General features: G+C 29.2%; 51 protein-coding genes, 2 tRNA genes, 2 riboswitches and 1 other annotated feature (2 of these 56 cut by a window edge). Of the genes, 44 read left to right on the top strand and 9 right to left on the bottom strand.

Annotated elements, in window-relative coordinates; genetic code table 11:
- The 24 genes from fliF to glmM form a co-directional block, all read left to right on the top strand.
- Positions 1 to 1,538, top strand: the 3' portion of a protein-coding gene (gene fliF / locus K5V21_RS04250; RefSeq protein ID WP_221859480.1) for a flagellar basal-body MS-ring/collar protein FliF. Its footprint begins 1 nt before the window's first position; the window shows 1,538 of its 1,539 coding nt (coding positions 2-1,539); only part of the start codon is in view: it crosses the left edge, with 2 bases visible at positions 1 to 2; its stop codon occupies positions 1,536 to 1,538.
- 12 nt (positions 1,539 to 1,550) lie between these two features.
- A complete protein-coding gene (gene fliG / locus K5V21_RS04245) occupies positions 1,551 to 2,606 on the top strand; it encodes a flagellar motor switch protein FliG (protein WP_221859478.1) in 1,056 nt (351 codons plus the stop codon).
- A complete protein-coding gene (locus K5V21_RS04240) occupies positions 2,599 to 3,351 on the top strand; it encodes a FliH/SctL family protein (protein ID WP_221859476.1) in 753 nt (250 codons plus the stop codon). Before fliG ends, K5V21_RS04240 begins: the two co-directional genes overlap by 8 nt.
- Before the next feature lie 8 nt (positions 3,352 to 3,359).
- On the top strand, positions 3,360 to 4,667 hold the full coding sequence (fliI, locus tag K5V21_RS04235) for a flagellar protein export ATPase FliI (RefSeq protein WP_221859474.1): 1,308 nt from the start codon (positions 3,360 to 3,362) through the stop codon (positions 4,665 to 4,667).
- 13 nt (positions 4,668 to 4,680) lie between these two features.
- Positions 4,681 to 5,121, top strand: a complete 441-nt coding sequence (gene fliJ / locus K5V21_RS04230; protein WP_221859472.1) for a flagellar export protein FliJ — start codon at positions 4,681 to 4,683, stop codon at positions 5,119 to 5,121.
- Between the two features lie 10 nt (positions 5,122 to 5,131).
- Positions 5,132 to 6,544, top strand: a complete 1,413-nt coding sequence (locus K5V21_RS04225) for a flagellar hook-length control protein FliK (RefSeq protein WP_221859471.1) — start codon at positions 5,132 to 5,134, stop codon at positions 6,542 to 6,544.
- Positions 6,545 to 6,557: 13 nt separating this feature from the next.
- Complete coding sequence (locus K5V21_RS04220; protein ID WP_204595532.1) at positions 6,558 to 7,019, top strand: flagellar hook assembly protein FlgD; 462 nt, start codon at positions 6,558 to 6,560, stop codon at positions 7,017 to 7,019.
- Positions 7,020 to 7,056: 37 nt separating this feature from the next.
- Entirely contained in the window at positions 7,057 to 7,902 is an 846-nt protein-coding gene (locus K5V21_RS04215) for a flagellar hook-basal body complex protein (RefSeq protein WP_221859469.1), read from the top strand.
- 16 nt (positions 7,903 to 7,918) lie between these two features.
- Entirely contained in the window at positions 7,919 to 8,734 is an 816-nt protein-coding gene (locus tag K5V21_RS04210; protein ID WP_204595530.1) for a motility protein A, read from the top strand.
- The gene (locus K5V21_RS04205; protein ID WP_221859467.1) at positions 8,724 to 9,437 is read left to right on the top strand and encodes an OmpA/MotB family protein; all 714 of its coding nucleotides are present in this window, start codon (positions 8,724 to 8,726) and stop codon (positions 9,435 to 9,437) included. The genes K5V21_RS04210 and K5V21_RS04205 overlap by 11 nt, the downstream gene beginning before the upstream one ends.
- Positions 9,438 to 9,470: 33 nt before the next feature.
- Entirely contained in the window at positions 9,471 to 9,860 is a 390-nt protein-coding gene (locus K5V21_RS04200; protein ID WP_204595528.1) for a flagellar biosynthetic protein FliO, read from the top strand.
- Positions 9,841 to 10,512 (top strand): flagellar type III secretion system pore protein FliP, encoded by a 672-nt coding sequence (gene fliP, locus K5V21_RS04195; protein ID WP_407927684.1) that lies wholly within the window; start codon positions 9,841 to 9,843, stop codon positions 10,510 to 10,512. The genes K5V21_RS04200 and fliP overlap by 20 nt, the downstream gene beginning before the upstream one ends.
- Before the next feature lie 10 nt (positions 10,513 to 10,522).
- Positions 10,523 to 10,792, top strand: a complete 270-nt coding sequence (gene fliQ / locus K5V21_RS04190; protein WP_221859465.1) for a flagellar biosynthesis protein FliQ — start codon at positions 10,523 to 10,525, stop codon at positions 10,790 to 10,792.
- A gap of 1 nt (position 10,793) precedes the next feature.
- Entirely contained in the window at positions 10,794 to 11,546 is a 753-nt protein-coding gene (locus tag K5V21_RS04185) for a flagellar biosynthetic protein FliR (protein WP_221859462.1), read from the top strand.
- Between the two features lie 27 nt (positions 11,547 to 11,573).
- Entirely contained in the window at positions 11,574 to 12,644 is a 1,071-nt protein-coding gene (flhB, locus tag K5V21_RS04180; RefSeq protein WP_221859460.1) for a flagellar biosynthesis protein FlhB, read from the top strand.
- Between the two features lie 13 nt (positions 12,645 to 12,657).
- Positions 12,658 to 14,715, top strand: a complete 2,058-nt coding sequence (flhA, locus tag K5V21_RS04175; protein ID WP_221859458.1) for a flagellar biosynthesis protein FlhA — start codon at positions 12,658 to 12,660, stop codon at positions 14,713 to 14,715.
- Positions 14,716 to 14,735: 20 nt separating this feature from the next.
- Positions 14,736 to 15,443, top strand: a complete 708-nt coding sequence (locus K5V21_RS04170; protein WP_221859456.1) for a sigma-70 family RNA polymerase sigma factor — start codon at positions 14,736 to 14,738, stop codon at positions 15,441 to 15,443.
- Between the two features lie 10 nt (positions 15,444 to 15,453).
- A complete protein-coding gene (locus K5V21_RS04165; RefSeq protein WP_221859454.1) occupies positions 15,454 to 16,227 on the top strand; it encodes a flagellar hook-basal body complex protein in 774 nt (257 codons plus the stop codon).
- Positions 16,228 to 16,235: 8 nt separating this feature from the next.
- Positions 16,236 to 16,997, top strand: a complete 762-nt coding sequence (locus K5V21_RS04160; RefSeq protein ID WP_245000639.1) for a flagellar hook-basal body complex protein — start codon at positions 16,236 to 16,238, stop codon at positions 16,995 to 16,997.
- A 15-nt stretch (positions 16,998 to 17,012) separates the two neighbouring features.
- Positions 17,013 to 17,897, top strand: a complete 885-nt coding sequence (locus K5V21_RS04155) for a FliM/FliN family flagellar motor switch protein (RefSeq protein ID WP_221859452.1) — start codon at positions 17,013 to 17,015, stop codon at positions 17,895 to 17,897.
- A gap of 3 nt (positions 17,898 to 17,900) precedes the next feature.
- Positions 17,901 to 18,164, top strand: coding sequence for a flagellar motor switch protein FliN (fliN, locus tag K5V21_RS04150; RefSeq protein WP_204596614.1), 264 nt, complete (start codon positions 17,901 to 17,903; stop codon positions 18,162 to 18,164).
- Between the two features lie 166 nt (positions 18,165 to 18,330).
- Complete coding sequence (locus tag K5V21_RS04145) at positions 18,331 to 19,158, top strand: AIM24 family protein (protein ID WP_221859450.1); 828 nt, start codon at positions 18,331 to 18,333, stop codon at positions 19,156 to 19,158.
- Between the two features lie 86 nt (positions 19,159 to 19,244).
- Positions 19,245 to 19,559: a YerC/YecD family TrpR-related protein gene (locus tag K5V21_RS04140; RefSeq protein ID WP_204596612.1), complete on the top strand. Its 315-nt coding sequence runs from the start codon at positions 19,245 to 19,247 to the stop codon at positions 19,557 to 19,559.
- 81 nt (positions 19,560 to 19,640) lie between these two features.
- Entirely contained in the window at positions 19,641 to 20,984 is a 1,344-nt protein-coding gene (gene glmM, locus K5V21_RS04135) for a phosphoglucosamine mutase (protein ID WP_221859447.1), read from the top strand.
- A gap of 298 nt (positions 20,985 to 21,282) precedes the next feature.
- Here glmM and thiT read toward each other — a convergent pair whose 3' ends face one another.
- Entirely contained in the window at positions 21,283 to 21,972 is a 690-nt protein-coding gene (gene thiT, locus K5V21_RS04130; protein WP_221859445.1) for an energy-coupled thiamine transporter ThiT, read from the bottom strand.
- A gap of 35 nt (positions 21,973 to 22,007) precedes the next feature.
- Positions 22,008 to 22,111, bottom strand: a riboswitch (TPP riboswitch).
- 191 nt (positions 22,112 to 22,302) lie between these two features.
- Here thiT and K5V21_RS04125 point away from each other — a divergent pair.
- From K5V21_RS04125 to K5V21_RS04110, 4 genes are all read left to right on the top strand, one after another.
- Entirely contained in the window at positions 22,303 to 23,112 is an 810-nt protein-coding gene (locus K5V21_RS04125) for a metallophosphoesterase (RefSeq protein WP_221859443.1), read from the top strand.
- Positions 23,113 to 23,286: 174 nt separating this feature from the next.
- Positions 23,287 to 23,841: a hypothetical protein gene (locus tag K5V21_RS04120; protein WP_221859441.1), complete on the top strand. Its 555-nt coding sequence runs from the start codon at positions 23,287 to 23,289 to the stop codon at positions 23,839 to 23,841.
- On the top strand, positions 23,828 to 24,703 hold the full coding sequence (locus K5V21_RS04115) for a hypothetical protein (protein WP_221859439.1): 876 nt from the start codon (positions 23,828 to 23,830) through the stop codon (positions 24,701 to 24,703). Before K5V21_RS04120 ends, K5V21_RS04115 begins: the two co-directional genes overlap by 14 nt.
- 125 nt (positions 24,704 to 24,828) lie before the next feature.
- The gene (locus K5V21_RS04110) at positions 24,829 to 25,458 is read left to right on the top strand and encodes a cyclase family protein (protein ID WP_221859437.1); all 630 of its coding nucleotides are present in this window, start codon (positions 24,829 to 24,831) and stop codon (positions 25,456 to 25,458) included.
- A gap of 33 nt (positions 25,459 to 25,491) precedes the next feature.
- Here K5V21_RS04110 and K5V21_RS04105 read toward each other — a convergent pair.
- Both K5V21_RS04105 and K5V21_RS04100 read right to left on the bottom strand, forming a co-directional pair.
- Positions 25,492 to 25,567 (bottom strand) — tRNA-Met (locus K5V21_RS04105).
- A 275-nt stretch (positions 25,568 to 25,842) separates the two neighbouring features.
- Positions 25,843 to 25,918 (bottom strand) — tRNA-Met (locus tag K5V21_RS04100).
- Between the two features lie 247 nt (positions 25,919 to 26,165).
- Here K5V21_RS04100 and K5V21_RS04095 point away from each other — a divergent pair.
- The 4 genes from K5V21_RS04095 to K5V21_RS04080 all read left to right on the top strand — a co-directional run bounded on the left by K5V21_RS04095 (position 26,166) and on the right by K5V21_RS04080 (position 32,991).
- The gene (locus K5V21_RS04095) at positions 26,166 to 27,311 is read left to right on the top strand and encodes a cysteine desulfurase family protein (protein ID WP_221859435.1); all 1,146 of its coding nucleotides are present in this window, start codon (positions 26,166 to 26,168) and stop codon (positions 27,309 to 27,311) included.
- Positions 27,308 to 28,462 (top strand): tRNA uracil 4-sulfurtransferase ThiI, encoded by a 1,155-nt coding sequence (gene thiI / locus K5V21_RS04090; RefSeq protein ID WP_221859433.1) that lies wholly within the window; start codon positions 27,308 to 27,310, stop codon positions 28,460 to 28,462. The genes K5V21_RS04095 and thiI overlap by 4 nt, the downstream gene beginning before the upstream one ends.
- Before the next feature lie 120 nt (positions 28,463 to 28,582).
- Positions 28,583 to 29,695 (top strand): collagen-like protein, encoded by a 1,113-nt coding sequence (locus K5V21_RS04085; RefSeq protein WP_221859431.1) that lies wholly within the window; start codon positions 28,583 to 28,585, stop codon positions 29,693 to 29,695.
- Positions 29,696 to 30,036: 341 nt separating this feature from the next.
- Positions 30,037 to 32,991, top strand: a complete 2,955-nt coding sequence (locus K5V21_RS04080; protein WP_280637766.1) for an exosporium glycoprotein BclB-related protein — start codon at positions 30,037 to 30,039, stop codon at positions 32,989 to 32,991.
- A 59-nt stretch (positions 32,992 to 33,050) separates the two neighbouring features.
- On the opposite strand, the gene K5V21_RS04075 is transcribed toward K5V21_RS04080, so the two are convergent.
- The 3 genes from K5V21_RS04075 to K5V21_RS04065 are packed head-to-tail and all read right to left on the bottom strand — an operon-like array spanning position 33,051 to position 37,130.
- The gene (locus K5V21_RS04075) at positions 33,051 to 34,925 is read right to left on the bottom strand and encodes an ABC transporter ATP-binding protein (RefSeq protein WP_221859429.1); all 1,875 of its coding nucleotides are present in this window, start codon (positions 34,923 to 34,925) and stop codon (positions 33,051 to 33,053) included.
- Positions 34,912 to 36,651: an ABC transporter ATP-binding protein gene (locus tag K5V21_RS04070; protein WP_221859427.1), complete on the bottom strand. Its 1,740-nt coding sequence runs from the start codon at positions 36,649 to 36,651 to the stop codon at positions 34,912 to 34,914. The genes K5V21_RS04075 and K5V21_RS04070 overlap by 14 nt, the downstream gene beginning before the upstream one ends.
- A gap of 14 nt (positions 36,652 to 36,665) precedes the next feature.
- Positions 36,666 to 37,130, bottom strand: coding sequence for a MarR family winged helix-turn-helix transcriptional regulator (locus K5V21_RS04065; RefSeq protein ID WP_221859425.1), 465 nt, complete (start codon positions 37,128 to 37,130; stop codon positions 36,666 to 36,668).
- A gap of 226 nt (positions 37,131 to 37,356) precedes the next feature.
- On the opposite strand from K5V21_RS04065, the gene K5V21_RS04060 reads away from it, so the two are divergent.
- The 9 genes from K5V21_RS04060 to K5V21_RS04020 all read left to right on the top strand — a co-directional run bounded on the left by K5V21_RS04060 (position 37,357) and on the right by K5V21_RS04020 (position 51,287).
- Complete coding sequence (locus K5V21_RS04060; RefSeq protein WP_204596595.1) at positions 37,357 to 37,608, top strand: GIY-YIG nuclease family protein; 252 nt, start codon at positions 37,357 to 37,359, stop codon at positions 37,606 to 37,608.
- Between the two features lie 446 nt (positions 37,609 to 38,054).
- Complete coding sequence (glmS, locus tag K5V21_RS04055; protein ID WP_221859423.1) at positions 38,055 to 39,881, top strand: glutamine--fructose-6-phosphate transaminase (isomerizing); 1,827 nt, start codon at positions 38,055 to 38,057, stop codon at positions 39,879 to 39,881.
- Between the two features lie 69 nt (positions 39,882 to 39,950).
- A complete protein-coding gene (locus K5V21_RS04050; RefSeq protein WP_204596593.1) occupies positions 39,951 to 40,106 on the top strand; it encodes a hypothetical protein in 156 nt (51 codons plus the stop codon).
- 785 nt (positions 40,107 to 40,891) lie between these two features.
- On the top strand, positions 40,892 to 46,021 hold the full coding sequence (locus K5V21_RS04045; RefSeq protein ID WP_221859421.1) for a ZmpA/ZmpB/ZmpC family metallo-endopeptidase: 5,130 nt from the start codon (positions 40,892 to 40,894) through the stop codon (positions 46,019 to 46,021).
- A gap of 254 nt (positions 46,022 to 46,275) precedes the next feature.
- Entirely contained in the window at positions 46,276 to 47,247 is a 972-nt protein-coding gene (locus K5V21_RS04040; RefSeq protein WP_307495386.1) for an ABC transporter substrate-binding protein, read from the top strand.
- A gap of 1 nt (position 47,248) precedes the next feature.
- Entirely contained in the window at positions 47,249 to 48,295 is a 1,047-nt protein-coding gene (locus K5V21_RS04035) for a FecCD family ABC transporter permease (protein WP_221859417.1), read from the top strand.
- A complete protein-coding gene (locus K5V21_RS04030) occupies positions 48,296 to 49,060 on the top strand; it encodes an ABC transporter ATP-binding protein (protein WP_221859415.1) in 765 nt (254 codons plus the stop codon). It abuts the gene before it with no gap.
- A 323-nt stretch (positions 49,061 to 49,383) separates the two neighbouring features.
- Positions 49,384 to 49,983: a 5-formyltetrahydrofolate cyclo-ligase gene (locus K5V21_RS04025; protein ID WP_221859413.1), complete on the top strand. Its 600-nt coding sequence runs from the start codon at positions 49,384 to 49,386 to the stop codon at positions 49,981 to 49,983.
- 263 nt (positions 49,984 to 50,246) lie between these two features.
- Positions 50,247 to 51,287, top strand: coding sequence for an aldose epimerase family protein (locus K5V21_RS04020; RefSeq protein ID WP_221859411.1), 1,041 nt, complete (start codon positions 50,247 to 50,249; stop codon positions 51,285 to 51,287).
- A 132-nt stretch (positions 51,288 to 51,419) separates the two neighbouring features.
- Here K5V21_RS04020 and thrS read toward each other — a convergent pair whose 3' ends face one another.
- Both thrS and K5V21_RS04010 read right to left on the bottom strand, forming a co-directional pair.
- Complete coding sequence (gene thrS, locus K5V21_RS04015; protein ID WP_221859408.1) at positions 51,420 to 53,351, bottom strand: threonine--tRNA ligase; 1,932 nt, start codon at positions 53,349 to 53,351, stop codon at positions 51,420 to 51,422.
- A gap of 75 nt (positions 53,352 to 53,426) precedes the next feature.
- Positions 53,427 to 53,642: a binding site (T-box leader), on the bottom strand.
- A 43-nt stretch (positions 53,643 to 53,685) separates the two neighbouring features.
- Entirely contained in the window at positions 53,686 to 54,090 is a 405-nt protein-coding gene (locus K5V21_RS04010) for an HNH endonuclease signature motif containing protein (RefSeq protein WP_221859406.1), read from the bottom strand.
- 181 nt (positions 54,091 to 54,271) lie between these two features.
- On the opposite strand from K5V21_RS04010, the gene K5V21_RS04005 reads away from it, so the two are divergent.
- Positions 54,272 to 54,829, top strand: a complete 558-nt coding sequence (locus K5V21_RS04005; protein ID WP_221859404.1) for a hypothetical protein — start codon at positions 54,272 to 54,274, stop codon at positions 54,827 to 54,829.
- A gap of 286 nt (positions 54,830 to 55,115) precedes the next feature.
- A riboswitch (SAM riboswitch) is annotated at positions 55,116 to 55,284 on the top strand.
- 84 nt (positions 55,285 to 55,368) lie between these two features.
- Positions 55,369 to 56,673 (top strand): Na+/H+ antiporter NhaC family protein, encoded by a 1,305-nt coding sequence (locus tag K5V21_RS04000; protein WP_204595793.1) that lies wholly within the window; start codon positions 55,369 to 55,371, stop codon positions 56,671 to 56,673.
- Between the two features lie 36 nt (positions 56,674 to 56,709).
- On the opposite strand, the gene ispF is transcribed toward K5V21_RS04000, so the two are convergent.
- Positions 56,710 to 57,177 carry a 2-C-methyl-D-erythritol 2,4-cyclodiphosphate synthase gene (gene ispF / locus K5V21_RS03995; protein ID WP_221859402.1) on the bottom strand — a complete coding sequence of 156 codons (468 nt, stop codon included), beginning with the start codon at positions 57,175 to 57,177 and terminating at the stop codon, positions 56,710 to 56,712.
- Between the two features lie 294 nt (positions 57,178 to 57,471).
- Here ispF and K5V21_RS03990 point away from each other — a divergent pair, with 294 nt between their 5' ends.
- A protein-coding gene (locus K5V21_RS03990; protein WP_221859400.1) for an anti-sigma factor domain-containing protein crosses the window boundary here: on the top strand, positions 57,472 to 57,671 show its start. The gene runs 901 nt beyond the window's last position; the window shows 200 of its 1,101 coding nt (coding positions 1-200); its start codon is at positions 57,472 to 57,474; its stop codon lies off the right edge, out of view.

Raw genomic sequence — 57,671 nt, 5'->3', positions numbered from 1 at the left:
TGCAAAAGAATTTAATAGATAAAATAAAGAGTTTCTTAAAAGGTTTAGGAGAAAAAATTAAAAAATTAAAAATTGGTACTAAAGTTGCCATAGGTATTGGAATAGTCACAGTAATATTAGCATTGGTGTTTACTATAAATTATAGTAGACAGAATAAATACAAGGTATTATTTTCAGGACTAGATTCTACAGATTCTGCAAATATAACAAAAGCATTAGAAGATAAAAAAGTTGATACAAAAATAGATGGAGATTCTATTCTTGTACCTAAAGATCAAGTAGATAAATTAAGAATAGAATTATCTCCAAACATAACTAATGGATCAAAAGGTTTTGAATTAATGGATGAAAGCTCAAATTTGTCTATGACAGATGAGGAGTTCCAAATAGAGAAGACTAGAATGGTACAGGGAGAGTTAGAAAAAACAATAAAGACATTTCCTGGTATAGATAATGCAAGAGTACATATAACGCAAGGAGAACAGTCTGTATTTAATGGGGAAAGTAAGGATGGAAAAGCAGCTGTTTATATTTCTTTAAAAGATGGTAGAACATTAGATAAAAATCAAATTAAATCTATAATATCATTAATTTCAGCTAGTGGTATTAATATTCCGAAGAAAAATGTAGAAGTAATAGATCAAAATATGGTTCTATTATCAGAGGGAATCTATGATGGTAATGGAAATCTTGCTAATGAAGCAGGATTAACAGGAACTAAAAATGCTGAAAAACAATTAAGTGAAGAATTAAAGAAGAGAGTAAAATCAATGCTTGAACCTATATTCGGAGTAGGTAAGGTCGAAATTGGTATAAATGCTACTTTAAATTCTAAAACTGTAGAAAAAAATGAATTAAAATTAGATCCCAAAAAAGTTATTTCATCTTCAACAAAAAGTGAAAATTCAGTAACTGATGAAGATGTTAAAGGCTCACCAGTGGACAACAATATGAATAATACCGCAAATGCAAAGTCTAATAATGATAATTCAAAAGAAGAATCAATTAAATATAAAATAGGAGAAAGTGAAACAAAAACATTAACTCCTCCAGGCGATGTAAAGCGTATTACTGCATCTATTGCAATTGACGGAAATATTTCTGATGATGTAATGACAAATGTGGAAGATATAGTTCAGACAGCTATAGGAATGGATACAAAAAGAGGCGATAGTATATCAGTTATAGGTATGAATTTTAATAAGGGTAAAGCAAATGAACTTAATCCAGAAAATTCTAAAAAGACAGGTATGACGCCTATGAAGATAGGTATAGCAACATTAGTAGTACTTGCAATATTGTTAGTAATAGGATTTATTATATTTAAGAAAAAAGGCAAGCAAAATGATTTGGAAGATACAGAAGAAATGTCAAAGGAAACAGAGTATTTTGCTAATTTATTAAAAGCAAAACAAAAAGAAACTGAATTAGATAATGATGAAGATACTGAATCAAATATTGAAGAAGAAGTTAAGAGTTTAGCAGAAAATAATCCAGATGAAATAAGTGAATTAATAAAGAGATGGCTAAATGAGTAGAGGAGGTATTAGGTGTACAAAAACGAAGAAAAAAACGAAAAAGCTTATAATTTTAAAAAAAGAAGTTCAAAAAGTATTAGTGGCCCAAAGAAAGCGGCTGTTTTACTTATGGCCTTAGGTACTGATATATCCTCTAATATATTAAAAAAGTTGTCAGATAAACAAGTACAAAAAATAGGTGTAGAAATTGCTAATATAAATAATGTTACATCTGAAGAACGTAAGTTGATATTGAAAGAATTCTTACAGGAGAGAAAAAGCAAAAACTTTTCTATAGAAGGTGGAATAGAGTATGCTAACTCCTTATTAAGGGGTGCCTTTGATGAAGGCAAGGTAACTAGACTTATGGAAGGAATAAAATATGACGCTTATACTAAAGTGTTTATTACAGCAAGAAAAGCTGATGCTAAGACAATAAAATCTTGTATTTTAGGAGAAAGTCCACAAACTATTGCCATAATACTTGCTTATATTCAACCAGAGAAATCTGCTGATATATTATCTAGTTTAGATGAAAAATTACAGCGAGAGGTTGCACATAAACTTGGAACAATTTCTAAGATATCACCTATTGTAATAAGAGCTGTAGATAATGTTTTATCTAAAAAACTTAAATCAAAGAAAACAGGTAATGTTGATGAATCAAATGGTATTGATAATCTTTTAAATATACTTTCTAAAGTTGATGGAAAAACAGAGAAGAATATTATTAATTATTTAGAAACGGAAGATAATACTCTAGCTAATGAAATTAAAGCAAGTATGTTTACTTTTGAAGATATAGTAAATCTTGATACAGTAGCAGTACAAAAAGTATTAAAGAATGTAAGTGTGAAAGATTTAGCAATAGCATTAAAGGATGCAAATGAGAATATATTAAATGTTATACTGGAAAACCAATCTAATAGAGCTTCAGATGAACTCAGAGAAGAAATTGAGTTACTTGGAAAAGTAAAGGTATCACAGGTAGATGAAGCTAAGAGAAGTATTGTAAATATAATTAGAAAGCTTGAAGATGATGGAGTTATAAATAGGATTAAGAAATCGGAGGAAGAAATTCTTGTCTAGGTTCGTTAGTATATTAAGCAGTAGAAATGTACAAGTAAAAGGTAAGGTAACTTTAAAAGAGTCTCAAGAAGGTGGATTTTTAAGTGTTGAAGAAAAGCAGATTTTAGAGAAAGAGGATATAGAGAATAAAATTCTAGAAGCAAAAAGACAATATGAAAAGGTAATTATTGAAACTGAATATAAGAAGGAGAGTCTTATTAAAGAAGCTAATGAAAGAGCTAAGGATATTGAAAAAAAAGCTTATAAATCAGGTTATGATCAAGGATTGAAAAATGGATATGAAGATGGTTATAAAGAATCTTATGAGAAAAATATAGAAAAGGCTATTTCTGAAAGCGAAAAGATAAAAGAAGAAGGATATAAGACATTATTTGAAATAAGAGAAAAAATAGCGAAATATATTAAAGAAAATAGAAGTGAAATATTAAATATTTCAATTAAAATTGCAGAGCAAGTTCTTAAAGAAAAATTTGAGGAAAGCGATTCCATGAACAATATGCTCATAAAAATAATTGGAGAATATAATCTTAAAAAAGATTTGATAATAAAAGTTAATCCTAATTATTCTGAGCAATTGGAAACAAGTATAGACAAAATGATTAATGAAGTAAAATCAAATCAAAAAATATTTGTTATTCCAGATAGTAGTATAGAAAAAGGAAATGCAGAGATAGATATTGGAAATGGAAAGCTTACTGTAGGGTTAGATGTAGTATTAGACAGAGTAAAAAGTGAATTGCTATAGGAGGGTATATGATATCTTTAGATTTTAGTAAAGCGCTAGGAAAAATTTCAAATATAACTCCATTTATATCAGAAGGAAAAGTAGAGAAAGTAATAGGACTTACTATTGAGGTAGTAGGATTAAAGGCATCAGTTGGTGAACTCTGTACAGTTTACAATGTAAGCAATATTCCAATAAGTTGTGAAGTCGTTGGATTTAAAGAATCTCAAATAATATTAATGCCATTAGGTGTCCTAGTAGGAATTGGACCAGGTTGTAAAGTAATAGCAAGTGGTAGTCCATGTAGTGTTAAATGTAGCGATGAATTACTAGGAAAAGTAATTGATCCTTTAGGGAACCCAATAGATGGAATTAAGATATTGGGGGGAGAAAAGTGTAGCTTATTTAAAACTCCACCTGATCCTATGAAAAGAAAAAGAATTAAAAATGTTATGCCTACAGGTATAAAAGCTATTGATGGATTTATTACTTGTGGGGAGGGGCAAAGAATTGGAATATTTGCAGGAAGTGGTGTTGGAAAAAGTACAACTCTTGGAATGATAGCAAGGTCTGCAGAAGCAGAAGTCAATGTTATTGCATTAATAGGTGAAAGAGGGAGAGAGGTTTTGGACTTTATAGAAAGAGACTTAGGTCCAGAAGGGATGAAAAAATCAGTTGTAGTTTGTGCAACATCAGATAAACCTCCCTTAGTTAGATTAAAAGGAGCATTAACAGCAACATCTATTGCAGAATATTTTAGAGATCAAGGTAAAAAAGTAATACTTATGATGGATTCTGTTACAAGATTTGCAATGGCACAAAGAGAAATTGGATTAGCTATAGGAGAGCCACCAGCACAAAAAGGATATACACCATCTGTTTTTGCTGAATTACCAAAATTAATGGAAAGAAGTGGATTATCAGATAAAGGTTCGATAACTGCTTTTTATACTGTATTAGTTGATGGAGATGACTTTAATGAGCCTATTGCAGATGCTGTAAGAGGAATATTAGATGGACATATAGTTTTATCAAGGGACTTAGCACATAAAAATCATTATCCAGCAATAGATATATCAAATAGTGTAAGTCGTCTTATGAATGATATATGTGATGAAGAACATAAAGTAACAGCTTCTTATGCTAGGGATTTAATATCTACATATAAAGAAGCAGAAGACTTAATTAATATAGGGGCATATGAACATGGATCAAATCCTAAAATTGATAAATCTATAGAACTTATAGATGATATTAATACATATTTAAAACAGGGAGTAAATGAGAGTAATACTTTTAATGAAAATATAAGTAATTTAAAAAGTATATTTAGATAAGAGGTAAATAACATTGAATAATTTTAAATTTAAACTTCAAAAAGTATTAGATATAAAAATTAAAAATGAAGATGAAAGTAAAGTTAAATATTCAAAAGTACAAAATGAAAAAAAAGTTATAGAAAGAAAATTAGAAAATCTTAATACTAATTATGAAAAATATTCTGAAAATATAAAATTTGAGGATACGATTTCAAGGAAAATAGTTTCTAATTATTTATATTCTCTATTAAAGACAATTGAAAAAACTAATGAAGATTTAAAAGATAAGAATGATTTATTAAATGAAGTTAGATCAGAGCTTTTAAATAAACAAATAGAAAGAAAATCTTTAGAGAAACTTAAAGAGAGTAAACATAAGGTTTTTACAAAAGAAGAGGAACATAAGGAACAAATGGCAAATGATGAGTTTGGAATGTATGCATTTTTAAGAAAAAGAGCTCAAATTGTTTAGGGGTTAGATTATGCGAATAGATATGTTGGAGACAAAAGTTAATTATAAAAGTAATGAAACTGTAAAAGATGATAAAAGTAAAAATGAATTTGTATCTATTTTAGATGAAAAAGCTTTAGATAAGCTAGGTAATAAGAATATAGATAATATTGATAAGAGTAAGCATGATGATAAGAGTGATCATGATGACAAGAAAATGGATGATAATTTAAATGAAATATTAGCTATAGCATTAAGTGAACTTAACATAATAAATGGAAATAAATTACAAGAGAATAAGTCTGATAATATCAAAGAAAATTTAGAAGAGTTTATAGATGCTATAGATACAATAGAAAGTAATTTAAATACTGATAGTAATAATATTAATGAAATGAAACAAAATACATCTAATATGCTTAATGTTAAAAATATTAATACTCATGAAATTGATGCAATAAAAAAAGTATTAGATCTAATAGAAGGTAATGATACTAAAAATTTTAGTGAAGTTGCAAGTAAGAATGAGATTACTAATACAAAAAGATTTCAAGGTGATTCTAAAAATACAATAAACGATAATAGTTTAAGTGACTTAAAGAATTATATTTTAAATATACTTAATGAAACTAAAAATAGCACTAAATTATCAAATAGTAATGAGAATTTAGTAGCTAATAGAAACATAGTTAAAGTTTCTAAAGATGATATAGATATATTAAATTATATAGCTTTAGATGAGGATAAGTTCAATAAACATAGCAATTTAAATACAAATATTAAATTAAATAATACAGTTTTATTAAATGAAAATATTGATTTAAGTGAAGATGGACAAATTAGTGATAATAAAGATTCTAATGGACTAACTATAGAAAGCAATAATTTAGATAATGAGAAAAATAAAAAGACATATTTAGAAAATAACCTTAGTAGTACTTTAGATAGAAGTATAGGCATAGCTAATATAGGTAATAGTAATTCAAATAATGTAATGAACGATAATACACCTATTGTTGTTAGAAGAGAATTTATTAAAAATGATATTGTGCAAGCAATAAACTATCTAAAAAATAATGAATTAGAAGAAATAAATGTAACTATGAATCCTAAAGAGTTAGGAGTTATGAAAATAAGTATTATAAGAACAGATGATAAAAGTAGTTATCTTATTAGTATAGCTAATAAAGATACTTTGCTTATGATTAAAGATAATTTAAATGATATAAAATCACATCTTATTAATATGAATTTGGATAATAGAGAAGTAACTGTTGAAATTAAGTTAAGTCACTTTGAAAATAGTTTTAATGAAAATAGTGATAGACAATTTAATGGAAATAACAATAGAGAAGAAAAAAAAGATAGAGCTTTAATCAAAGAGAATGATAGTGAATTAGAAAACACTGTAGCGGAAGATACAAATATTAATTTATTGATATAAAAGGAGAATAGATATGGAAGTAAATAGTGTAAAAGATGTAGGTAATAATAAGACTGAAAATGGAACAGCTATAGTTAAAAAAGGTGGAGAAATAAATAAAGAAATATTTCTTAAAATGTTAGTTGCTCAGATGACTAATCAAGATCCATTAAATACTCAAGATCCATCACAATATATTACCCAGTTATCACAATTTTCTTCACTAGAACAGATGATAAGCTTAAATGATTCTATGAAAGACTTAATAAGCATGAATAATGGAATATTAGTTAATAGTGCATTACAAACAGCATCATCATTAATTGGAAAAAATGTAGAAATAAATTCTTCAGATGAAAATGGAATTACTAAAAAATTTGTAGGAGATATAAAAAGTGTATCTGTAGAAAATAACTCAGTATTTTTAGAAGTTTCTTTAGATGGTACTAAAGAAACAAAAAAATTTCAGTATTCTGAATTAGTAAAGGTAAATTAAAGCAAACAATATATAGGATTATAAGGAGGATATACAAATGTTAAAATCAATGTATTCTGGAATAAGTGGTATGAAAGCTAATCAAACTAAGATGGATGTGGTAGGAAATAATGTTGCAAACTCAGGAACTACTGCGTTTAAAAAGTCAGGTGTTAGATTTAGTGATGCGTTAAATCAAACAATAATATATTCAAGTTCTCCAGGAAAAACTGTTGGTGGAGTTAACCCTGGACAAGTTGGTGTTGGAGCTAAAGTATCAAGTATAGAAAAGTATATGACTCAAGGTGCTATTCAACCAACAGGAAGACCTACAGATTTAGCAATAGATGGAGACGGTTTTTTTGTAATTGAAATGGATAAGAAAAAGGATATTATTGTTGAAGGATATACTAGAGATGGTTCATTTTCTTTAGATGCTAATGGTAATTTAGTAACATCTAAGGGGTTTAAAGTATTAAATACAAATGATGAACCTATTACAATACCAAAAGAATATGGAGCAACACCTACTGCAGTTAAAAAAAAGGTTGTTTCTTTTAATATTTCAACAGAAGGTAATTTAACATATCTTTTAGAAGATGGCACTAAGGTAGAAAATCTTCAAAAGCTTAAGGTTGCAGTATTTCAAAATGATTCTGGATTAGAAGCAATAAATGGAAATATTTATTCGGACACTGCAAACTCAGGAAAACCTTTATATAATACTGGGGCTGCATCAGCAAGAATTGGACTTGTAAATCAGGGATATATAGAAATGTCTAATATTGACTTATCAGAAGAATTTACAGACATGATAGTTGCGACAAGAGCTTTCCAAGCAGCAGGTAAAGTAATAACAACTAGTGATGAATTATTACAGGAAATACTAAATCTTAAAAGATAAATAAGAGGTTGAAAATATGAAAAAACAAGATATATTAACACCTATAGGGATATTGTTAGGAATAGGATTTATAATTTATGCTATATCCCAAGGATCAGTTGGAATAAATGCATTTTATGATTTGATATCAATAATAATAACAATAGGAGGATCTTTTGCAGCATTATTAATAACATTTCCATTAGATGATATTAGATTACTTATTGCTATGACATCAAAGTTATTTACAAATCCTTCTATGTCAAAGATTAAAACAATTGAAATGTTTAAAAATTTATCTATAAAGTCTAGAAAAGATGGATTACTTAGTCTGGAAAATCAAGTTGATGAAATTAAAGATGAGTTTTTAAAATGTGGTTTAGAATTAGTTATTGATGGAGTAGATGATAAGTTAATAGAAGAAGTAATGAATAATAAAATATTAGAAATTGAAGGTAGATATAATAAAGGATCTAAAATATTTAAAACATGGGGATCATATGCTCCTGCATTTGGGATGCTTGGTACTCTTATTGGGCTTATTCAAATGCTTGCAAAGATTGATAATCCAGATGTTATAGCTAGTGGAATGGCAAAAGCTCTTATTACAACTTTCTATGGAGCATTATTAGCTAATTTAATTTTAAATCCTTTAGGATTTAATCTTCAAAATAAAGGAGATAAAGAAGCAGAAAATAGAGAAATGATGTTAGTAGGTATTTTATGTATTAAAAATTCTGAAACAACAAGAGTTCTAGAAGAAAAATTAATGAGTTTTTTAACAGAAAAAGAAAAGAAAAAATATATGAATGAAAAAAATAGAAATAAGAAGGTAGAGATAAATGCTGCGTAGAAAAAGAAAACCAGATGATATCAATACAAATGGATGGATGGATACCTATGCCGATACAATAACATTATTGTTAACATTTTTTATACTACTATATTCTTTTTCTACAACTGATAATAAGAAACTTAAGCTTGTTGCAGCTGCATTTGAAAGCGAGATATTAGGTAAGACACCTAATAAGATATCTGGAGATATAAATCCCGAAGTTCCAGTTAAAACGGATTATGACAATCTTGTAGATAAGGTAACTGAAATAATAGATAAGAATCATCTAGAGGATGTTATTAAAGTTAGAAAAGAGGATGCAGGAGTAGTTCTTCAGCTTAGTGATAGTATTTTATTTGATTCTGGAAAGTCAGAACTTAAAAAAAATAGCACCAAAATATTGGATGTAATAAGTACAATTATTCCTGAGGTAAATAATGAGATTAGTGTTCAGGGCCATACAGATAATGTTCCTATATATAATAGTAAATATAAATCAAATTGGGAACTATCTACAGCTAGAGCTGTAACTGTACTTCAATATTTTATTGAAGAAAAAAAGATTAGTCCTAAGAGATTTTCTGCAAATGGATATGGTCAATATAGACCTTTAGTACCAAATGATAATGAAAAGAATAGAGCAATTAATAGAAGAGTTGATATATTAATTATGCAACATAGAGATGTTGAAAAGGTAAATGCTAAAGAATTAGAAAAATAGGAAAATTTAAAAGGGAAGGAATTTAAATAAAATATGGACAAAACAATCATGCAGTATTTAATAAATATTATTGTACTTGTACCAGTTGGAGTGCTACTAATAGTTATTTCTATAAGACTTAGTAAGAAAAGTATAAATAAGGTGAATTCAGGTCTATATGTTCAAATTATTGAAAGATTTAATTTAAATAAAGATTTAAGTCTTTATTTTATAAAGACTGGATCTACTGGATGTGTGTTAATAGCCTCAGCACATAATATAGAGAAAATAAAAGAGTTAGATGAAGAGAAAATGAATGAAATAATGATTATGAAAAAACAAAAACAAAATTCTATAGATCTGTCTAGAATATCTGGTATAGATTTTAAGGATATTTTAAATAAAAAGTTTATAGGGAAAAAAGATGATGGATGCAATAAATAGAATTTTTATAAATAACTCACAGATGGCACCTATTATGAAGGTGTTCTTCTTAATGACAGCTCTTATGTTTATAACAGCAATAATTTTTATGATGACAAGTTTCGTAAGAGTAATAATTACATTTTCATTTATTAAATCAGCATTAGGGGCTCAGCAGATAATTCCAAATCAAATACTTATTGGACTTGCCTTATGTATAACTATGTTTATAATGACTCCAGTAGTTAATGATGTTATGGATAATTCAATACAACCCTATATAAATAAAGAAATTAAATTACAAAAGGCAGTGGATGAGGCAAAAAAACCAATTGTAGGATTTTTATTAAAACAAACAAGAGATAACGATTTAGAGTTATTTATTAATAATTCACCAAAAAAGATAGATGTAAAAAATAAAAAAGATTTACCTTTAACAATAATAGTACCAGCATTTGCTATAAGTGAATTAAAGACAGCATTTCAAATAGGATTTATTATTTATATTCCTTTTTTAGTTATAGATTTAATAGTTTCTAGTATTCTTATGTCTATGGGAATGTTTATGCTTCCACCGGCAATGGTAGCACTTCCGTTTAAATTATTATTATTTGTAATGGTTGATGGATGGGGCTTATTGGTCAAATCTTTAATACAAAGTTTTACAGGATAGGAGAAAAGCTATGAGTGAAATGGCAATAATGACAATAGTTAAAAAAGCTTTGGTAACAGGAGCTATAGTAGCAGGTCCTATTTTAGGAATATCATTAATTGTAGGATTGATAATAAGCATATTTCAGGCAACAACACAAATACAAGAGCAAACTTTAACATTTGTGCCTAAACTTGTTGCTATTATATTAGTTTTAATTGTAGGTGGACCATGGATGTTTAATAAGTTAATAATAATGACTAATGAGCTATTTAATATTATAGCCACTATAACTAAGTAAGATGTTTATTTATATATTTTTTAGAATAGCTGCTTTTCTTATAGCCATTAATATTATATTTCCAAATGGAACACCAAATATTTTTAAGATAATTTTCTCAATATTTTTATCAATTATAATAGGAATGAATGTGGATAGTAGCATTAAAGTAGACAATTTGTTCCAATTAGTAAGACTTGGAATTCTAGAAACAATTAATGGCTTAGTATTAGGATACATAGTTAATATATGTTTTTATAGTTTAAGGTTAGTGGGGAAATTAATTGATAACCAATTAGGATTATCTATGGCAAGCATATATGATCCTAATATCCACAGTCAATCAACGATTATGGAAAACATGATGTATTTTATTGGAATAGTAGTATTTTTTGGACTAAATATACATTATATTTTGATAAGTTCTATACAGAATAGTTTCAAAATAATACCGGTTGGTCAATTTATATTAAAAAATAATTTAGGATATATTTTAAAGATATTTTTAAGCTATTTCATCTTAGGAATAAAAATGGCAATACCAATAATACTTGTTCTTATAATTACAGATTTGATAACAGGAATAATATCAAGAAGTATTTCTGGATTAAATGTAATGATAATAGGAATGCCTTTAAAGATGTTAGTTGGGATAGTATTCTTATTAAGTATGTTACCATTCTTAATAAATGGAATGCATGAAATGTTTAAAGGTTTAATAAATGTTTTAAATGGAACATTTGCACTAAATATAATTAATATGATTTTCTATTAAGAAAATCATAAAACTAAAGATTTGGAGGTGAATAATATATCTGAAAAAACTGAAAAGGCTACGCCTAAGAAGAAAAAGGATGAGCGGAAAAAGGGAAATGTTGCAAAAAGCAAGGAAGCTATAAATGCATTTACATTAATAGGTTCTGTATTAGCTATATTTTGTATGTCTAATTATGCAATAAAACAATTAAAAATATTAATAGCATCATTTTTAAGATTCAATTTCAATATAGATTTTAATAAAAATGTAGTTAATTTAGTACTTACTAATGGAATAATTGTTTTTTTTAAAATATTTTTGCCTATCGGAGTTATTGTATTATGTATTGGAGTTATAGCAAATGTAATGCAAACAGGATTATTATTCGCAAAAGAATCAATAAAACCTAAATTTTCAAAAATTAACCCAATTAACGGATTTAAAAATATGTTTTCTCAAAATGCTTTTATTAATTTATTAAAGAATAATATTTTATTAATTATATTAAGTTACATAGGCTATTCTTTTGTTAAAGACAATTATGGTGAGATTTTAAAAACAGGAGATATTTATTTTCCAAATCTTATTTATGTAATATTTGCACTAGTAAAAAAGTTATTTAATATAGCCATATTAATAGCAGTTGTAATTGGTATTTTGGATTTTGCATATCAATTTTATTCTCATAATAAAAAGATGAAAATGAGTAAACAAGAAATAAAAGATGAGTTTAAGCAGTCGGAAGGAGACCCACAAGTAAAGGGACAAATAAAACAAAAGCAAAGAGAGATGGCAAATGCAAGAATGATACAAAGTACAAAAGATGCAACAGTTGTAGTAACCAATCCAACTCACTTATCTATTGCAATTAGATATGATAGAGAGGTTAATTCTGCACCTGTAGTTCTTGCAAAGGGTGCTGATGTTCTTGCTATGAATATAAGAAAAATAGCAAAGGAAAATGATATACCAATAATAGAAAATAAACCTCTTGCTAGATTTATATATAAAGAAGTAGAGGTTAATGAAGAAGTACCAGAAGAAATGTACTCAGCAGTTGCTGAAGTTTTAGTAGCTGTATACAAGATAAAGAATAGATATAAGAAAAATAAGTAGAGGAACTAAAAATATGGCAAGTATGAGTAAAAAAAATAGATTTGAAATAGCCGTTGGGTTTGGAGTTATTGGAATAATTTTAATGATTATAATACCATTACCTCCATTTATACTGGACATGCTATTAGTAGTAAACATTAGTTTATCAGTGTTGATTTTACTAATGACACTTTTTTCAACTAATGTTCTTCAATTATCAATATTTCCAACTATATTATTAATTACAACTCTTTTTAGACTAGGGTTGAATATTTCCTCAACAAGACTTATTTTAGGAGAAGGTTATGCAGGAAATGTAATTGAATCTTTTGGTAGTTTTGTTGTTAGAGGAAATTATGTTGTTGGAATAATTATTTTCTTAATTATTATAATAATTCAATTTGTAGTAATAACTAATGGATCAAGTAGAGTTTCAGAAGTGTCAGCAAGATTTACATTAGATGCTATGCCAGGAAAACAAATGAGTATTGATGCAGATTTAAATGCAGGTATGATTAATGAAGTTACTGCAAAAAAGAGAAGACGGGAATTGCAACAAGAGGCAGATTTTTATGGATCTATGGATGGTGCATCTAAGTTTGTTAAAGGTGATGCTATAGCAGGAATAATTGTAACCATAATTAATATTATTGGTGGAATAATTATTGGTGTTGTAATGCTTAATATGAATTTCATTCAAGCAAGTCAAACTTACATAAGGTTAACAATAGGAGATGGACTTGTTAGTCAAATACCAGCATTATTAATATCTACAGCAGCAGGTATACTTGTTACTAGGGCAGATAATGATGAAAGTTTTGCAAGTTTAGCAGGACAACAACTTACATCTATCCCAAAAGCAATGATGATGACTGGAGTAGTAGTATTTATTTTAGGGCTTATTCCAGGATTACCTAAATTAACACTATTTACTTTAGGAACTGGACTTACTTTAATTGGATTTACTTTGAGAAATAATGAAAATAAGGCTAAAGAAGAAGAAAAAAATGAATTGGTTGCAGTAGATGAAGAACCAGTTACAGTTAATGAAGTTGAGAATGTGACTGAACTTCTTAACGTGGAAGTTCTAGAGGTGGAAATAGGATATGGGCTTATACCCCTTGCTGATGAAAGTAATGGGGGAGATTTATTACAAAGAATATCTTCCATAAGAAGGCAATGTGCAATTGATATGGGAATAATATTACAGCCTATTAGAATTAGAGATAATCTTCAATTAGAGCCAAATGAATACTGCATAAAGATTAAAGGAAATATAGTAGCTACATATGCATTAATGCCAACAATGCTTTTATGTATGGATCCTATGGAATTAGGATTAGATATAGAAGGAATAAAAGCTGTAGAGCCAAGTTTTGGATTAGAAGCTAAATGGATAAATAAAGATAAAGTCGAGGAAGCAGAACTAAGAGGATATACAATAGTAGATCCATCTACTATATTAGTTACACATTTACTAGAACTTATAAAAGATAAGGCTTATGAACTTATAGGAAGAGAAGAAGTAAAAACTATACTGGATGCAACTAAAGAAAAGTATGGCGTAGTTGTAGATGAATTAGTGCCAGATTTAATGACACTAGGAGAGGTACAAAAGGTATTCCAAAACTTACTTAGAGAAAAAGTTTCAATTAAAGATAGAGTAACTATTTTAGAAACTTTAGCAGATAATGCAGTAAATACTAATGATATTGAACTTTTAACAGAGTATGTAAGAATGGCATTAAATAAGAGTATTTGCAATGGACTTGTAGATGAAAATAATTACATAACAGTAGCCACATTATCTAGTGATGTTGAAAATTTAATAGCAAATAATCTTCAAAAATCTATGAATGGAACTTATCCAGCAGTAGATCCTGATAGTACAAATAAGATCTTTTCTAGTATTAAAGAAATTACAGAAAATGTTGATTTTTATAACAACATACCAGTAATTTTAGTATCTCCTAAAATAAGGGCTCCTTTTAGAAAGTTAGTAGAGATGGTGTTTCCTAATATATCAATATTGTCACTTAATGAAATTCCAAATGATGTTCAAATAAGGGCTAGTGCAGTAGTAAATATTTAACTAGGAGGTAGGTTAATAAAATGGATAGGGAAAAGTACATATTAGACAATATTAACCTTGTTAGATATATAGCAGCTAAATATAAAAATAATAGTATTGGCATAGAGTACGAAGATTTAGTAAGTTATGGAACTATGGGACTTTTAGAAGCATTTGATACTTTTGATGATACTAAAGGTTGTAAATTTTCAAGTTATGCTAGTTTAAAAATAAGAGCTGCAATAATAGATGAAATAAGAAGACAATCACCTATATCAAGAAATGATGTTATGAAGATAAATGATTACAATAATGCAGTTTTTACTTTACAAAATTACTTATATAGAGAGCCAACAGATATTGAGATTTCTAAATATTTAAATATACCTTTAAGTGAAATTAATAAAATTGAAAATAATATTTATAAAATGAGTATAACCTCTTTAGATAATATTATTTTTGAAGGAAATACTGATGTTAGCCTAATTGATACAATAAAAGATGATGAAAAGAAAACACCATTAAATATTATTGAAGAAGAAGAGAAAATAGATATTTTAACTAAGGCAATAGACAGTTTAAAGGAAAGAGATAAATTGATTTTATCATTATATTATTATGAAGATCTTACTTTAAAGGAAATAGGAAAGATATTAGAAGTATCAGAGTCTAGAGTGTCTCAATTACATAGTAAGGCCATTATCAATTTAAGAAATGTAATAAAGAAAATGAATTATAATATAGCTTAGGAGGATTAATATGTTAAGAGGAATGTATTCATCAGTATCTGCTATGATTAACTTACAAGCTAGTCAAGAAGTAATAAGTAATAATATGGCAAATATAAATACTACAGGATATAAAAGTGAACATGTTATATCAAAGACTTTTGAAGACATGATGTTAAGTAATAAGGACAGATATTTAAATGGAAAAGGTAGAAAGCAAAATTTGGGGGTATTAAATCCTGGAGTTAGGATTGATAAAGTAAGTACTGATTATTCTCAAGGGTTACTTGTTGAAACTAATAATAATACAGATTTTTCAATAGAAGGAAAAGGCTTTTTTACTATAAAAGATAATAATGGTAATACAAGATATTCTAGAGATGGTGGATTTAAAATAGATAATAGTGGTTATTTAGTTAATAGTTCAGGATATCAAGTTATGGGAATAAATAAAAACATTAATAAGTTAGAGGCAATAAGGGTTGGAAATTCTAAAATTACTATGGATAAAAATAATAATATTTTATTAGATTCAAAGGTAAGATATAAGTTTAAGATAGTAGATTTTGCAGATTATAATGCTTTAAAAAAAGCTGGACAAAACTTAATTGATGGCGAAAATCCCACTACAGTTAATGACTATAAAATAAGAAATGGTTGTAAAGAAAAGTCAAACGTTGATATTATTGATGTTACATCATCATTAATGGTTAATTTAAGAGCTTTTGAAGCAAATCAAAAGGTAGTTCAGATAATGGATTCTACTTTAAGTAAAATGGCTAATGAAATAGGAAATGTTAGGTAGGTGAATATATGTTTGACATAGTTAATATTGCTACAAGTGGTATGAGTTCTAATCAGGAAAAAATAGATATTATATCAAATAACATTGTAAATGTTAGTACTGTAGGATATAAAAAATTAGATACTCAATTTGAGGATTTAGTTAGAAAAAGTATGAAAAGAGATTCTTTTCCTATAAATGATAAGAATACAACTGTAGGAACGGGTTCTAAAGCAACTGAAGCAGTTAGAATCTTTACACAAGGTAGCTTAATTAGAACTGATATAAATAGTAACATGGCTATAGATGGAGAAGGATTATTTAGGGTAATTAAAAGTGATAATACATATGCTTATACTAGAAATGGTGAATTTAATGTAGATTCCAGTGGTAAGTTAGTAGATAATAATGGAAATATATTAGATATGCAGTTTATAGGAAATAATGATTATTCCAATATAGGGCTTAAAAATAACAATTTTACTATTAATAAATTAGGAGAAGTATTTGTTAATAATAGTAAAGTTGCTTATATTAATACATATAAATCTGATGGGAATATGGATTTTTTATCAATTGGTGATAATTTATTTTCTCCTAAAAGGGGAGCTAATATTAAAGTAGAAAAGAATCGTAATATTATGCAAGGATATAAAGAGATGTCAAATGTTAATATGCCACAAGAAATGACTGATTTAATAGCAACTCAAAGAGCATTTCAATTAACTAGCAAAAGCTTTAAGGTAGCAGATGATATGTGGTCTATGATAAATAATTTACAATCAAGATAAGAAAGAGGATAAGATATGAATGATGTACGATTATATGACTTTAAGAAAAGTGAAAAATTTTCTATAGAAAATATAAGACATCTAATAATGATGAGTGAGGAGTTTTGCAAAACTTCTAATTTACAAATAAGTTACGAAACAAAAAAAGAAGGATTTAAATTAGAGTTAGAAACAAGCAATCAAGTTAGCTATGATGATTTTTTAGAAAGAACAAATAAAGATGATATTATAATCGAATATAATATTGATTCTAATGTTCAGAATTTAACTTTATTTATAGATAAAAGTGTTGTACTTAGCTTAGTAGATTTACTTTTGGGTGGTAGTGGTAAGGTTAAAGATATTAATAGAGAACCTACAAAAATAGATTTAGAGCTTACAAGATATTTAATACAAGGTTTATTACAAAGAATATATTTACCATATAAATATAATAGTGTTGAAATAACAGGTATATATACTAATACAGCTCAATATCAAAGACTTACAGGTAAAGATATTGTATTTGAATCAATAATAGGAGTTAAAATTAATAATTGTAATATTGGAAGAATGAGATTTTGCATGCCTTATAAAAGTATGGAACCTGTTATAAATAATTTAGTAAATATAAAAGTTAATTCAGAAGAAGAAGAAAAGTTAAATGATATTTTTTCTAATGAGATTTTTGAATATGTAAAAAATGTTGATATGGATATACAGGCTAATCTTGGAACAATAGAAATAAGCATTAATGACTTATTAAATATTAAAGAAGGAGATGTAATTCTCTTAAATCAACAAATTCATGATGATATTATAGTTAAGGTTGGTGGAGCAGATATATATAAAGCAAAACCAGGAACATTAGGTATTAAAAAAGGAGTTCAAATAACTGATATTATTAGTAGGGAGAGATAAGATATGATAGATAATATAGCTAGAATATTAGATATACCAATAGAAGTAACAGCAGTATTAGGAAGAGCCAGAATGTCATTAAATGAAGTTTTAGCTCTTGGAAAAGGGTCTATAATTGAATTAGATACTTTAGAAGATGCAGAAGTGGAGATACTTGTAAATGGTAAGAAAATAGCATATGGCAAAGTTATAGTTTCACAGCAAAACTTTGGAATAAAGATAACTAAAGTTTTAGATGCAGAAGATTTAGTTAAAACATTAAAATAATTTTAACTAATGGAATTAATAATAGAGAATAAATACTATGAATTAGTTTATTAGATCATTGAATAAGTAAAAGAGATATGTCTATAATTTAGATGTATCTCTTTTTAGATATATAATAACAATTGTAGATTGAATAGAAAATATTCAATTACATACGGAGGTTTTTATGAGGACGAGCTTAGCGTTTGAAAATAAATTAACAATGATTAGTCAAATGACAAATGATTCAAGGTTTCAAATATTAGAATATGATGAATTAAAGGGTGCTACAGAAGTGGACACAGCATTTGATTTAAATATTATGAATAGATCAGGTATTAAATTAAAGCAAATTAGAATAATGCTAGATGAGAGCAGAGTTAAGATAGAATCTGGTGCTTTAAGTTATATGAAAGGTAATATTGATATCATAAATAAAACCGGAGGTGTTATAGGACTTTCTAAGAAGTTTATATCAAGTAAACTAACTGGTGAAGAAATGTTTAAGCCAGTTTATTCCGGAACAGGAGAAATATTTCTAGAGCCATCTTTTAAACATTATGCTTTAATAGAACTTGAGGATGATCACATAATAGTAGATGATGGACTTTTTTTAGCTTGTGAAGAGGGGGTAGATGTATCACCAACTAGTCAGAAGACTATTTCATCAATGATTTTTGGTAATGAAGGAATTTTTCAAACAAGAATACATGGAGACGGAATTGTTGTTTTAGAACTTCCAGTTCCAGAAGAAGAAATTTTTAGATGCAAGCTAAATAATGATACTTTAAAGATAGATGGTAGCTTTGCAATATTAAGAAGTGGTGATATAGAATTTTCAGTAGAAAAGTCAGCAACATCTCTAATTGGTAGTGCAACAAGTGGTGAAGGATTACTTAATGTTTATAGAGGAACTGGTGATGTCTGGCTTGTACCGACTAAAATTGTATATGATAAGATGAGAGAGCTAAATGTTAAAAGTAACTTTAAAGAAGAGGAATTTGATGATAATTAAAAAAATATTACTTCCATATGATAAAGTTATGAATTAATAAAGCAAAATGATATAATAATTAATAGAAAACTATGGAGGAATATATTATGAGCTTAATGAACTCAAAGATACAAGGGAAAGATATGGACCTTTTTTTTGAAGCTATTTTAAAACTAGAGAGTATAGAAGAATGCTATAATTTTTTTGATGATGTTGCTACGATAACTGAAGTTAAAGCACTAGCTCAAAGAATACATGTAGCTAAGCTTTTAAAGTCCAAAAGAACATATACTGAAATTGCAGAAATTACTGGTGCAAGTACTGCAACGATAAGTAGGGTTAATAGATGTCTAAACTATGGAAGTGGCGGATATAACATGGTTTTAGATAGAATAGATGATGAAAAAGTTGTCAATAAGTAAATAAAATAATATACTATATATTAGGTAAAAAAAGTTAATAAGTTAATGTAAATTTAAATCAAAAGAAAGAGGTAAAATTTTATGGGTAGAATGTTTGGAACTGATGGAGTAAGAGGAGTTGCAAATACTGAACTTACAGCAGAACTTGCATATAATCTTGGAAGAGCAGGAGCGTACGTATTAACAGAAGCGGCACACAAACCAAAGATATTAGTTGCTAAAGATACAAGAATTTCAGGGGATATGCTAGAAGCAGCATTAGTTGCAGGGATATTATCAGTTGGGGCAGAGGCTATAGTGCTTGGAGTGATACCAACACCAGCTGTAGCACATTTAACTAGAGAATATGGAGCAGATGCAGGAGTAATGATTTCAGCATCACACAATCCGGTAGAATATAATGGAATAAAATTCTTTAATAATAATGGATATAAACTTTCAGATGAGTTAGAAGATGAAATACAAAGAGTAATTGAATCAAACTTTGAAGGAGTGCCAAGTCCTACAGGAGTTTCACTTGGAAGAGAAAAAGTTGAAGTTGCAGCTTTAGATGATTATATTGAATTTGCAAAAAATACAATATCATCAAATCTTGAAGGAATGAAAATTGCTTTAGATTGTGCAAATGGAGCATCTTATAAAGCAGCAGTTGAAGCATTCAGAGATTTAGGTGCTGAAGTTTATGTTATAAATGATAATCCAGATGGAACTAATATTAATGAAAATTGTGGTTCAACGCATCCAGAAGAATTAATGGAATATGTAGTTAAAAAAGGTTGTGATGCTGGATTTGCCTTTGATGGAGATGCAGATAGATGCTTAGCTGTAGATGAAAAAGGAAATTTAATAAATGGTGACTTTATATTAGCATTATGTGCAAAACACCTTAAAGATCTTGGAAGATTAAAAGATGATACTTTAGTAGTTACTGTAATGAGTAATTTAGGACTAGATATTGCATGTAAAAACTTGGGGATAAAAACTTTAAAAACTAAAGTCGGAGACAGATATGTATTAGAAGAAATGGTAAATGACGGCTATGTTTTAGGTGGAGAGCAATCAGGTCACATAATCTTCTTAGAATGTAATACAACAGGAGATGGATTAGTTACAGCTCTTCAAGTTTCATCAATAATTAAGAGAAGTAAAGAATCTTTAAGTTCATTATGCTCAATAATGAGAGAGCTTCCACAAGTTCTTGTAAATGCAAAAGTTCCTAATGATAAAAAAGATATTTACTTAAAAGATGCTGAAATAATAGCAGAGATAGAAAGAATGGAAAAATTAATGGATGGTAAAGGAAGAGTATTAATAAGACCTTCAGGTACAGAACCATTAGTTAGAGTTATGTTAGAGGGTGAAAATCAAGAAGAGATTGATAAATTAGCTCATAACTTAGCAGATATGATATTAGCTAAGTGCTAATATTTATAATAATTAAAAGACTAAGAATAAGTAATTAAATTATTTATTCTTGGTCTTTTTTATTTTATAAAGCATAGAATTAAAATTGGTAGTATTAAAAATTAGAATGTACCAAAGTAATAATTTTAATATAAGACAAAACTAATTAGATATTACATTGCTTAATAAAGTATTAAAATTTATATATAAATAGCTATTCAGATAATGTCTTTTTAGACATCCCTAATATATATATATATAAAAGAGAGTGCTAAAATAGTTTAGTACTCTCTTTTTATACTTAATAATATATTATGATCTAGGCATTCACTGGCCTAAGACTATAATCTGGATTTATTATTTTAATGATTCTTTCCACTGGTATAAGTTTTAATATAACCATACAAATAACCATTTCACCACCAACTAAAGGTAGATTTACTGCAGCTGAGTAAAGAATAGCTCCCATTCCTGCTGGTGCATATTGCCCAAAGAATACAACACCTGAGATAAAGTGACATAAGAATTTTATAAAGAATGCAACAAATACTCCGAGCATTCTTCTATCTCTAAAATATCCTGCAAACCCCATAGCCATTGCTGGTAACGGATAATCAAATAACATTTGTATAGGATGTATTATATAAGGATCAGTGATTAAGTTGATTAATCCATATAAGAATCCAGTTAAAAATCCTATTTCCTTACCATAAGCGAAAGCTATAATAAGTATTGGAACCATACAGCCTAAAGTGATGCTACCACCCTGAGGGAATCTATATATTCTAAAAACATTAAGCAGTGTTGAAAGCGCTAGTGCTATTGCAACGTGAGTAATTATTCTTGCGTTAAACTTAATTTTTCTAAACTTAAATAAAGCTAAGAATAAAGCTAAGCAAGCTATAATAGTAAGTATTGTCATAGGACTTTCTATGATTGTCCTAAATTTTTCTGGAAGATCAGTATATAGTGAACTGAATCTCTCTCCCCAGTCTTTAAAAAATTCCATAAAAAAAACCTCCTACACTTGTGCTAGAAGGACGTATGAAAACTTAATTGCTTTCCTACGCTGGTATTAGCCAGATCAGGTTTAAGGGTTAATGCATATGCATCTCTCAGCCAAATATTTGGCACCCCTAGCACAGTTATAAATATATATTTTATTAACAAGTTTATTTTAATATTAATTTGATACAATGTCAATAAAATACAAATTGTATTAAAAAGTATTATATTGCATTAAAAAATGCTATATTGAAATATTGATATTATACTAGTATGATATATAAAACACTAAATATAAAATACTACATATAATAATAGATTGAAGGTGAGTAACATGTATATAGCTATAATGCTTATAGTCATAGTAGGAATAGGTATGTTCTTATATGTGCAAAATAATTGGCTACATATAAATGAGATAAATATTGATGATGCAAATTTAGATTTAGATGAAGATTTAAAAGTTATCCACTTAAGTGATTTACATAATAAGATGTTTGGGGATAACCAAGAAATATTAGTGGATAAAATTAAAAAATTAAATCCAGATATAATAGTAATAACAGGTGATATTATTGATAGTCGTAGATATAATGAAAAACCTGCAATTATTCTTATGGAGAAACTTATAAGAATTACTAAGGTATATTATGTTGCTGGTAATCATGAAATTAGAGCTGGAGTTTATGAGGATTTAAAAGAAAGATTTACTAAAATAGGTATTGATGTTGTAGAAGATAGGATGACCACTTTAAAATTAAAGAATGAGTATATAGATTTGATTGGACTTAAAGATTTACAAATATATGAGCTCAATGATAAGCTTAAGAACATATTAAAAAAGGAGAAATCTAATAATTATAAAATGCTTATAGTTCATAGACCTGAGGCGATCAAATTCTATTCTGAAAATAAAATAGATATGGTATTTGCAGGTCATGCACATGGAGGACAGATTAGAATACCATTAGTTGGAGGTGTCATAGCTCCAGGGCAAGGATTCTTTCCAAAGTATACAGAAGGTGCTTATAAAGTAGATGATACAACAATGATAGTTAGTAGAGGGCTTGGTAACAGTAGGTTCCCATTTAGAGTACTTAATAGACCAGAAATTGTAGTAGTCAAATTAAAAGGAAGAAAATAAATTATTAAATAACAGTTTAATATTAAGTTATAAATTAAATACGGGAAATTAAGATAAAAGATTTATTAGTTTTAAATAAGAACTAATAGATCTTTTTTATTTAAAATATTAAATAAGTAATAAATGGAATAAATAGTATATAATGATAAGTAATAATACTATTTAGGGGGAACTATGGAGAAATATTATAAAAGAATATTTTGGGGCTATTTATTAGTAATACTTGATTTTAATCTGTCTATGAATGGGATAAACATAGATATTTTACCAGATTTTATAGGTTATATTATGATTGGTAAAGGATTATACAATCTCTCTAGAATTGAAGGGATTTTCAAAAAGGGGGTTAATGCAAGTTATATTTTATCAGCAGTGGAGATATTAAAGATTTTTGTAGTTAGAAATGTAGGAACTGCGTCTGCATTCATATTTATGATTATAGAATCTACTTTATGGTTATTTGTTATATATTCAATATGCAAAGTAGTTGAGAATGAAGGAATTAAATATAATAAAGAACATATAAGTAATAGGGCAAAAATAATATGGGAATTAGAATTTATAAGGACTATGATTTTAATGTCAGTCTCATCCGTTACATTTAATTTTAATCAAGGAATTATTTTAAGTGCAGTTTCAATACTTTTAATTGCATTTACAATATGTATAACAGTTATGTTACTAAGATTATTGTATATAGTGGGGGATGAGTTTTATGAAATTAAGTAAAGGTCAAATAATACTGTTAATTATTACGGGTGTAATAGTTATTGGTAATTTTATTTATTTTCAAATAAGCAAGATAGATGAGCCTATATTTATAAAAAGGTATTCGGAGCTATTTTATGATACTAACATAAATTTAGAATTTATAAGAAATAATACTAGCACAAAAGAAACAGAAGAAGATTTTTTTGAAATCAATAGTACAAGGAATATTATGAATATAGAATTTCCGGAAATAAATAAATCCTATGATATGGTTTCATATTCATATAATGAAGTTAAAAATAAATATGAGTATTTGACATATAGATTAGGAGTAAATAGAGATGGTGAAGAGGCTGAATTATACGATTATATAAATAAAAATGGACCAGTTAAATTAACAAGAGCTATCTTAAATACTTATGATGGAAAGACCTATGATATAGATCTTGGTGAAATAATTTTAAATCCATTTAAAACCAATGCAAATATACTTGTTCAAGAGAGAGGAGGATATTCAGAGAGTTATAATGAAAACTCTATGATATGGGCTGCAAATAAAGATATCCATATAAATAAAATAGAAAGTAGATATTTAGAAGATTTAAAGAAGTATTATGATTTTTCTTTACTGATAGGTGATGAAAAAATAGCAATTGATAAAATAGAATATCCTTTTAGTATAAAAGAGAATATTACATTTAGATTCAGCTTTGCTAAGAAAAAAGGTATTGATATTAATGTTAAGAATATCTATGATACAGAAATTAAAATAGAAATAGAAGATAATGATAAAAATAAACAAAATTTATATGTTAGGATAAGAAGCATTAATCCTTATGATATGTTAAATGAGAGAAATATATTGAAATTAAAGTATTAGAATAAATATAAAAGGCTGTAATAGGTGTAGTATCTGTTATAGCTTTTTATGTTTATTTCAATGTATGGATATGATTTTATAGTATTATATTATTAAATATAGATTTTAATAGGAGGAAAGAGCATATGAGAATAATTGATTTAACTCATTTTATAGAAGAAGATATGACTGCATATTGCAAAGAGGAAAGTGCAAAGATAGAGCCTTTATCCACAATAAAAAGAGATGGTTATAATGTATTAAAGATTCAGTTATCAACTCATACTGGAACTCATATAGATTCACCAAGGCATATATTTGAGGATGGAATTACAATATCTGAAATTAACTTAAATAAATTTATAGGTACTGCTTATATGATTGATTGTAGTGATACGGAAGAAATAGATTTAGATACAATATTAAAGCATGAATATGAAATAAGAAATGTAGAGTATTTAATATTAAAAAGTGGATGGGAAAGTAAATGGAATACAGAGATATACTTTAAGGATTATCCTACATTATCTTATGAAGCATCTAAATTTTTAAGTGAATTAGACAATTTAAATGGAATTGGAGTAGATTGTATATCAATAGATAGAGATGATGGAGAATTATATAATCATAAAAATTTATTATTAAAAGGTAAGATAATAATAGAAAATCTATGTAATCTTAATGATATAGAGGAAAGATTTAAAATTATAGTATCACCTTTAAAATTAAAGGATGCAGATGGTGCACCGGCTAGGGTATATGCACTTATAGGATAACAAAAGCTAGTCAATAAATTGACTAGCTTCTTATGGTTGCGGGAGCAGGACTTGAACCTACGACCTTCGGGTTATGAGCCCGACGAGCTACCAACTGCTCCATCCCGCGATATTGTTTTGTGTGTTTCTTGCTTGTAGGTTAACTATACTCCTAATAAGTAACTTTGTCAACTAAATAGCGAATATGGAGAATTATATAATCATAAAAATTTATTATCAAAGGGTAAGATAATAATAGAGAACCTATGTAATCTTAATAATATAGAGGAAAGATTTAAAATTGTAGTATCCCCTTTAAAATTAAAGGATGCAGATGCTGCACCAGCTAGAATATATGCACTTATAGAATAACAAAAGCTAGTCAATAAATTGACTAGCTTTTTATGGTTGCGGGAGCAGGACTTGAACCTACGACCTTCGGGTTATGAGCCCGACGAGCTACCAACTGCTCCATCCCGCGATATTATTTTGTGTGTTTCTTGCTTGTGGATTAACTATACTCCTAATAAGTAACTTTGTCAACTAAATAGTTAAAAAAATTAAATTGTTTATAAATAAAACTTTTAAAATAATAAAAAAATTGATATTATATATAAATATACGGTCAATCCTTAGTAATACTATAAGAATACTAGGGTTTTGATGAATTTCTTTTTAGAATTAACTCCTTTAATGAAGTTAATACTAAAAAAGAGGAGGGATACAGTTTGGAAATTTATTTTGATAATGCTGCAACTACAAAACCTTATGATGAGGTAATAGAAGTTATGGCAGATGGAATGAGAGAATATTATGCAAATCCATCTTCTCTACATAAGTTAGGAATGAAAGCAGAAAAAAAGATAAATGAAAGTAGAGAATTTATAGCTGGTACTATAAATGCATTAAAGGATGAAATTTATTTTACATCAGGTGCAAGTGAAGGAAATAATTTAATTATAAAAGGAATTCCAAAGAGTGGCCATCATGTAATTACTACAAAGTTTGAACACCATTCAGTTTTAAAAGCTTTTGAAGAGATAGAAAAGAATGGCGTTAGAGTAACATACTTAGATGTGGACGAAAATGGAATGATTTCATTAGATGAATTAAGTAATGCTATATGTAAAGATACAGTTTTAGTTTCTATAATGTTTGTTAATAATGAGATGGGTGCAATACAAGATATAGCTAGTATTGGAAGACTTATAAAAGGAAAAAGTAGTAGAGCTAAGTTTCATGTTGATGCAGTTCAAGCTTATGGAAAGTTTCCTATAGATGTTAAGAATATGAATATAGATATACTTACAACTACAGGTCATAAATTCCACGGACCTAAAGGAACTGGATTTTTATATTTAAAGAAAGGGATATCACCCAAATCACTTATACATGGAGGAAGCCAAGAAGGTGGATTAAGAGCTGGTACTCAAAATGTCCCAGGAATAATGGCACTTACAAAGGCTGCTGAAATTTCAAATAAACATAGAAGTGAAAACTATACAAAGGTGATGGAACTTAAAAAATATATGATTGATGGATTAAAAGAAATTGATGATATAAGGATTAATAGTATTGATGATATCAATCATTCGCCTTACATTTTAAATGTTTCATTTATAGGAGTTAGGGCTGAGGTATTGCTTCATATGCTTGAGGATGCAGATATATATGTGTCAACTGGATCAGCATGTACATCAAAAACTAGCATAGCAAGTGGAAGTTATGTATTAAAGGCTTTAGGATTATGTGATAAAGATGCTGAAAGTGCAATTAGATTTTCTTTTAGCGAAGATAATTTAAAAGAAGAAATAGATAAAACAATAGATAAGTTAAAGAAATCATTAACTTTCTTAAGGAGGATAAAAAGGTGAGAAAACTAATATTAGTTAAATATGCAGCAGAGATATTTTTAAAGGGGTTAAATAAAAATAAATTCGAAAAAAGATTAAGAGATAATATAAAGAAGAAACTTAAAGGGTTAGATTTTGAAATAATAAATGATCAAAATAGATATTTCATAAAAATTGATGACTTAGATCAAGGTGTAGAAAGAGTAAAAAGAGTATTTGGAGTAGCAGAAGTATGTATTGTAACAGAAGTTGATAGAGATATGGATGATATAAAAGCAGAAGTTCTTAAAAAGGTAGAAGAAGTAAAACCAGATACTTTTAAGATTGTAACTAATAGAGCAAATAAACAATTCCCTAAAACTTCAATAGAAACATCAATGGAAATAGGTTCTTATGTATTAAAGAATTATCAAGGAGATCTTTCTGTTGATGTTAAAAATCCAGAATGTTTAGTCAATGTTGAGATAAGAGAAAGAGCTTATGTTTACACTAGTGCAGATAAAATAAAAGGTGCAGGAGGCCTTCCATATGGAATGAATGGAAGCACAATGCTTATGCTTTCAGGTGGAATTGATTCGCCAGTTGCTGGATATCTTATGGCAAGAAGAGGTGTAGAGCTAAACTGTATATATTATCATAGTCACCCTTATACATCTGAAAGAGCAAAAGATAAAGTAAAAGATTTAGCAAAAATATTAAGTAATTATACTGAGAAGGTTAGATTATTTATAGTACCTTTTACAGAAATACAAATGGATATTATAGATAAATGTCCTCAAGATGAACTTACAATAATAATGAGAAGATTTATGATGAGAGTTGCATGTGCAGTTTCTGAAAGAGAAGGAATACAATCAGTTTCAAGCGGAGAAAGTATTGGGCAGGTTGCAAGTCAGACAATGGAAGGACTTGTTGTAAGTACAGACTGTGCTGATAGACCAGTATTTAGACCTCTTATAGCTATGGATAAGGGAGATATAATGGATATTGCAAGAGAAATAGGAACATATGAAACATCAATACTTCCTTATGAAGATTGTTGTACAATATTTGTTCCAAAACATCCAAAAACAAAGCCAAGGTTAGAGAATATAAGAAAGTCAGAGGCGCCTCTAGATGTAGATTCATTAGTAGAAAAAGCAATTAATGATATGGAAATCGTAGTATTTTAATTTATAAAGTCAAGTTTAGCAGTATTTTAAGCTAACCTTGACTTTCTTTTTGTCAACCTTATAGCTGATTTATAATATATTGTTTATAGGAGATAATTTAGTATGAAAAGGGGGTTTACAATGAAAGTTAAAATAACTCCTACAGAAGAAATTCAGTATTTAAATGGAGAAGTTAAAGAGGTTCATAACAGATTATTAATTTGTAATGAGCCTAAAAGCTATAATAATGATTCAAATGTTTGTTGGATTTCTTTGAAATTTAATATAAATAAAGATTTGAATTCTATAAAAGACGCTATGCTAAGACTCTATTTAAGTGAATTAAGATTTACTAGAAGTATTCTAATTAAATTTAATATAGTTATTAATAATGAAACTACAGGTACAGTTTTAGATAAGACCTTAACAGATGTAATGGATATGATGGATGAAAGAAGATACGTTCATTTAGATTTATTTAATATTATTAAAGATGAAAATATATCGCGAATAGATGAGATAATAATAAATATATCGGCTGAAAGTAGTGGTATTGCTATATTTAATTCAAATAGCAATAAGAAAAGAACTTCTGTATATTTGGAAGAAGATAATGTTCCAACAAAGTCAATAGTATCAACAGAACAAATTGAGGTAATAAGCCAAACAGAATCAACAGAATCAACTATGTCAAGAGAAGATATAGGAGTAACAGGGACAACTAGGACTAAGGGAGTGACTGGTCCAACAGGAGCAATTGGACCAGCTGGGCCACAAGGACCAATAGGGCCACAAGGACCAATTGGAATACAAGGATTAATGGGACCAACAGGACCAACAGGACCAACAGGAATAACTCCATCAGCAGCTTATGGGTCATATATTAAACGCACTGATCTTTCAGCAACAGAATTAAATAATAATCGTTTAAATTTATTTGATGATATAGTAAGTGAAGAGATCGGAATTACACACACTGCAGATCAATTGATAGTAGCAGAGGAGGGAGTTTATAGAATAACTTTCTTTATATTTGTACCAGTAGGAGTATGTCTTTCAGATATGACAGTTAGTATAACAGGGATAGCAAATGGACTTAGTGTACCTGTTACATTAGGACAGAACTCTGTATTTGATAGAATAGTAACTTTACCTGAATCAGCATTAATATCAGTTACTTTAGATAGTGAATTAACATTAGCGATAGGAGATGGAAAAAATATATCTCACTTCACAATAACTAGAATAGCATAAAATAGAATTTAAATTAAAAAAACTACTGATGATTTATCAGCAGTTTTTTTATTTATAACTAAAATATATTAAGTAGGAGCTTCTTTTTAATTAGGGAAATAGTTACTTTTGTTATTGTGATATATCTAAAGTTTTTTATACTATAGTTGTTCTAAAGCATCCAAAGACAAAACCAAGATTAGAGAATATAAGCAAATCATAGATTCTTTTAGAGATAGATTTATTGTTAGAAAAGTCAATTAATAATATGGAAGTCTTAGTATTTTATTTTGTCAACCTTTTGATTAATTTTTAATATACTATTATAGGATAGAACTTAGGATAAAAAGGAGGTTTACAAAATGAAAGTTAAAATAACTCCTGCAGAAGAATTTCAGTATTTCAATGGAGAAACTAGAGAAATTTGCGGAAGACTATTAGTTTGCAATGAACCTAAGATTTCTAATTGTGATGCTAGAGTATGCTGGGTTTCCTTAAGATTTAATATAGGTAAAGATTTAGATTGTATAAATAATACTATATTAAGATTTTATTTATATTTAGATGAATTAAGGTTTACAAGAAGTATATTAATTAAATTCAATATATTAATTAGAGATATAAATCAAAATATAATTTTAGATAAAACAATAACAGATGTAGCAAATATAACTGATGAGAGAAGATATGTTTATATGAGTTTATTAGATATTATTAAAGAAGGAAATATATCAAGAATAGATGAAATGATAATAAATATGTCAGCTGAAAGTAATGGTACTGCTATATTTAGTTCAAGTAATACAAGACAAAAACCTTATATATGTTTAGAAGAAAAATGTAATCCGTGTGGGCAGACAGGACCTACAGGGCCAACTGGGGCAACTGGAGCAACTGGAGCAACCGGAGCAACAGGAGCGCAAGGACCAGTAGGACCAACAGGACCAACTGGAGTAACAGGAGCAACAGGGTTACAAGGACCAACCGGAGCAACTGGAGCAATAGGACCAATAGGACCGACTGGAGTAACTGGAGCAACAGGAGCAACAGGAGCAACAGGAGCAACTGGGGCAACAGGGTTACAAGGGCCAATAGGACCAACAGGAGCAACTGGAGTAACAGGAGCAACCGGAGCACAAGGATTAATAGGACCAACTGGACCAACTGGGGTAACAGGAGCAACAGGATTACAAGGACCAATAGGACCAACAGGAGCAACTGGGGCAACAGGGTTACAAGGGCCAATAGGACCAACAGGGGCAACAGGGTTACAAGGGCCAATAGGACCAACAGGAGCAACAGGGGTAACAGGAGCAACAGGGCCACAAGGAGCAATAGGACCAACAGGAGCAACTGGGGTAACAGGAGCAACCGGAGCACAAGGAGCAATAGGACCAACAGGACCAACAGGAGCAACAGGATTACAAGGACCAACAGGAGCAACCGGGGCACAAGGATTAATAGGACCGACTGGAGTAACAGGAGCAACAGGAGCAACAGGGCCACAAGGAGCAATAGGACCAACAGGAGCGACTGGGGTAACAGGAGCAACAGGGCCACAAGGAGCAATAGGACCAACAGGAGCAACTGGGGTAACAGGAGCAACCGGAGCACAAGGAGCAATAGGACCAACAGGACCAACAGGAGCAACAGGATTACAAGGACCAACAGGAGCAACCGGGGCACAAGGATTAATAGGACCAACTGGAGCAACAGGATTACAAGGACCAATAGGACCAACAGGAGCAACTGGGGCAACAGGGTTACAAGGGCCAATAGGACCAACTGGAGCAACTGGGTTACAAGGGCCAATAGGACCAACAGGAGCAACAGGGGTAACAGGAGCAACAGGGCCACAAGGAGCAATAGGACCAACAGGAGCAACTGGGGTAACAGGAGCAACAGGGCCACAAGGAGCAATAGGACCAACAGGAGCAACTGGGGTAACAGGAGCAACTGGGGTAACAGGAGCAACCGGAGCACAAGGAGCAATAGGACCAACTGGACCAACAGGGGCAACAGGAGCAACAGGGTTACAAGGACCAATAGGACCAACAGGAGCAACTGGGGTAACAGGGGCAACCGGAGCACAAGGAGCAATAGGACCAACAGGACCAACAGGAGAAACAGGAGCAACAGGATTACAAGGACCAATAGGACCAACAGGAGCGACTGGAGTAACAGGAGCAACAGGGTTACAAGGACCAACCGGAGCAACTGGAGCAATAGGACCAATAGGACCGACTGGAGTAACTGGCGCAACAGGGGTAACAGGAGCAACAGGGCCACAAGGAGCAATAGGACCAACAGGAGCAACTGGGGTAACAGGAGCAACTGGACCACAAGGATTAATAGGACCAACAGGAGCAACTGGGGCAACAGGGTTACAAGGGCCAATAGGACCAACTGGGGCAACAGGGGTAACAGGAGCAACAGGAGCACAAGGATTAATAGGGCCAACAGGACCAACAGGAGCAACAGGGCCACAAGGAGCAATAGGACCAACAGGAGCAACTGGGGTAACAGGAGCAACAGGGCCACAAGGAGCAATAGGACCAACAGGAGCAACTGGGGTAACAGGAGCAACCGGAGCACAAGGAGCAATAGGACCAACAGGAGCAACAGGGCCACAAGGAGCAATAGGACCAACAGGAGCAACTGGGGCAATAGGACCAACTGGACCAACAGGAGCAACCGGAGCAACAGGAGTACAAGGAGCAATAGGACCGACTGGAGTAACTGGAGCAACTGGAGCAACTGGAGCAACTGGAGCAACAGGGGCAATAGGGCCAGCCGGAAATGGAGCAATTATTCCATATGCATCTGGATTACCAGTATCATTAACAACTGTTGTAGGAGGCTTAGTAGGTACGACATCACTTGTTGGATTTGGTAATTCAGCTACTGGAGTCAGCATAGTGGGTGGAGTTATAGATCTAACAGGAGCAGCTGGAACACTTCTTAATATGGCATTTTCAGTTCCAAGAACTGGAACGATAACATCACTTGCAGCATACTTTAGTGTAACTGCAGCTCTAAGTCTATTAGGTTCAACAATAACTATTACTGCACAACTATATCAATCAACAACACCTAATAATAGCTTTACAGCAGTACCTGGAGCATCAGTAACATTGGCACCAGCATTAACTGGAGCAATATCAATCGGTGCTATTAGTAATGGTATTACAACAGGACTATCAATTACAGTCAATCCACAAACTCGTTTATTATTAGTATTTTCAGCAACAGCTTCAGGGCTTAGTTTAGTAAATACTATAGCTGGATATGCAAGTGGAGGATTAACAATAATTTAAAAAATAATTATAACTAAAAAAGACTACTGAAGTTTCAGTAGTCTTTCTTTTAAAATATTTTAAGCAGTAGCTTCTTCTTCATGAGCAAATTGGCTATTATAAAGATCTGCGTAGAAGCCTTTCTTTTCAAGTAATTCTTCATGATTTCCTTGTTCTATAACATCGCCATGATTCATTACTAAAATTAAATCTGCATCTTTTATTGTTGATAGTCTATGAGCAATTACGAAGTTTGTTCTACCTTCCATAAGTCTTGTCATAGCATTTTGGATATAAGTTTCAGTTCTTGTATCTACTGAGCTTGTTGCCTCATCTAGTATTAATACCCTAGGATTAGCAAGTATTGCTCTAGCAATTGTTAATAGTTGCTTTTGTCCTTGTGATATATTTGAAGCTTCTTCATTTAATACAGTATCATATCCATCAGGTAATGTTCTTATAAAGTGATCAGCATGAGCTGCTTTTGCTGCAGTTACAACTTCTTCAAAAGTAGCACCTTCTTTTCCGTATGCTATATTATCTTTTATGCTACCATTAAATAACCAAGTATCTTGAAGAACCATACCAAACATGCTTCTTAAATATCCGCGGCTGAAGTCTGTTATATCTACACCATCAAATGTAATTTCTCCACCGTTTAACTCGTAGAATCTCATCATAAGATTAATTAATGTTGTTTTACCTGCACCAGTAGGACCAACTATTGCAATAGTTTGACCTTGTTTTGCAGTTACATTCATATCTTTCATTAATAGTTCATTTGGAGTATAACCAAATTTAACATTTTTGAAATTAACATTTCCTTTAGGGGCTTCTAAAGTTTTTGGATGTTCTGGGTCTTTAACTTCTTCTTCTTCATCTAAAATTTCGAATACTCTTTCAGCAGAAGCCATCGTTGATTGAAGTATATTTGCTATATTAGCAGTCTGATTAATCATTTGAGTAAATTGTCTTGAGTATTGAATAAATGATTGAATGTATCCGACACTTAGTTTATCCTTAGTAACTAATATACCACCAACTACAGCAATAATAACATAACCTACATTATTTATAAAATTCATTAAAGGCATTATTAAACCTGACATGAATTGTGCTTTCCAAGCTGAATCATAAAGTTTATCATTTATATCATCAAATTCGTTAATAGCTTTCTTTTCATGACCAAAAGCTTTTATAACAGTATGACCTGTATAAACTTCTTCAACATGCCCATTTAATTGACCAAGCTCTTTTTGTTGAGTAGCAAAGAACTTTTGTGATTTACCTATTATAGGTCTAGTTGCAATAATACAAATTGGAAGAGTTAATACACATATTAAAGTTAAAAGTGGGCTTATTGTTAACATCATTATAGTAATACCAATCATTGATATTACAGCAGTAATAAGTTGAGTTAAACTTTGTTGAAGTGTACTACTTATATTATCTACGTCATTTGTAACTCTACTTAATATATCACCTTTTGAGTTAGCATCAAAGTACTTGATAGGAAGTCTATTTAACTTCTCATTAACATCTTTTCTCATATCACGAACTGTATTTTGAGCAACTCCTGCCATTATATACTGTTGAAGATACATAAAGACTGCACTTAATACATAGAAGAATAAAAGTAATAAAATGTAATGAGTTAATTTTGAAAAGTCAATTGAAGCACCAGGTATTCCTTTAAATTTAGCAATCATACCTTCAAGTATTACGTTAATAGTTTCTCCAAGTAATTTAGGACTAAATACAGTAAATGCTGTACTTATTATGGCCATAAAAATTACAGAAATAAGTTTAGTTTTATGTGGATTTAAATATTGTAAAAGTCTTTTTGCTGTTCCTTTAAAGTCTTTAGCTTTTTCACCACCCATGACTACGCCATGGGCACCTTTATTTCCACCCATAGGAGCAGCTGATTTTTGTTTATTCTTATCTATGCTCATTTGAAAGTTCCTCCTCTGAAAGTTGTGATGAGGCAATTTCTTGATAAATTGCACAGTTTTTTAGTAATTCTTTATGAGTGCCCATTCCAACGATGTTACCATCTTCTAAAACTAATATTCTATCAGCATCCATTATCGTACTTACTCTTTGAGCGACTATAATAACAGCTGATTCTGTAGTTTCACTTTTAAGAGCGGCTCTAAGTTTTGAATCAGTTTTAAAGTCAAGAGCTGAGAAGCTATCATCAAATAAGTAAACCTCAGGTTTTCTAACTAAAGCACGAGCTATAGAAAGACGTTGCTTTTGACCGCCTGAGAAGTTTTTACCACCTTGTTCAACGATAGAGTCAAAACCATTTTCTTTTTCTTCAATAAAATTATATGATTGAGCTATCTTTGCGGCATGAACTAATTCATCCATAGTAGCATCTTCTTTACCATATTTTAAGTTTTCTGCAATTGTTCCTGAGAAAAGTACAGCCTTTTGAGGAACAAATCCAATTTTACTTCTAAGGGTCTCTTGGGACATGTCTTTTATGTTAATTCCATCAACTAGAATTTCTCCTTTTGAAGCATCATAGAATCTTGTTAAAAGATTTAATATTGTAGATTTACCGGAGCCTGTACCACCTATAATAGCAGTAGTTTCACCTGGTCTAGTTTCAAAAGAAATATTATTTAATGCAGCAGTTTCTGCACCAGGATAGAAGTATGATACATCTTTAAACTCAACAAATCCTTTTTTATTACTTTTGTTTATAGGTTTTTTAGGATCTACTATATCAGGTTCTATAGCTAGCACCTCATTTATTCTACCAGCTGAAGCTGAAGCTCTAGGAATCATGATAAATAGCATACTTACCATTATAAGTGAGAACATTATTTGCATTACATATTGTAAGAATGCCATAAGGTTACCAACTTCCATAGTACCAGCATCTATTCTATTTGCACCAAACCAAAGTATTGCAACAGAAGTTAGATTTAATATAAGCATTAATATAGGCATTAATGAAGCAATTATTTTATTTACTTTTATTGCATTATCAGTAAAGTCATCATTAGCTTCATCAAATCTTTTCTTTTCAAAGCCTTGCTTATTAAATGCTCTAATAACTCTTATACCAGTAAGATTTTCTCTTAAAACTCTATTTATTTTATCAAGTTTTACTTGCATTGCCTTAAACATTGGCATACCAGTTTTACCAATAAGTAAGATTGCTATAATTACAATTGGCATTGAAACTAAAAGTATTAAGGATAAATCTTTATTAACAGAAACAGCCATTATGATACCACCTATGCACATAAGAGGTGCAGTAACCATCATTCTTAATATCATAATAACAACTTGTTGTACTTGGTTAACGTCATTTGTTGTTCTAGTAATAAGTGATGCAGTACCAACTTTATCAATTTCATTTAATGAAAAAGTTTCTGCTTTAGTAAATATTTTTCTTCTTAAGTCTCTACCAAGGCCCATTGAAACTTTAGAAGAAATGAAACTAGCAAAAATAGTGCAAGCGCTACCTATTAATGCAACACCGATCATTATTCCACCAATTTTAAGTATATAATTAACATCACCGTTAATTATTCCTGTGTCTACTATCTCAGATAATAGAGTAGGTAGATATAACTGAGTCATTGTTTGAATGAATAGTAAAATTAATACAAATATTAATTGTTTACTATATGGCTTTAGATGCTTAAACAGTTTTAACATGTCTTTATCACTCCTTAAGTAATATTATCTTTATTGTCTGTATTTTCTTTATGAACTTTTAAATTTGTTTGTATTCTCTCTAATAAGATTTTTAAAGAATTTATATCGTCATCAGTGAAATTATGCAGGCAAATATCATCAATTTGTTTAACCATACTTTTTAGGTCAACACAAGATGAAATACCTTTCTCAGTTAAATGAATTCTAGAGATTCTTTGGTCATTTTCGTCCGCAACTTTTTTTATAAATCCTGCTTTTTCTAGTCTTTTAATCATTACAGTAATTGTTGCAGGTTTTAAATGTAATTTTTCTGCTATTTCCTTTTGGCTTAATCCATCTTCATCATATAATGCATATAAAAGAGGGGGTTGCCCAGGATATAGACCTTCTTTTTCTAAAGTTTTATGAGTCAAACAAAAATGCAATCTTACTACTTGACCTAATAATTTATGAAAAGAAAAATTATCTTCTGAATTCATAATAGAACTCCTTTCATTAGAAATAGTTAGTCGACTAATAGTTAGGTGACTAACTGTTTTTTATTTTAATACCATTTTATAAAAAAAACAAGCTATAAGTTCTAAAAAATTATGGTAAAAGAATTAAGAAAATATTACAATGATTTAGTAAAACGTTATCGATAAAATATATACTTTGTGATTTAACAATTTAATATACAAAAATAAATAAAAATAAGGTGATAAAATGAATTATGTTTATATAATAAGATGTAAAGATAAATCTCTTTATACAGGATGGACTAATAATCTAGAGCGTAGATTTAGAGCGCATAAAGAAGGAAAAGGAGCAAAATATACAAAGGGGAGAGGCCCATTAGAACTTGTATATTTTGAAGAATTTGAAGAAAAAATTAAAGCAATGAAAAGAGAATATGAAATCAAAAAAATGAGTAGAGAAAAGAAATTAAAAATGATAGAAAATTTTAAAAAAATTTAAATGAAATTATTGAAATTTGTAGCAAAAGTTAGAATAATAAAATATGTTAATCATATAGACAAACTAAAAAAATATGATAAAATAATTTGGAAGGTATAAAGTTTTGTAAAAAGGAAGTGAATGTTATAGGAATAGATTTTTAAATAAATAAAAAGCGCCAGAACTTAGGTAAGCTTATTATGATAAATTTTAATAGCAGCTTAAGTTGACGAGGTTGGGAGTTATCGAAACTTTTCGGCGGGTGCCCCACGGTATCGCACTACCGTTAACGATTGGCAAAACTATGGAGCAATCTATAGCACAAATCCAATCTGGTGTTAAAACCTTCAATTTTATGGTTTTTGTAGTCCTAGGATTATTATACCCATTTTTATTTACGCTAGGAGAAAATCGTAAAGAAGATGACAATTAAATATAATATTAGATACAAAGGAAGGAAGATTTTTATGTGCGGAATAGTAGGATATGTTGGTAAAGGACAAGCAACTAACTTTTTAGTAGAGGGATTATCAAAGCTTGAGTATAGAGGATATGACTCAGCTGGAGTAGCTGTTATAGAGGATGGCAAGATTGACGTTAGAAAGCAAAAAGGACGTCTTGCTAATTTAGAAGAAAGCCTAAAGGAAAATCCTATGAAAGGAAGTATCGGAATTGGACATACTAGATGGGCAACTCATGGGGAGCCATCAGATGTTAATTCACATCCTCATTTAAGTTCAAAAGGAGATGTAGCTGTTGTTCACAATGGTATTATAGAAAACTACATTGAACTTAGAGAATTTTTAAAGAGCAATGGATGTAACTTTGTTTCAGAAACAGATACTGAGGTTATACCAAACCTTATAGAATACTACTATGAAGGAGATTTATTTAAGGCAGTAGTTAGAGCATCAAAGGATTTACAAGGAAGCTTTGCAATAGGAGCAGTTTGTAATGCAGAACCTGATAAGCTTGTAGCTGTAAGAAAGGATAGTCCATTAATCGTAGGATTAGAAGGAGACGAAAACTTTATTGCCTCAGATATACCAGCAGTTTTAAACTACACTAGAGATGTATATCTTTTAGAAGATAATGAATTTGTTGTTATAACAGAAGAAGGAGTAAAACTTCTTGATGAGAACGGCAATAAGATAGATAAAGAAGTATTTAAAGTAACATGGAATGCAGATGCAGCAGAAAAAGGCGGATTTGATTCATTCATGTTAAAAGAAATTCACGAACAGCCAAAAGCAATTAGGGATACTATGACTTCAAGAGTATCAATGGAACATGGCATTTGTTTTGATGATTTTAAAATTTCAAAAGAAGAGCTAGAAAACATTGATAGAATTTATATGGTAGCTTGTGGAACTGCATACCATGCAGGATTAATGGGTAAATACTCAATAGAAAAACTTGCAAGAATACCAGTAGAAGTTGATATTGCATCAGAATTTAGATATAGAGATCCACTAGTTACTGATAAATCATTAGTTGTTGTATTAAGCCAATCAGGTGAAACAGCAGATACTTTAGCGGTATTAAGAGATTGTAATAAAGCTGGAGCAAAGACATTAGCTGTTACAAATGTTGTTGGAAGTACAATTTCAAGAGAGGCTGATCATGTTATATACACTATGGCAGGACCAGAAATTTCAGTAGCATCAACAAAGGCATATACTACACAAGTAGTAATAATGCATACAATTGCAATGTACTTTGGAGAACTTTTAAAAACTGTAAGTGAAGAAGAAATAAGTAATTTAAAGAAGGAATTATTATTAATTCCTGAAAAGATAGAAGAAGTATTAAAAGATACAGAAGATGTAAAGAAAGTTGCAGAAGAAATTAAAGATGAAGATGATATATTTTTCTTAGGAAGAGGAATGGATTTTGCACTTGCTTTAGAAGGATCATTAAAATTAAAAGAAATATCATATATCCATTCAGAAGCTTATGCTGGAGGAGAATTAAAACATGGACCAATTGCTTTAATAGAAAAAGGTACAAAGGTTGTTTCAGTTCTTACTCAAAAGAATTTAATAGATAAAATGATTAGTAATGTTGTTGAAATAAAATCAAGAGGAGCAATTAATTTTGGAATAACATTTAGACAAAGCGAAAAAGCTCAAGAAGTTTTAGATAATGTATTATTCATACCTGAAACTATCGATATGTTTGCACCAATTATTGCAGCTGTTGAATTACAACTATTAGCTTACTATGTTGCAAGTTTTAAAGGATTTGACATAGATAAGCCAAGAAATCTAGCAAAATCAGTAACAGTTGAATAAAATTCCAATTTAGAGGTATAATATACTGTAAAGTAAAATATTACCTGTGCGAGTTAGGAGAGATTTTTTATGAGAGAAGAGTTATTGAAATTGATCAGAGAGTATAAGGAGACTGGGAATAGCCTAAACTCAGGATTAGAATGGATGCCTGATAATGAATCAGCAAAATCAAAGATAGAAGTAATTAACATGATTGTTGAGGACTTAGAAAATATAGTTAAATAATAAAAAGTATTAAGCTTATACATTCTTATATAAGAATGTATAGGCTTTTTTATTTGAGCTAAAAATAATATGATTTTTAAAGATATATGTTTATTAACTAGAAATAAACTAAATTAAGATTGGATGGAAATGTTATATTAAAAAAGTTAAAATTTAAATAAACAATAAACATATTATGGAATTTTTATTGAAATATAAGAAAAATAACTATAAATATATAAAAAAGATGGTTTTATATTATTTACAGAATTAGATAATATGCTATAATAATGTTAAAAATAATGGAAATTTATTGATGAATTAATAGTTGAAAGAGTAGGAAGATAACAAAATATTATCTTCTTTATTTTGTGTTTGGGGCAAAATTAAAATTGAATTTTATAAAAGTAAAAAAGTATATAGGACATCTAAAAGAATTTGATATAAATGATAAAAGTGGAAGAAGATAATTTATAGGTTGTGTATCAAACAATTTTTAGTGTAAATGATATCATATAAATATTATTGACGAAATAAAAAAGTTATAGATAAGTACATAAAAAAATCAGATATAGAAAGATTTAGTATAGGATATGATAGATTAATTTACGGTTGAAATAGAAATGGGATAGAAGCTATATGTAACTATAGTGTAGATAGAGGAATATATAATTAGTTTTAAAAATAATAAGGATTATCAGTAAAAATGTAATATATAATACTGATAATACTTTTTTATATATATTATAGACTCAATAAATTAACTACATACAAATAAAATTAAATAAAGGGGGCTGAGTTTAAATATGCGAAATATAATAAAAAAACTAGGTAAAAAAGATCACTCTAAACTCATATTTGTGGCTGTAGCTATTTTAATATTAATTACCAGTATTTTTACTGGACACAATTATAGTATTAAAAAGGTTGCAAGTGCGACTAATATAGTTACTGAAAATGAAGAAAAAAATACATCTGAAAATAGTATAGATAAAAATTCAGATAGTATTAGTAAAGAGAGCAGTAATAATATAAAGGTAGATAGGGGGAATGAAAGCAGTACAAAATCAGATGCAGATAATAGCAATACTATAAAGACAATAAAAGAATCGAAACAAAGTGAGAATGATAATCGATCTATAAATAAAGATACTAAAGAAGAGAGTAATGGGATTGTAACGAAAATAGGTTATAATAGCAATGCTTTAAATAATACAACAAAAGATGATAATAAAATAGAAAATCAAGAGCTTTTAAATGAAGAAGTACATACTGTTAAAAAAAGAATAGAATTAAAAGACATAGTAGGAATTCAACTTTATAAGGATAATAATGGAACTATAGAAACTATAGATTTAGTAGACATAAAAGATAAATTAAATTTAAATGAGTACTTTGTAGAAATAAAATTAAAGGATATGCCAATATTAAAGGCACCTTTAAAAGGGTATAAAGTAACTAATAATGAATTGGAATTTGAGGTTGATTTTCCTAATTTAGTTCAAGTTTCGAATGATGGAACAAAAACTGATGGGTTTAAATTTAAATATAATTCAAAAGATAATAAAAATAATATAAATATTGAAAATATACAAGGCTTAAAAGCAGTTATAAATTCAAATCCATCAGCAGAAATAGAGTTATCTAAGGATATTGATGCAGGATATTATACTGATGGAGAATCTATAATAACAGAAGCATTTACAGGAAAAATAAATGGTAATGGATTTAAAATATATAATTTAAAATTACCTTTATTTAAAGAAATAAAAAATGCAACTATTAATGGATTAATATTAGATGACGTTAATATAGAAACAAATAAAACTCAAGTAGGAGCATTAGCCAAAGTTTCTAGTAAAAGTGATATAACTAATACTCATGTAATTGGAAAAATATCAGGTGCAGACACAGTTGGAGGATTAATTGGAAAAGATGATGGTTCTTATATAAGTAAGTCATCAGTAGATGCCAATATTGTTGTATCTAATGGTAATGTAGGTGAATTTATAGGGATTAAGAGTTCAGGGGGAGATATTAAAGATTCATATGCTTTAGGTTCAATAACAGCATCACCATCAAGTACTAGTAATAAAGCTGGGGGAATAGTTGGGCAGATTACAGGCGGAACAATATTAAATTCTTTCTCAGCTGTAAATATTAATTCAACGGTTTCAAATAGGCAGGTAGGAGGATTAATAGGTTCAACTTATACATCAGGTAATAGTTTAAACAATATTTCATTTGGAAATGTTACAAATGGATTAAAGGTAGATGGGGATAGAAATTATCTTGGTAGACATAGAAATGTATATGAATATAAAGAAGCTAAAGGAATTAGTATAGAAGATTTATCATCAAAACCATCTGGAATTAATATAGCAACCAAAGAAAATAAAGAGAATAAAGATTTTTACATAAACACTTTAAAATGGGATAGTAACACTTGGGACTTAAGTAAAGTTTCAGAGGGGGAATATCCAACACTTAAAAATAATGATCCAAGAAATAAAAAACAATCTAATGAGTCTTTGGGTGAAACTTTAAGCTCAGGTGATATAAAAGTAGTTAATGATATTGCAAAGAAAAATGGTCTTAATATACCTAATCTAGATAGAATATCTAAATTCAAGGATTTTAATAAAGATAAACTTATAGCATATCATAATGTTTATAAATTAATGCCTTACTATGAAAGTGAGTATATAGTTTCATATGGTAATACAATTAGTAAAGATAATGAATTAAATAAAAAAGTTATTAAAAGTATAGAACCATTAAATTCTGGAAAGGTTAAATTAAATATAACTACAGAAAACTATAAGGATATAGATGAAATAATGGTTATATATGAAGATGGAGCCATTAAGAAGTTTAAAGTAGCACTAGGCACAGAAGTATTAGAAAGCTCTATAGTAAATTATTTAATAAATGGGACAAGTTTAATATATAATCCAAGCAGCTTTATAACTAAAGGAAATTCAGAAGTTATAAATGAATTGAAAGCTCTAATTGAATCTAAATCCTTTGATGATATATTAAGTATTATAGGTGGACGAAATATACAAAAGGATGCACTATGGACTGATTCAAAAACTTCGCATGATTTAGACTGGTATATGCTAGATAAGGATTATAATAAAGTAAAGAAGAATAGTGTTGAAAATTTATATAGTATAATGACAGCTGTTGATGATTGGAATATAACATCATCTAATGCTCTTATAAATAGAAAAATAAAAGAAGATATCGAGAAAAATTTAAATTATATACTACTGTCTAAAAGTTATATAGATAGATGGTATGATATTAAAATTGGAGATATAAAACTTAATGATATTATGTACATTTATCCTAAAACACAAAGCAATACAAGTACTAAGAAATTAATAGATACCTTTAAAAATATAAGTAAGGATGATTTAAAAACAAATAGAACACAAATATTCTATAAAAACTATTTATCAAATTTATATGGTAAAGAAACTGTAGAGAAATTTATAGAAAAAAATATAAAAATATTTGATGGAAGTGATAGTCCAAGCAAGTGGCTAGTTAAGAATTTCTCAGGTAAAATTATTGAAAAACCATCAAAAAAATATCCAAATTTAAGATATACAGCATGGGATGGATTAGTAAGTAATACACAAGCAGGTGATGGTGCTTTTCTTTTACCAGCACTTACATTAAAGGAAGATAGTATTTATATAATTTCAACAGTAGGAACAATTGCATTTGGTAATAGATCAAGTTATACAGCTGATGAAGGAGAATATCTAAGATTACTAAATGAGACAGCAAGTTGGTATGAAAATTACTATAATTCAGTAACATATGTTAGTAATAACGTAGACAAAAATATGAGACAGTTCCCAGCATGGGATACACCTAAATTATCAAATGGAGCATGGATTAATTTATTAGATGAATCTAATGAAGGAAGCGAAGGGTTCTACAAGCCACTTAGAATGTTAACAGGACCCAAAAATAATGGCTCAGCGGCTTTTGCTAATGGGTATTGGGTAACTTATGTACATGCTAGAAACCTGGGAGGAGAATACCCATTCTCAGTATGGACACATGAAAATGCCCATGATCAAGATGGAAGGATAATATTAGATGGGCAAGGAAGAAGAAATGGATTAGGAGCAGAAGATTTTGCGACAGGTCTTTTCCAATATGAAGCCTATAATGGATTAATAGGTATGAACTGGGCAATTAACAAAGATGAGAAAGGTAGTGGATTTTTGAATAAATCTCCAGAGAGGCTTAATTCAAAAGAAAACATGCAATCCTTTATGAAGGGATTAATGGATGCAGTTTATACATTAGACTTAGCAGAAGCAGAAGCTTTACTTGAAATGCCAGTTGAGAAACAGTCAGAGTTATTATGGAAATATGAATATGGTAAAGTAGATGGAACATCAGATAAAAGCTTTAAACATTATAGAAAAGTTACTGTAGATGAAATTAAGGGAATGAACCTAAAAACAATAGCTGATTTAATAAATAATAAATTGGTCATAGAGAGAGATTCAAGGTTAAATACAGATATAAGACCTAATGATTATGGTGGAAGCAATGTATTATCAGCAAGCTATTATCATGGAGTAAATGAAAATGGAAGAGCTGATAATGTATCCATAAAAAGAATGGCATTTGAATTATTGGCAGATAAGGGATGGACAGATGGATTTATACCATTCCTAACTAATAGAGATGGATATAAAAATGATTTAGATGCTTTAAAAGGAATATATAATAATAAAAGCTTGAATTTTGAAAGCTGGAAATTAGGATTATATAAAGAAAGAGAAGAAGAAATAAAGAACAAAGGTGTATCAATTCTTTCTAAGGAAAAAATAAAAGATATGTTTAAAGAAGCATATAAATTAGATAATGCTAATAATAAAAATGCTTCTAAGCAAGTGAGAGAAAAAGTATATAAGCTAATGAAAAATAGTACAGATGATTTTAATAAGTCAATATTTGGAACATCTAATATTAGTGGAAAAATAAAAACTTCTGAGGAATTTATTTTAAAAATAAATAATAATCCAGAAGGTGTTTATTATCTTGAAAATGATATAGATTTTTCAAAAGTTGAAGCTTCTGAATCAGTAGTAAATGAATTTAGGGGATTTATACAAGGAAGAGGCCATAGAATTATAGGTTTAAAGACACCTTTATTTAAAACTTTAAAAGGTGCAGATGTAACATCATTAATTATTGAAGGTGCTAATATAGATATGAAAAGTACTGATAGGGTAGGAGCTTTATCAGGTGATAGCATTAATAGTAAAATTGAAGATGTGCATGTTGTAAATTCATCAATAGTTGGAAAAACAACGGTAGGCGCTTTAATTGGATTTGATAGATCAGGAACAATAATAAAAAAAGTATCAGCTAATGCAAGTGTAGAATCATTAGGTAGATTTGCTGGGGGAATAGCTGGTGCAAAATATGGAGGAAGCATTGAAAATTCATATTCATTAGGGACTATAAAAGGAAAGAGTGATTATGTAGGTGGATTAATAGGGGATAGTAGAACTACTATAAGTAATAGCTATTCTGGAGCTAATGTATCAGGAGGAACTTTAACTGGTGGATTTATAGGAGTTGCAGAAAACCAAGCGGTAGGACAAATAAAAAACAATCTTTCTATAGGTAATTCATCAAATTATAAATTTGTATCAAATAACCTAAAAGATAGATTAACAAATAATTATGAATTTGAAGGTTCAGCTGGAAAGGCTAATGCTATAGAGACATATGTAGGAAAAATAGATGTAGCATCAGAGGCTGATCTAAATGATAAAACGTTTTATACTGATAAACTATTATGGAAAGAAACAGTGTGGGATTTAAGTAATGTTAATAAAGGATATTATCCTAAACTGAAAAATAGTGATATAAATAGCGTTATAAGAAAATAATTAAAAGGTATTAAGCTTATACATTCTTATATGAGAGTGTATAAGCTTTTTCATTAATCTTTTTAAATTAATATTCTATAGCTTGAGTTAATAAAAAGTTAATTTATATATATGAGAAATTTAACAAAAATCATGGTATCATTTAATTAAATTTCAAAATATTAGATATTTAGCGCTAAAATATCAAATTATAATTAAATTTAAAGGAGAAGTTTATGAGTAATATGAAAAAATCCCTAATATATGTTTCGTTAATGTGTTGTGCATTAATATTTTTAGTAGGATGTTCAAAGGACAACGTTAAGAAAGATAAAAGTTCTAAATCCCTCACATTAGATTTTGTTCAGACTAATAGACATGATGATAGCGTAAATAAATTTTCAATGACATATGACACTAAACCAACAAAATCATTAGCCATAACAAATGCTATGATTGAGATGATGTTATCTCTTGATTTACAAAAAGATATGGCTGGAACAGCATATGCTGAAAATAATATATGGCCACCTTTAAAGAAAGCTTATGATGAAGTGCCAGTAATGAGTAAAACGTATCCAGCAAAAGAACAAATATTAGCAAATAATGTTGATTTTATAATTGGATGGGGTGGAGACTTTACTGACAAAGGTGTAGGAACTATTGAGTGGCTAAAAGAAAATAATATAAAAGCATACATACCAAGATCTACAGATTCTAATGCAAATATCGATTCAGTATACGAAGATTTTAGGAATCTTGGAATAATTTTTGAAACTCAAGATAAAGCAGATGAAGTAATAAATAAAATTAAATCAGAGCTAAAAGAAACTACTAGCAAGATAAGTAATATTGATAAAAAAGTAAAAGTATTAGGATATGATTCAGGAACTGACAAAGCTGTTGTTGTAGGCTCAGGATTAAGTAATGATATTATTAAATTAGCTCAAGGTGAAAATATATTTGGAGATATGGATAAAACTTATCCCCAAGTATCGATTGAAGAAATAGTTAAGAGAAATCCAGATGTAATAATGGTTTTAGAATATTCTACTGATAATGGCGGAAAAACCTTTGAAGAGAAGGTGAAAGAACTAAAATCAAACCCTGCATTAAAGGATGTAAATGCTGTAAAAAATAATAGATTTATAAAAGTAGATTTAGCTGAATTATATCCTGGAGAAAGAATTCCAGGAACAGTTAAAAAATTAGCTGAAGGTTTCTATCCTGATAAGTTCAATAAGTAATATGATTAAAAAGAATTTTAAGACAAGTTTAATAGTACTAATATTGGTGTTAATAATAGTAAGCATGATTTGTATAACCTTTGGTTCAGTAAAAATAGATGTAGATATAATTTTTAAGGCATTTACAAATAAACTATTTGGAGAAGATATTTATCCAAATACTTGGGGAAATAATATAGAGTCTATTATTTTCAAACTAAGACTTCCGAGAATATTTCTAGCTATAATAGCCGGAAGTGCATTATCTTTTATTGGAGCTTTAATGCAAACCTTAACAAGGAATTCTTTATCAGATCCATACATTCTTGGAATATCTTCTGGGGCAAGTACCGGTGCAACAATATCAATAGTATTAGGTGCTTTTTCATTCTTAGGAAGCCTTGGGATAACAGCCGGAGCATTTTTAGGAGCAATGCTTTCGGCAATTATGGTATTTAAAATATCAGGAGTAACAAAAAAATATTTAAAAAATAGGCTTATATTAACTGGTGTTGCAGTTTCATTTATATTTGCAGCTATTACAAATTTAGTGATAGTATATGCTAAAAATGATAGCTTAGTAAAAAATGCAGTATTTTGGTCCATGGGAAGTTTGGCTGGAGCAAACTATAATCAAGTGAAGTTTTCAGCAATAATACTAATAATATCTTTTATAATAACTAATATTTTTTATAAAGACTTAGATGCATTGCTTCTTGGAGAAGTTATGGCAAGAAATCTAGGTGTTAATACAAAAGTTTTAATTAGATATATATTATTTATATCAACGTTATTAACTGGAATTATTGTTGCATTTACAGGGGTTATTGGCTTTGTTGGACTTATAGTTCCACATATAGCAAGGCAATGTATAGGCTCTAAACATAAGAGATTAATTCCTTTTAGTATGCTTATTGGAGCAATACTAATGGTTGTTACAGATACTATTGCGAGAACGATATTATCCCCAGAAGAGATACCTATTGGAATTGTAACAGCTCTTTTAGGAGCACCATTCTTCTTATATTTAATAAGATTAAATAATTATGATTTTGGGGGTAATAAATAATTGAAACTTGAGATAAAAAATTTAAATTATAATATTAAAAAGTTACCCTTTCTATCTAATATAAATTTAAATATAAAAAAGGGACAATTTGTTGGTCTGATAGGACCAAACGGTTGTGGGAAAACTACATTATTAAAAAATATTTATAGAACATTAGAGTCTGAGAGTGGAAGTATACTTATAGATGGTAAAAATATAAATGGACTTAAGAATAAGGAGCTTTCTAAATTGATGGCTGTTGTTATGCAAGAGAATCAGTTAGAATTTGACTTTACTGTAAAAGAAATTGTATCTATGGGGAGACTTTCTTCTACAAGTAAATTTTCTTCAGATATAGGATATGAAGATGAAAAGATTATAGATGAATCTTTAGAAAAGGTAGAACTAATAAAATATAAAGATAGTAGTTTTTTTAGCCTATCCGGAGGTGAGAAGCAAAGGGTTATGATTGCACTAGCTCTTTGCCAGGATACAGATTTTATAGTGCTAGATGAACCAACTAATCACTTGGATATTAAAAATCAAATTCAGATAATGAATATGCTAAAGGATTCGAATATTACTATTTTCACCACTATTCATGATATGAATATAGCAGCTGCTTTTTGCGATTATATATATGTAGTGAAAGGTGGAAAAATAGTTGACGAAGGCACTGTAGAAGAGGTCTTTACTAAGGAAATGTTTAAAGAGGTTTTTGAAGTGGATACATATATATATATAAATCCTCATAGTAATAAACTGAATGTAAGTTATTTACTATAAATAAAAGGTTAATATTAAGATTGCTTTTATCTTATAGTAAACTGGAGTTTATTATAGGAAGATAATTTAATGGTTGTATCTTATTTATAGTGGTAGAAGTATTGGAGCTATGAAGCCCAGCAATCTATGAAGATTATATTTAGGATAATTATAAAAAATATGTTTTATATATTGATTCCCTATATCTTAAGCAAATAAATAGTGTGGTGCTAAATCCTACAGTTTGGTAAACTGATAGGTAAAGAGAGTATGTTATAGTGAATTTAAGCACTAGAGATTAATTCTCTAGTGCTTTTTATATATAAGGATTTGGGCTGAAAGGAATGAAGAAGTTATTGTATAAAAAAATTATTAAAAAAGAGACTAGAAAAAATATTATTAAACAAAGAGATGAATTGGATATAACAGTTAAGGAAGCTATGGATAATAATATAATAGAAAAACTTATGATGAATGAAACTTATAAAAGTGCAAGAGGAATATTTATATATATTGGTTTCGGGTCAGAGATAAACACAAAAATAATAATTAGAGAAGCATTAAATAGTGGTAAAGAGGTATATGTACCAAAGGTGATTAAAAAGGATATGATTCTTATAAAAATAGATTCATTAGAAAATTTAGTCACAAGTAGCTATGGAATATTAGAACCAATTGGGGATAAAAGTAATTTGGATGTGAATAAGTTAGAACTTATAGTTATGCCTGGAGTTGCTTTTGATAAATCAGGTAATAGATTAGGCTATGGAGGAGGTTATTATGATAAGTTCTTAGAACAGAATAAAATTGAATGCAAAAAAATAGCATTATCATATGACTTTCAAGTTTTAGAAAAACTAGAAGTTGAAGAACATGATATAAAGGTAGACTTAATAATAACAGAAAACCAGATAATAAATATAAAAAATAAAAGTAATAAGTAAGGATATAAAAAGTGAGCAATTTTATGAGAAGATAATTAAGAGAGGAAGCTATTTATATTCGTAATAAATTTATATAGAATACTCTTAACTATAACTTATAAATTCATTTAAATATATAAGTTAAATGAATTTATAAGTATTATAGTATTGATGTTAATATTTATGTAATGTAAAATAGTAGAACATAATATAATATAAGAAGTAAATTGTATTATCTATGTAAAGGTTTTTATGAAATGTGTATAGAGAGGGATGGGAATTAAATGATAAAAGAAGTTAAAAGAGGATTTTATAATAAAAAAGATGTTATAGAGTATACTTTAACAAATAGCAATGGGGTAAGTATATCTATACTAAATTTAGGTGGAATAATTACAAAGATTATGACTCCTAATAAAGAAGGAAAACTTGAAAATATAGTGTTAGCTTATGAAAATATAGAAGATTATTATAGTAATCCATCCTATTATGGAGCTGTTATAGGTAGAACAGCAGGGAGAATTGATAAAGGCGAAATAACTATAAATGATAAATTATATGAGCTTTCAAAAAATTATGGAGTTAACTCGGGTCATGGTGGACAAGTTGGGTTTGATAAAAAATTCTGGGATATTAAAGATATAAGTGATGATAAAGCTACAAGACTTGAACTTTCAATAGAATCTCATGATCTTGAAGAGAATTATCCTGGAAATCTTACAGTAAAAGTTATATATGAGTTGAATGATTATAATGAATTCTTATTTAAGATTAAAGCTATTTCAGATAAGGATACTTTAGTTAATATGACTAACCATAGTTATTTTAATTTAAGTGGTGATTATAAGAGGGATATACTTAATGAAGAATTATATATTAATTCAGATAAGATATTAAAGATAGATGAAAATGGGGGAGTTACAGGAGAGGAATATGAAGTTTTAGGGACTCCATTTGATTTTAGGAAACCTCATAAAATAGGAGAGAGAATAGATAGTGATGATCCACAAGTAAAACTTGGATTTGGTTATGACCATCCATTTATTCTAAATAAAGAAGATAGAAGAATTGTACTTAAAGATGAAGAGAGTGGAAGAGTATTAGAAATTCAAACTGATCAGGAAAGTGTTGTTGTTTATTCTATGAACTTTATAAATGATTGTACTATTTATGGCGGAATGACTCCTAAAAGAAGACTTGGAATATGCTTTGAAACACAAGCGCCACCAATTGGATATAATGAAGTCTTTAAAGAAAAATCTTATCTAAGTGCAGGAAAAATCTATTCTAAATCAACGAAGTATACATTTAAAGTAGAAAAGTAATTAATGTGATGAAAAGAATATGTAAAAAATTAAATAATTAGGCAAATGGATGTAAAATTAATTATAAATAATATTATATATATGAAATAAAAGAAGAGAAGCTTAAAAATTTAAGCTTCTCTTTTAAATATATTATAATTCTCTGTTAGCTATTTCTGAAAGTAATCTAGCTTTGAAATCTTCAAAGTTCATTGAACCTTCATCATCATTCTTTCTGCTTCTAACTGAAACAGCATTATCATTCATTTCTTTTTCACCAACAACTAAGATATAAGGAACTCTTTCAAGTCTTGCTTCTCTTATCTTATATCCAAGTTTTTCAGTTCTGTAATCAGCTTCAACTCTTACACCACTATTTCTTAAATCTCTAACGATTTTTTCAGTGTAGTCATTGTACTTATCTGATAATGGAAGAACCTTTGCTTGAACTGGTGCAAGCCAAGTTGGGAATGCTCCTGCGTACTTTTCAATAAGCATAGCAAGTGTTCTTTCATAACATCCGATTGATGATCTATGGATAATGTATGGACGTTTCTTTTCGCCATCTTTATCAATATAAGTCATATTAAATCTTTCAGCTAGAGCGAAGTCTATTTGAACAGTTATAATAGTATCTTCTTTTCCATGAACATTCTTAAACTGGATATCAAGTTTTGGTCCGTAGAATGCAGCTTCATCATCAGCTTCTACATAATCTATTTGTAAATGATCTAATATAGTTTTCATTATTTCTTGAGTCTTTTCCCAAGCTTCTGGATTGTTAATGTACTTTTTAGTATTGTTTGGATCCCATTTTGAGAATCTGTATGAGATATCTCCATCAATTCCTAAAGTAGCCATTACATATTTTATTAAATCAACAACACCTTTAAATTCTTCTTCTAGTTGTTCAGGAGTACATACTATGTGACCATCAGCTAGAGTAAATTGTCTAACTCTTATAAGTCCATGCATTTCTCCTGATGATTCATTTCTAAATAGAGTAGAAGTTTCAGCAAATCTTACAGGAAGATCTCTGTAACTGTGTTGTTCTGCATTGTATATTGCATATTGGAATGGACAAGTCATAGGTCTTAATGCGAATACTTCGTCATCCTTTTCTTCATCACCTAAAACGAACATTCCATCTTTATAGTGATCCCAGTGACCTGAGATTTTGTAAAGGTCACTTTTGGCCATTAAAGGAGTTTTTGTTAAAACATAACCTCTTCTTTCTTCTTCATCTTCAATCCATCTTTGAAGAGTTTGAATTATTCTAGATCCCTTTGGCATTATTAGAGGAAGACCTTGACCTACATTTTCATCAGTAGTGAATAATTTTAATTCTCTACCTAGTTTGTTGTGGTCTCTCTTTTTAGCTTCTTCTAAAGCTTCTAAATGTTCTTCTAGATCTTTATTCTTTAAGAATGCAGTACCATATATTCTAGCAAGCATCTTGTTTTTTTCGTCGCCTCTCCAGTAAGCACCAGCAGTTCTTAAAAGTTTGATACCTTTCATTGGCTTAAGTGACATTACGTGAGGTCCAGCGCATAGGTCTACGAAGTCTCCCATTTTGTAGAATGAAATAATCTCATCTTCCCCTAAATCATTTATAAGTTCAACCTTGTAAGGTTCGTCTTTCATAAGCTCTAAAGCTTCATTTCTTGGTAATTCAAATCTTTCAATTTGAGGATTTTCTTTAACTATTTTTTTCATTTCAGCTTCGATTTTTTCTAAATCTTGTGCACTAAATGCACCTTCTTTATCAAAATCATAGTAGAATCCATCTTCGATTGCAGGTCCTATAGCAATCTTAACCTCTGGGAATAATCTTTTAACAGCATAAGCTAATACGTGTGATGCACTGTGTCTTAAAGCATCTTTTCCTTCTTGTGAATCAAAAGTGCAAAGACCAACTTCACAATCTTCGTTTATTGTATGACGTAAATCAACAACCTCTCCATTTACTAATCCGCAGAAAGCATTTCTAGCTAATCCTTCGCTAATACTTTTTGCTACGTCTAAAACTGATACACCTTTTTCAAATTCTTTAACTGATCCGTCTTTTAAACTAACTTTAATCATCTTAAAAAACTCCTTTCTTTCTTTATATTAAAACTAAAAATTATTTACTAAAATAAAAAAACTCCGTCTCTAAAAATTAGAGACGAAGTATAATATCCGTGGTTCCACTCTAGTTATTCTTAAGATTAAATCTTAAGAATCACTTTAATATGTCGTAACGTGACAATGACGGACTGGATTGGAGTCACTCCGAGTTAGTTTTCTGTTAAGCTCATATAAAAGTACTTACAGCTAATGTACTCTCTCTCTGTAAATGAGGATTTAACATACTCTTCTCATCAATGTGTTTATCTTCTTAAGTTAATTTATATTATAATCATACAAATTTCAGATGTCAATAAATGCTTTCATAAAGTTTCTCGAGTTTAATATTTTCGAGCAATTCTTCAGAATAGTAAGATTTACCCATTAAAATAAATATAATATCTTCTTTTTTATAGCCTTCTTTATATAATTTTATATCTTTTGTCAAACGCTTAACCATATTGGTAGAAGCGTTTAATATATTACAAAGTTCCTTAAAAGAGTAGTATCTTTTGGGAAGAAGTTTATATAGCTTTTTTTGTAATTTAATTTTATAAGAAATATCTGTTTCAAGAGAGTGATGTGGTCCTAATCTTCCACGATGGTGATATTCGCATAGATACATATAATTTAACTCTATATCAAAACCACCTTCATTTTTATGAACAATGTGATGAATATCAGCTTCTTTATTACATATTTCACAAAAATACAATGATAAACCTCCTTAATCTATATTTAATAATTATAGATAAAAAAATTAGTTAAATCAATTAACAGAATATTTATATAAAATAAAAAATTAAATTGTATAAATCAAGGGTAAAAACAATAAAAAATGGTATAATATACTATATAATATATTATATTGAGATTTATGAAGAAGGGTGATATTTATGAGAGATAACTACAATTCATTTAATTTCTGGACTAATAATGTTAACGAACACAAAGCAATAAGAGGGCATGCTTTTACAAATGAATTGCCAACAAGCAAATCGGTATATATACATGCACTTATATTTTCTAACAAAAATGGAATAGAAAATATTTATTCATACTTTTCAAATCCAAGAGTGTTATTAGGCTATATACAACACTCATTTTGTCAAAAAGCATTCTATAAATGGGCATATGGAACAGAAAAATTAGTAATGAAAATTCCAGCCGTTTCAACTTGTGATCTAATAAATAATCTTTTGAAAAAGAATAAAATTTCCAAAGAAGAAGCAAAAATAATGAAAGAACAATATACATTTTTAAGTAATCTATGGGATAAAGATGACAGCGAAATTATAACGGAGTTAGTGAAGTTTGCAAAAGAGTTTAATAAGGTTTGGGTTGGAGATAACAAACAATTCTTATATATAAAAGTATTCAAAACAGCAAAGGACTTAGGAGAATTCATTGATGATTCAATAAGAATGACAAACAAGGAAGAAGAGTTTAAATAAGGAATAGGATTATCATTAGATCAATGGAGAGAAGTATACTTAAAGGTTGGAGAAGATAAGGAATGCTCAAATATATTTAGAAAAATTCTTTTAAATAAATTATCAGAAACACTTTAATAAGGTTAATGTAAATAAGCAATTCATTTAGGTATATGAATTGCTTATTTTTATTAAATTAATATTCAAATTAGTATTAATTTGAATTATTTAGGAATATTAGTAACTTATAAATGTTGACATAGTCTATTAACATTGTTACAATAAAGCATAATCAAAATTAAAAAAAGTCTTATCAAGAGTGGTGGAGGGACTGGCCCTATGAAACCCGGCAACCTACTAATAATTAAGGTGGGAATGACTATAAGAGAATCAATGTATAACATGCATTGATTGTTTGTCATTTTTAATTATAGAGTGTGGTGCTAAATCCAGCAGTGAAAACTGATAGATAAGTAGTATTTATAGAGTGTATATAAAGCTTCTGATTTCTATCAGAAGCTTTTTTATTTTGTGTATAGGAACTTTAGGGAGGGCAAAAAATGAACAAAGAGAATAAAGGGAATTGGTGGGCGCTTTTACCATTAATAGTGTTTGTGGTTGTATATGTTGGAATTGCAATAATTGCAAAGGATTTTTATGCAGTTTCTGTGATAATACCATTTTTAATTGCATCAGTTGTGGCTTTAGTTATGAATACTAAAGTTAGATTTGAAGAAAAACTACAGATTTTCTGCAAAGGAGCAGGAGATACTAATATAATCTTAATGATTTTAATATTTATATTAGCAGGAGCATTTGCAGCTGTTGCTAAATCTATGGGGGCAGTTGATTCAACTGTAAACTTAGGGCTTTCAGTATTACCACCAAATCTTTTGGTAACAGGAATATTTATAGTTGCATGCTTCATAGCATTATCAGTTGGAACATCAATGGGAACAATAGTTGCGCTTGTACCAATAGCACTTGGAGTATCTGAAAAGACTGGAATAGCTGTAGCCTTAGTAGTTGGAGCTGTTGTAAGCGGAGCAATGTTTGGGGACAACTTATCAATTATATCTGATACAACAATAGCAGCAACAAGAACACAGGGCTGTGATATGAGAGATAAGTTTAGAATGAACTTTAAAATAGTATTACCAGCTGCAATAATTACAGCAATTATTTTTATGGTTATAACTAGTGGAACGGAAGCTATTAGCTTAGGTAGTTATGATTATAGCTTAATAAAAATCGTTCCATACATAGGTGTTTTAGTTGCAGCACTTGCAGGAATAAATGTTATATTTGTTTTAGCATCTGGAATAATTTTAGCAGGGACTATCGGAATTGGGACTGGAAGTTTTGATATTATAGGACTTTTTAAAAGTATGGCAGAAGGTATAAATGGTATGAGTGAATTAATAATAATATCATTATTAATAGCTGGTATGGTTGCAATTATAAAATACAATGGAGGAATTGACTTTATACTTCATAAGGGATTAAAAAACTTTAAAACTAGAAGAGGTGCAGAGCTTGGAATTGGAGCTTTAGCAAGCTTAGTTGATATATGTACTGCAAATAATACAATAGCAATAGTTACAGTAGGACCAATTGCTAAAGACATATCAAATGAATTTGATTTAGAGCCAAAGAGAGTTGCAGGTATTATGGACATGTTCGCATGTGCATTCCAAGGGATAATACCTTATGGTGCTCAGCTTATATCAGCAGCAGGACTTGCGGCAATATCACCTATTGAAATAATGCAATATCTGTTCTACCCATATCTAATGGGTATATCAGCGGTAGTTGCTATAATATTTTACTGGAGTAGAAGAAAAGAAGAAAATAGAGTAAAATAAAAAAGCCCGAGTTTGGGCTTTTTTATTTTAGTACATCTAGTTTACTAGGCATATGCATTGGGATGAGATTCCAAGACCTTCTCCAGTAAAACCAAGTCCTTCTTCTGTAGTAGCTTTAATGTTTATTTGATTAAACTCTATGTTTAATGCCGCTGCTACATTACGTCTCATTATCTCTATATAAGGAGCCATCTTTGGCTTTTGTGAAATTATTGTTGCATCGATATTACCTATCTTATAGTCATGAACCTTTAAAAGATTTCCAACTTCTTTAAGAAGAGCTATGCTTGATATCCCTTTATACTTTGGGTCAGTATCAGGGAAATGTGTACCTATATCACCTAATGCTGTAGCTCCAAGTAGTGAGTCCATAATTGCATGAATGAGAACGTCGGCATCAGAGTGACCTAATAATCCAAGTTCATAAGGGATTGTAACGCCACCTAAAATCAAATCTCTACCTTGAACTAAACGATGTACATCATAACCTAAGCCAATACGCATATCTTTCACCTCTCTAATATTTCTTCTATAAGTTTAACATAAAAATATAGTATAAAGAAGTAAACGGTATTAACCTCGCGACGCTTATACTTAAAATCAACATAAATAACATTTGATTTCATAAAAAAATCACCGATACAATTAGTGCTTTTTATAATATATTACAAAAGTATTTAATAAATGATTATTAATTTGTAATTTCATTTAAAAAAAACAGGTATTTAGGTATAATTAAATATAAGAATAGATATTATTTGACAAAAATAATGTCGACGTAGGGGGGAGCGTATAGATTTGGAGATATTCGATAGAAATAAATATAAATTTTCAGATATACCAAGTTTAGTAGAGATAAGTGATGAGGTAAATAAAGCTAGAGCGGAGCAGATATCTTTGATGGAGAAAGAACTTTATTCTTATAAAGTTCTAATACAAGATTTATTTGCGTACTCTCCAAGTGATAAGGATAGAAATACAATATTAAATATAGCTTT

It is taken from the genome of Clostridium sardiniense (genome assembly GCF_019753795.1).
Taxonomy (GTDB): Bacteria; Bacillota; Clostridia; order Clostridiales; family Clostridiaceae; genus Clostridium; species Clostridium sardiniense.
Note: the sequence above shows the minus strand (reverse complement) of the source record. Positions and strands in the feature narration are given on the sequence as shown.

Excerpts from the sequence above, each read along its gene's own strand:
- K5V21_RS04085 (WP_221859431.1), top strand. The coding sequence starts at position 28,583 with ATGAAAGTTAAAATAACTCCTACAGAAGAAATTCAGTATTTAAATGGA.
- K5V21_RS04170 (WP_221859456.1), top strand. The coding sequence starts at position 14,736 with ATGGATAGGGAAAAGTACATATTAGACAATATTAACCTTGTTAGATAT.
- thrS (WP_221859408.1), bottom strand. The coding sequence starts at position 53,351 with ATGATTAAAGTTAGTTTAAAAGACGGATCAGTTAAAGAATTTGAAAAA.
- glmM (WP_221859447.1), top strand. The coding sequence starts at position 19,641 with ATGGGTAGAATGTTTGGAACTGATGGAGTAAGAGGAGTTGCAAATACT.
- K5V21_RS04040 (WP_307495386.1), top strand. The coding sequence starts at position 46,276 with ATGTGTTGTGCATTAATATTTTTAGTAGGATGTTCAAAGGACAACGTT.
- K5V21_RS04110 (WP_221859437.1), top strand. The coding sequence starts at position 24,829 with ATGAGAATAATTGATTTAACTCATTTTATAGAAGAAGATATGACTGCA.
- K5V21_RS04120 (WP_221859441.1), top strand. The coding sequence starts at position 23,287 with ATGGAGAAATATTATAAAAGAATATTTTGGGGCTATTTATTAGTAATA.
- K5V21_RS04060 (WP_204596595.1), top strand. The coding sequence starts at position 37,357 with ATGAATTATGTTTATATAATAAGATGTAAAGATAAATCTCTTTATACA.
- glmS (WP_221859423.1), top strand. The coding sequence starts at position 38,055 with ATGTGCGGAATAGTAGGATATGTTGGTAAAGGACAAGCAACTAACTTT.
- K5V21_RS04225 (WP_221859471.1), top strand. The coding sequence starts at position 5,132 with ATGCGAATAGATATGTTGGAGACAAAAGTTAATTATAAAAGTAATGAA.
- K5V21_RS04185 (WP_221859462.1), top strand. The coding sequence starts at position 10,794 with ATGTTTATTTATATATTTTTTAGAATAGCTGCTTTTCTTATAGCCATT.
- flhA (WP_221859458.1), top strand. The coding sequence starts at position 12,658 with ATGGCAAGTATGAGTAAAAAAAATAGATTTGAAATAGCCGTTGGGTTT.
- ispF (WP_221859402.1), bottom strand. The coding sequence starts at position 57,177 with ATGCGTATTGGCTTAGGTTATGATGTACATCGTTTAGTTCAAGGTAGA.
- K5V21_RS04145 (WP_221859450.1), top strand. The coding sequence starts at position 18,331 with ATGAGGACGAGCTTAGCGTTTGAAAATAAATTAACAATGATTAGTCAA.
- K5V21_RS04020 (WP_221859411.1), top strand. The coding sequence starts at position 50,247 with ATGATAAAAGAAGTTAAAAGAGGATTTTATAATAAAAAAGATGTTATA.
- fliN (WP_204596614.1), top strand. The coding sequence starts at position 17,901 with ATGATAGATAATATAGCTAGAATATTAGATATACCAATAGAAGTAACA.
- K5V21_RS04045 (WP_221859421.1), top strand. The coding sequence starts at position 40,892 with ATGCGAAATATAATAAAAAAACTAGGTAAAAAAGATCACTCTAAACTC.
- K5V21_RS04050 (WP_204596593.1), top strand. The coding sequence starts at position 39,951 with ATGAGAGAAGAGTTATTGAAATTGATCAGAGAGTATAAGGAGACTGGG.
- fliP (WP_407927684.1), top strand. The coding sequence starts at position 9,841 with ATGATGGATGCAATAAATAGAATTTTTATAAATAACTCACAGATGGCA.
- K5V21_RS04220 (WP_204595532.1), top strand. The coding sequence starts at position 6,558 with ATGGAAGTAAATAGTGTAAAAGATGTAGGTAATAATAAGACTGAAAAT.
- K5V21_RS04000 (WP_204595793.1), top strand. The coding sequence starts at position 55,369 with ATGAACAAAGAGAATAAAGGGAATTGGTGGGCGCTTTTACCATTAATA.
- K5V21_RS04035 (WP_221859417.1), top strand. The coding sequence starts at position 47,249 with ATGATTAAAAAGAATTTTAAGACAAGTTTAATAGTACTAATATTGGTG.
- K5V21_RS04205 (WP_221859467.1), top strand. The coding sequence starts at position 8,724 with ATGCTGCGTAGAAAAAGAAAACCAGATGATATCAATACAAATGGATGG.
- fliQ (WP_221859465.1), top strand. The coding sequence starts at position 10,523 with ATGAGTGAAATGGCAATAATGACAATAGTTAAAAAAGCTTTGGTAACA.
- thiT (WP_221859445.1), bottom strand. The coding sequence starts at position 21,972 with ATGGAATTTTTTAAAGACTGGGGAGAGAGATTCAGTTCACTATATACT.
- K5V21_RS04215 (WP_221859469.1), top strand. The coding sequence starts at position 7,057 with ATGTTAAAATCAATGTATTCTGGAATAAGTGGTATGAAAGCTAATCAA.
- K5V21_RS04070 (WP_221859427.1), bottom strand. The coding sequence starts at position 36,651 with ATGTTAAAACTGTTTAAGCATCTAAAGCCATATAGTAAACAATTAATA.
- K5V21_RS04160 (WP_245000639.1), top strand. The coding sequence starts at position 16,236 with ATGTTTGACATAGTTAATATTGCTACAAGTGGTATGAGTTCTAATCAG.
- K5V21_RS04115 (WP_221859439.1), top strand. The coding sequence starts at position 23,828 with ATGAAATTAAGTAAAGGTCAAATAATACTGTTAATTATTACGGGTGTA.
- K5V21_RS04155 (WP_221859452.1), top strand. The coding sequence starts at position 17,013 with ATGAATGATGTACGATTATATGACTTTAAGAAAAGTGAAAAATTTTCT.
- K5V21_RS04140 (WP_204596612.1), top strand. The coding sequence starts at position 19,245 with ATGAGCTTAATGAACTCAAAGATACAAGGGAAAGATATGGACCTTTTT.
- K5V21_RS04125 (WP_221859443.1), top strand. The coding sequence starts at position 22,303 with ATGTATATAGCTATAATGCTTATAGTCATAGTAGGAATAGGTATGTTC.
- K5V21_RS04005 (WP_221859404.1), top strand. The coding sequence starts at position 54,272 with ATGAGAGATAACTACAATTCATTTAATTTCTGGACTAATAATGTTAAC.
- K5V21_RS04210 (WP_204595530.1), top strand. The coding sequence starts at position 7,919 with ATGAAAAAACAAGATATATTAACACCTATAGGGATATTGTTAGGAATA.
- K5V21_RS04080 (WP_280637766.1), top strand. The coding sequence starts at position 30,037 with ATGAAAGTTAAAATAACTCCTGCAGAAGAATTTCAGTATTTCAATGGA.
- fliI (WP_221859474.1), top strand. The coding sequence starts at position 3,360 with ATGATATCTTTAGATTTTAGTAAAGCGCTAGGAAAAATTTCAAATATA.
- K5V21_RS04165 (WP_221859454.1), top strand. The coding sequence starts at position 15,454 with ATGTTAAGAGGAATGTATTCATCAGTATCTGCTATGATTAACTTACAA.
- K5V21_RS04075 (WP_221859429.1), bottom strand. The coding sequence starts at position 34,925 with ATGAGCATAGATAAGAATAAACAAAAATCAGCTGCTCCTATGGGTGGA.
- K5V21_RS04025 (WP_221859413.1), top strand. The coding sequence starts at position 49,384 with ATGAAGAAGTTATTGTATAAAAAAATTATTAAAAAAGAGACTAGAAAA.
- K5V21_RS04200 (WP_204595528.1), top strand. The coding sequence starts at position 9,471 with ATGGACAAAACAATCATGCAGTATTTAATAAATATTATTGTACTTGTA.
- K5V21_RS04065 (WP_221859425.1), bottom strand. The coding sequence starts at position 37,130 with ATGAATTCAGAAGATAATTTTTCTTTTCATAAATTATTAGGTCAAGTA.